Source organism: Pseudomonas khavaziana, from assembly GCF_036704165.1.
Lineage (GTDB): Bacteria > Pseudomonadota > Gammaproteobacteria > Pseudomonadales > Pseudomonadaceae > Aquipseudomonas > Aquipseudomonas khavaziana.
Genome location: NZ_CP129946.1, coordinates 3172355 through 3230025, shown reverse-complemented (window position 1 = coordinate 3230025; position 57671 = coordinate 3172355). Strand labels below are relative to the sequence as shown.

Below are 57671 nucleotides of genomic sequence, written 5' to 3'. Positions count from 1 at the left end.
TCGGCATGGCGTTCCAGACTCGGCAAGACCAGAAGCTTTCCCAAGAAGGCGGCGCCGAGACGCTTTGGGGCCTTCTCATCGCACCGCTACAACGCAATCGGTAAATCATTGTTGGGTGCGAATTAGAAAGAACCCAGGGGGGCACTTGGCCTTGACGCTGCCCCCTACGACAAAGAAGTAAGACTCACATAGAAGGTTCAGACCATGGAAGTAGTCCTGCTCGCCCACATCACATTTAACCGAATAGGCTCGGCCAGTGGCGGAGGCTTTCAAAGCCAACGCCAGGTCAAGTTTTCCGCAGAGCTACCAGGCACCGACCAATCGGCCTTAAGGGAATTCGTGATCGAGATCGCCGAGGCAAAGGTGAAGCGGCGGGAGCCTTGAGAGAATTGAGGTACGAGCGAAGCTACGGAGGGGAATTGGTACTCAACATCCAAGGCCCGAGCACCTCATACGGCACCGCTTATGCCCAATGTCGCATCATCCATACGCTGAAAGCCAAAGGGCAGTACTTCAAGCTTCAGGCGGTAGAAGACAGAGACGTCACACCATATGTCTCATCTCGGTGGGCTAAGTAGTTCGCATATCGACTCATCGAACCACCAGGGATTTGCCGGATTCTGGTTGGTCATCCAGTATACGGAGGCGCACTGAATACCAGTCACGTCCACCCCACCCCGCTTCAGAAATCGCCATTCGCGATCACTCGCACACCCGGTGCAAATGGGGGCAAAACTGGGGGCACAATTCTATTTTTTCAGGCTGTAACTACTGCCCTAGAGCCAAGTCAAAATGTTTTTTGGCGACCCTGAGAGTCTTTAGGTTTCGTCGGGCAGGCTGTTTAGCTGATCATTTTTGCCTTTTCATAGACCATGGAGATCCATTCACTTCCAGTGGATTGCTACATTGGGGGCACATCTGAGGGCATGCTTTGGATGGTTTGAAAAGGATGCCCCCAGCCTGAGGCCCAACAGTTCCGTCCTCGAAAAGTCTCCCCTGCGCCGTTCCCAGCCGCCGTGAGCGCTAGTCGATGACCTCAGTTAATAGCTGAACCTCCATACGAGAAGAAGTGAGGAGTCGTGTGATCGACAATGATGGTAGCGCACCATCAATCGGCCGAGACGACAGCGGCACGTGGTCGTGTCCAAAGATGCCAAAGGCCAGCAGGACACTGCATCAGGGCGCCCTACGCCACCCCGTAGCCCCCATACCCTGCAGGAGGGATCCGGCAAATTCGATCAAGCGTTGGAAATAATCCGCCACTATCGGCAACCACGGATGCTCGAACGGCGTGTCGCACCAGCGTTTCACCGAACGTCCCACAGGAATAGCCGCCTGGGTATGTGGTCCGTATCTATTAATGGGGGCGGAAGGCTCCGTTATACTCAAGTCGTTGTCAGGCAGGCCTCATTACTGATGCTTGAAATTACTGAGGATGGCTCACGTCAACGCCGCGACGTTCAGATGAAATGCGCTAAGCATCAAATCTTGAGCTGAAATGACATCTACATCCAAGATCATTCAACTTTCCGATCATCTGCTCAGCCAAGCCATTGGCTCAAGCGTTAGAAATATTGGATACTGCCATTGCGCCAGCACCCATCTTTCAAGGTTGAAATGACACATGGCAAGGAAGAAAGCAAAAAACTCCGGTGGCACCGGCATACTTATTATTTTTGCTCTGGCATTCAGTGCTCTCGCTGCTATCCCCAAAAATGCCTGGATAGCGATCGGTGTCATAGCGGGTATCGGCACCATTATGTGGCTGCTGGCCGAACGCGGAAAACGCCGGCTCAATCAGCTTCAAGCATCGGCTGCCAAGAATGTACCCCCGCAAAAGCCACAAGGCTTGGGCGTAACGTTTTCCATGCGTGAAGTCTCGACGAGCAATAGGGACAATGAGGAAAGCCCCGAGTTTTATACGGTGCAACTCGGCTCTCCCCCTGCCAATACCTTTAAAATTCCAAATATTAGCTCACAGAAGGCCGACGCCCGCTGGGTGCCTGCTGGCGAAATCATCGAAGTTGCCGGCTTCTCGCTGCCTGGCGGCATGTTTTATATCGGGAGCACACTCGGTAGCAGACATGACGCTCAAGAGCCCTCACTGATCAACCCAAAGCTTCGGATTGCCAAGAACTACATCGACCTCAATGAGCGACTGATGTCTTATTGGCCGAGCTTTCACTCCATTACTCCGCAAGCGCGACGCGGATACCTGCAATGGCTCGCAGGTGGGCGTAGTGATCCGTTGGCGGATACCGGCTATGTATTTTTGTTTTTCTATGGTTTGGAACGTCGAGCCCTCATTGATCCCACTTGCGATTCAAAGGTCATTAATGAGGTTCCCCTAATAGTCGACGAGGTCCGGCGTCTACTGAGTATTTATAGAGGAAATGGATCATTCCGAGGCTATGCAGAAGGCTTCCTTGACTACCTAGGAAACCGCGCTGTTGACGCGAATCTCTATCTTGGCCTGCCACCTAATGTGGCCGAGCACAGCTACGAAATGCCTCTGCCGCTGCGCATTGGCTTAGGTCAGCACGCGGCCAATAAACATCCGCTGAATGCCGATTGGGCACTGGCATGGGCGTTGTCCGACCCCAACATCAGTAAACGCACGCCAGTTATACGCTGCAAAGATGTGTTTTCACGTTTGTTCAAGCTCAAGTACGAAAACACTTATCCTGCGGGCCTGACATTGGCGCAGAACAAAACCAAGCTCAAGGCCAGCTATCGCCCTGCCTCTGCCGTAATAAAGCCCTCCACGCTTACCCTGGGGGATCTACCTGACGTCATGGCAACCTCGGGCACACGTAAAATTTTGCAACTGCTGGTCGAGCAATGCACCAGCGAAGTGGAGCCCTACAGCCGTTATTTGGGAAGAAATCCTGAAAGCGCAGAGGCACTTGAGGGGCTCCTGCAACTTCCTGTCGCGCTCTGGCCGAAGGCAGCTCACGATGAATTGGATGAGTTGCAGTCTAAGATTGGTAACGACCTAGTCGTCATGAGTTTTGGAGAGCTCGCAGGGCGCTTTAAGAGCGCGGGCGCATTGTCTCGAGACAAAGTACTCGCTCTGGCCCGCGCATTGGAGTCGCTGCATATTGGAATGGAACCCGACGTACTGGGTGGCAGTAAGACACCAAAAGCCGAGGACCGGATCGCGTTGTTTGTAACCCAGCCTGAAGATGGATCACTCCGTGCGTCTGCTGCATACAACGCTGCATCGGTAACCCTTGATTTGGCCAGTGCGGTGGCTTCGGCCGACGGTGATACCTCCAACGAAGAAATCACACTGCTTGCTCAGCATATCGATTCATGGAGTCACTTGAGCGGTGCTCATCACAAACGCCTCAAAGCACATCTGCAAATCCAACTCCAACAACCGCCCACGCTTGCCAGCCTTAAGAAAAAGCTCGATCCCTTGCCCGTCGATGCAAAACGCACCATTGCTGGCTTCCTCGCTCATCTGGCGCAGGCCGATGGCATCGTCAGCCCTGCGGAAGTGAAGTTGCTGGAGCGTGTGTATAAGGTACTTCAATTGGATAGCCAGTTGCTTTACAGCGACCTCCATGGAGCGGCAGCCGGTGTGGGTATTGCCGTGACGCCTGCCACCACTTACCCATCCGCCGAACCCGGCGCGCAGCCTGCCTCATCTTCGAGACAAGGTTTCGTCCTTGATCATGATCGGATTGCACAGCTTCAGCGGGAGACGGCGGAGGTCTCCGCCCTCCTCGCCAAGGTGTTCACTGAGGATCAGGTTGAGGAGACGGAGCGGCCGAGTGAAAGCGCTGAACCGAATTACGTGTCGAGCGCGGACGTGCCTGGGCTTGACCTGGAACACTCGGCCTTCCTCCGCCTGTTGATCTCTCGCCCGGAATGGAGCCGCGCAGAACTGGAAACCGCTGCCAGCGACATGGAGCTGATGCTCGATGGCGCTCTGGAACAAATCAACGATATGGCTTTTGAACGATTCGACATGCCCGTCACAGAAGGCGACGACCCGGTCGAGATAAACACAGACATCCTGGAAGAATTAGCCCTATGAGCACTATCAGAGCCAAGGATCGCGATGCGGTCATTCAATCGTTACGCGCGGGCGTAGTGCCACGTGTTGGTCAGCACCTGATTCAGGTTGGCCGTGTAGGTGAGCTTGATGCTCTGATCAAGGATGTCGAACGTTTGGTGGAGAGCGGATCAGCGTTTCGGGTGGTGATAGGCGAGTACGGCGCAGGTAAAACGTTCTTTCTGAACCTGGTTCGTGCTATCGCCATGGAACGAAAACTCGTGACCATGCATGCCGACTTGAACCCTGACCGCCGGTTGCACGCCACTGGGGGGCAAGCTCGCTCGCTTTACTCCGAACTAGCCAAGAACATGTCAACGCGCACAAAGCCTGACGGTGGTGCCATGCAAGGCATCGTGGAGAAATTTATCTCCCAGGCCAAAACAGAAGCCAAGGCAGCGGGTACCGACAGCGAGACAGTTATTCGTAAGCACTTGGCCGAGTTGACCGAGATGGTCAATGGGTACGACTTTGCCGAGGTGATCGCTGCCTATTGCCGCGGTTTTGAGGAAGGCAATGAGCAACTGAAGGCCGACGCCATTCGTTGGCTGCGCGGAGAATTCACCACCAAAACAGATGCCCGCGCTGCCTTGGGCGTGCGGACCATCATCGATGACGCCTCCGTCTACGACCAGCTCAAGTTGCTTTCCAGATTCGTCAGGCTCGCAGGGTTCGGTGGCCTGATGATCTGCCTCGACGAACTGGTTAACCTCTACAAACTGGCGAATACGCAGGCTCGTAATGCCAACTACGAACAGATCCTCCGCATCCTCAACGACTCATTGCAAGGGTCATCCGAAGGGTTGGGTTTCGTGCTGGGCGGCACGCCCGAGTTTTTGATGGACACTCGCCGAGGGTTATTCAGCTACCCTGCCCTGCAGTCGCGATTGGCTGAGAACTCGTTTGCCAAAACCGGACTGGTGGATCTCTCAGGGCCCGTCATTCGCCTTACCAGTCTTACCCCTGAAGACTTCTACGTACTGCTTCAAAAACTCCGCCACGTATATGCCGGCGGCGATGCTGAAAAGTATTTGCTGCCTGACGAGGCGCTTCCTCTGTTTATGGCTCACTGCAACCAACGCCTAGGGGAAGCCTACTTCCGCACACCGCGTACCACGATCACAGCGTTCATCAATCTACTGGCCATCCTGGAGCAAAACCCAGGGGCCGAATGGCGAACGCTGTTAGGGGCTGTCGAGGTCGCCAAGGATTCCGGCGGTGAAGATGATATGAAGGTCGATGCGGACGATGAACTTGCCACCTTCACACTCTGATTCATCAGGCTTCGAACAGCTAGAGCCCCGAATCCAGCGCTGGATTTGGGCTGAAGGTTGGACCTCCCTTCGCGACGCCCAGGAATGGGCTGTGCCTGTTCTGGTGCACGCCGATCAGGACGTCATCATCGCCGCAGCAACAGCCGCTGGCAAAACCGAAGCCGCCTTCTTGCCCATCCTGACGAATCTGCTCAATAACGATGATCCGCCTGGTGCGGTGCTGTATATCAGTCCGCTCAAGGCCTTGATTAACGATCAATGGGACAGATTAAGCCGACTCTGTGAGCAGCTTGAGATCCCTGTTGTCGCTTGGCACGGAGATGTTTCATCCAGTAAAAAACACCGTTTTCTCAAATCATCTGAGGGCGTGCTGCTAATCACTCCCGAATCTCTTGAAGCATTGTTCGTCAACCGTGGCTCAAGTCTCGGCGGGGTATTCCAACATTTACGCTATATCGTCGTGGACGAGCTACACGCTTTCATCGGCAGTGAGCGAGGCAAACAACTTCAGTCATTGATGCACAGGGTTGAACTTGCTGCGGGAAGGCTCCTTCCCAGGGTTGGGCTTTCAGCCACCCTCGGCGATATGAAGATGGCGTCAGCGTTTTTGCGCCCAGCCAATGCCGATAAGGTTACCGTTATTGAATCGAAAAACGCTAACCAGACACTTCAGGTGCAAGTTCGCGGCTACATTCAGCCGCCAATGAGCGAGCTTAAAAAGAAACATGGTCAACCCAATGAGCAGGAGGGGGATGAAGACGACACGGAAAATGAGGCAAGTCCCGACTTCGCGATTGCTGAGCATCTCTACCAGGTACTACGCGGCAGCAATAACTTGATATTCCCGAATAGTCGGTCTCAGGTTGAATGGTACGCAGACCAACTGCGCCGACGATGCGAGAAAGACGGCGTACCCAACGAGTTCTGGCCTCATCACGGCAGTCTCTCGAAAGACCTGCGGGAGCAGGCTGAACATGCACTGAAAGCCGGCGACCGGCCAGCATCTGCGATTTGCACTACAACACTTGAACTGGGAATAGACATCGGTAGTATCAAAACGGTGGTGCAAATTGGTGCCCCACCTTCCGTGGCAAGTCTACGTCAACGTTTAGGGCGTTCCGGCAGACGCCCAGGAGAGAAAGCAACGTTACGCGTTTACTGTAAAGAATCACCGCTCACGGATAAATCTGGTTTATCTGATCAATTACGCCAAGGGTTGGTACAAACCATTGCCATGGTTCGACTGCTGACCAGAGGTTGGTTTGAACCTCCCAGAGCGCAGGGTATTCATGCCTCCACCTTGGTTCAGCAATGCCTTTCCATCATTGCTCAATGCGGCGGCGCTTCGGCTGCCGACCTATGGAGAAACTTGATTGCTGAAGGCGCATTTCAAGGTATTGAAAAGCCAGACTTTGTGAAACTACTCAAATCTCTGGGTGAGCACGAATTGATTGTCCAGGACAGCTCAGGATTACTGCTGCCTGGAACAGTTGGCGAGCGCATGATCAATCACTATGAATTCTACAGCGCATTCACCAGCGATGAAGAATTCCGTCTGGTATGCGACGGTAAAGCCTTGGGCTCGGTCCCCGTTAGCCGCCCGCTGACCAAAGACCAACGCATTATTTTCGGTGGCCGTCGATGGCAGGTGCGTGATGTCGACCTGCAGGCCAAGGTCATCATCGTGTCAGCGGCACGCGGCGGGGCTCCTCCACAGTTCGATGGCTTAGGCGCAATGGTACATGACGCCGTACGAGCGGAGATGCGAGTAATCTTGGCGGACTCCAGCCCCTGCCCTTTTATCGATCATGGTGCCAAAGCTTTACTCGACGAGGCCCGGAAAACTTTTGCCTTATTGGGGCTTGGCGAGCGGTACCTTATCGAGTCGGGTGGGAAATGTTATTTGATCAGCTGGTTGGGGGATTACGCTAATGATGCACTACGCCTGCTGCTCAATCATGTAGGTTTGTCTTGTGATAATTCGGGCTTAGCTATAGAGATCGGCGCGAGCATTGATCAGACAAAAAGTGCACTCAAGGAGGTGGGAAGTCTGGATCCAAGCGATCTGAACTCGATACTCTCAGATGTGGAGAACATGTTGCGCGAAAAATGGGATTGGGCGCTGCCAGAGACGCTGCTTATAAAATCTTTCGCATCCATATCGCTCGATATTTCACACGCAGTACTTTTTGCCAAAAAGCAGCAAGAAAAATAAAAAAGGTCAAGCATAGGCTGGAGGTGTGTACGGTGCAGGGGCAGTCCATTACTAGTCTTCATCCGCTGCCACAAGTTAATCAACCGAAAAATCGCAGAAAGTGAGCGGCACAGCGTACAGTAAGCCGCTGAGCTTTCTGTGCCGATACTGAACGCACACACAGCCAAGTAATCCGCTCATACCCTGATGGCAGCATGCTGCCAGGCAAGCGCCGCTTCGCTAGTTTTTGATCATTTACAAAGCTGCGGATGCACTTACCCGCTCCCATAACTGACATATTGCCCAGCATTGGTTTTCCGCAAACGGGCTCAGCGTGTTTTCAGCAACGCCTCAAAACTCGAAACCTGAATATCCGAAGCCCCGCTCAACATGCCCCGCGCCAACGCCCGTCGCTTACTCAGCAACTCATCCAGCGTCGCCTCAAACGTCGGCATCGCGACGTCTCGAACCGCTGGGTAGTACACATATACATCCTTCTCCTGCCCAATCCGATAAGCCCGATCCGTCGCTTGATCTTCCTTGGCCGGGTTCCAGCAACTAGTGAAGTGAATGACATGGTTCGCCGCCTGCACGTTCACCCCAAACCCGACGGCGATGGTCGACAGAATGATCACTGCGAAACCAGGCCGCTCCTGGAATTGGTCGATCAACCTCTGCCGGCTATTGGCACTCTGACTGCTAGTACTAGTATCCCCATTGATGACCGTAGCCCGAAACCCAAAATGCTCTTGGATCGAGTGCTGCAATTCCCGCTGGATATCCCGCAACTCAGTGAAAACGATGACCTTGTCGCCGTTCCCGGCTTTTTTGATCGACTCAAGCGTCTGCATCAACCACTGCATCTTCGGTGAGTTGTCGCGCAGTCGCGTATGGACGGATGACTTTGGACCTTGCTGGTTGGCGCCGAATCAGCCATCACCTGACCGCCGGATGTAGGCCCCAAGTTATTCCCCTGAGCTGAAATGGCATAATATGCCAACAAGCAAAAGTGCCTGTTTGCATAGAACTGGAGCTAGTTATGGCGACGCGAAACGTTGTGCTCACCCCCTCGCCAGGAACAGCTTATCCATGACTTGGTGCAGTCCGGCCGTTATCAGAATGCCAGCGAAGTGATGCGAGAAGGTTTACGTTTATTGGAGCAGCGCGTCGCCGAAGACACCGCCAAAATTGAGGCACTGCGTCAGGCCATCTCGATCGGCATCATGGATCTTGAGCAAGGGCGCTTTACTCAGGTGAACGAAGGGGATCTGGAGCACTACCTCGAGGGCTTGAGCTTGGAGGCAACCCTCCCCGCGAGAGAGAAACACTGAGCATGCCGCAATATCGGATTCCAACCCGGCGCGCGCCGACATTGTCGACATCCTTAGGCTCTCCCAGACGCAGTTCGGCGATCAAGCACGCCAGTGCTACCAGGCGCTGATCCTCGCGGCGCTGCAAGCGCTTGCTGACACGCCTTATCGCATTGGCAGCCAAGACCGCGATGAGCTTGCACCGGGCCTTCGCAGCTATCACCTCATCTATTCACGCCATCAGGCCAAACAAACCCATGGAACGGTCAAAAGCCCACGCCATATCGTGTTCTATCGTGTGGCAAACGACGACGTGTCGAGGTTGTCAGACTCCTTCATGACGCCATGGAAGTACAGTTTCACTTGCCTAACGACTGATAGCGACCTGGCCCAACGGCTTAACTGGCTAAAAATAGCGAAGTCCGCCGGAGATCGTCATTCGCGATCACTCGCACAGTCGGTGCGAATGAGGGCAAACTTGGGGGCAAACAAAAGTGTTATCGACCTAAAAACAGTGTCCTAGAGCCAAGTCAAAATGTTTTTTGGCGTCCCTGAGTTATATCTCGCCAACGGTAATCCGACACAAGGTCAGCCACTGCATAGGTGTCAGAGGAAATGCACTAGGGCCGGCTAACATCGGCATCACTCATACGGTTGTCTATCGACTATTTGGCCCCAGGACCAATCAGTGAGCTTTCGATCTGAACACCTGGCATCATTTGCTGCAGTCCCTCGATCAGCCTGTCACCCGCTTCCGTCAAAGCTTCAAGCGGCATCGCTGGCAGACAGTTCGACCCGCAAACGCAGTAATTGGCGCTTTAGCGCAACGACGGCGGGGCTGCCGTTGGTAGCCGATGCATTTTCTGCAAATTAAGGCTGTACCCTGGTATTTGGGATGGATCTGATGTGAGCCTCGATCAAGAGGCCACTTGGCAAACGGCTTCCAGATTCACGCCATCAGGTGTCAGCACATAAGCGGCGTAGTAATCAGCGTGGTAGTGCGGCCTGATGCCCGGCGGCCCATTGTCACGTCCGCCGGCAGCAATGCCGGCCGCGTGAAAAGCATCAACCGACTCACGAGTTGGGGCGATCAGTGCTATATGCACCCCCTGACTGGCGACGGACGCGCCATACAACCAAAAGAATGGCTTTCCTCCAGAACCAAACCCCAGTCGTCGAGGCTTCGGCCCTGGCGGATCCGCCAGGATACTCATCAACAGGGTGATCCCTAACGGCCTGAGCACCGATTCGTAGAAGGCTTGAGAATACGAAGTTTCCGAAACAGCGATGCCCATATGATCTATTGCCGAACCAGTAAAGTCGCTCATCAGGTAACTCCTTAATTGCCAATTCATTGGCATCGCATACAGCTTTTAACCACAGGGAAGGACTGTTCCGTACCCGCCTAGACCTGGGACGCACCACCGTCGGCGAACAGTTCAGCGCCATTGACGTAACTTGACGCATCACTTGCTAGGAACAGCGCGGCCTGGCCGATCTCGTGCGCCTGACCGATCCGACCAAGTGTGCTCTTCTCACTGAGAACATCGATGATCTGCTGTGCGTTATCGCCCAGTACATCGCGCAGAGACTGGGTGTTCACCGGGCCGGGGCTGAGCAGGTTGATACGAACGCCAGAGCCCTTGATATCCAGGATCCAACTGCGCACCAGCGCTCGTAGCGCTGCCTTGGTAGCCCCATAGACACCCAGGCCGGGGCCAGGATTGATCGATGCGGTCGAGCCAATGATGACGATACTGCTCCCCTTGCCCATTAAAGGTAGCGCACCCTGTACCGTGAACGTCGTGCCTTTGACGTTGGTTGTGAACAGCTTATCGAAGCCTGCGACGGTGATTGCTCCCAAGGGCTCGACTGCACCTGTCCCAGCGTTGGCAATCAGCACGTCAATACGGCCATGGACTGCCTGTATGTGACCGAATAGCGCGTCAAGGTCGGCGGGGTCCGAAATGTCTGCGCATACGGTAGATGCGTTTGCACCGAGGTGGCTCACGGCATCGTCGAGTTGGGCCTGGCGACGCCCGGTTATGATCAAAGTGGCACCTTGGTTGGCGAACGCTTCTGCAATCGCGAAGCCAAGGCCCGAAGAGCCACCGGTTACCAAAACGACTTTATTGTTGAACAGCATGAGAAACACCTCCAGGAATTTATGTAGCGAACACTATATAGATTTGCGCCCACCCACAAGTTTTTTAGCGACCACTATATAAAAAGACCTGCACGCGGCGATTGATATACGTTGTAGCGGTCGCTACAGTCGCCGTATCGACTCAGCGAGATGACCATGAACGAAAACAACCGGCAGCGCCGTCCCGCCTTCGACCGCGAGCAAGGGGTAGCCATCGCTCAGGCACTGTTTCATCAACACGGTTTTGACGCCGTGAGCCTGTCCGATCTGACCAATGCCATGAACATCAAACCCCCGAGCTTTTATGCCGCCTACGGTAGCAAGGCAGAGCTCTTCGAGCGGGCGATGCGTCGTTACGCCGGTGAAAGCGCGCTTCCTTTAGACAGACTTCTGGCGCCGGATCGACCTCCTGCTCAAGCGCTGACTGCCCTGTTGGTTAGCGCTGCGACGCAATACGGACGAGATAAAACCTTGCGTGGATGCTTGATCACCGAGGGCATGCGGGCGGATGACCCGATTGCCCGAAAGATGGCAGAGACATTGGGTGATGCCGCGATTCAGACGATCCGTCGTTATCTCGACCAGGTTTGCCCGCAAGCCGCTCAGACGCTGGCCGACTACGTGCTGATTACCCTGCGGGGCCTATCCGCTGCAGCATGCAGTGGCCTGTCTCGAAAACGCTTGATGGAAGTAGCCCAAGTTGCCAGCAAAGCAATTTCTCTGGTATTGGCAGAACACGAGCCACCGCAGACTTCTGAGCCACTCAGTAGTGCGCATCTTCCAAAAAGCTTCGACTCCGGGCGTTCGTCGGTTTGAACAACGCTCATAGACGCCAAACGGCCTTTGATACGAAAGATTGAGGCAACGCAGCGTTAACCGTCAGGTTAATTTCGACCCTCCCCCCCTTCATGGAGCGCAGCCTTGGATCAACTTCTCGCCATACGGGTCTTCATCCGAATTGCGGACGCTCGCTCATTTGCGAAAGCCGCCGATTCGCTGAACATACCCCGCTCCTCCGTCAGTAAACTGCTCCAGGATCTGGAACAGCACCTGGGTACAATTCGGTCTGCCTCCGGCACGGGACGCGGCCAGATTCAGGACGCCCGCCCCAACCCAAGCATGTATAACAGCCTCTTGAACAGCCAACACTCACCTCAGAAGTCGGTGATCACCGTGCCGGCAATACTCTGGGCAAATCCACCACCAAACACGTTGGCCGGCGTTGCAAAACCCGGCTGCTGCTCACCGTTCATTACTCGCCGCGCAGCTTCTACCGCCGCCAGCGGCGTAAAGGAATAGCCGTTGACGGTGTCAATCACCGAGCGCGCGATTGCGCCATCAGTCCCGGTGACCTCAACCACTGCCCGCGCGCGATGAGCAGCCCTTTGCTCGGGTGTGGGACCATCAGGCAACTGCGACAGATCACCTTCTGGAAACGCTTCGCCCGTGATATGCACGAACATCGCAATGTTGCGGATGCCGGTCGAATGCCAGCCCGTCACCAGATCGCCGAATGACAACGGCGCACAGAGGACCGGTCCCTGGCCAAAATCAAAGAGCCGCGGCGCGGCGTCCGGTGTTGCAACCAGTTCGCCATCAACCCTGGCGAGCACGCCTGCGCCGAGGATTTCGCTGACGCTCATCGCAGACCCGCGAGACATCGAACCGGGGACCTGAAGCGCGATACTCAGCGCAACCGGTTTTACTGCACGCTTGGCAACATGCACCGCCAGCGAATCGGTAGGAACGACATCCCAGCCGACACCCGGCAACAGCATGACGTGGTTAGCTGCCGCTTCAGCGCCCAGCCCCTCGGCCATGCGGTAAATATTGATCTCGGCAGTGATGTCCAGATAGTGCACGCCGACCTTGATACAGGCGTGCATCAACGGCTCGGCCGTTTGCGCGAACGGCCCGGCGAAGTTCAGCAATACTGAGATGCCAGACAAAGAGTCTTCGGCATCATGGGTATCAAACACCCGATAAGGCACGTCCAACTGCGCTGCGAGCGTTTCGAGACGCTTGGCATTACGCCCGGCGATTTCGAAATCCAGACCGAGCGCTTTTGCTCGATCAGCAGCCATCCGACCGGTATAGCCTGTAGCTCCGTAAATCAGTAGCGTACTCATTGGACGTGCTGCCATTTCTTGTAGACGAATTCGAGGCTGTACCCATCCGGGTCCAGCACATTGGCCGCGTAGTAATCGGGGTCGTAATGCAAGCGTGCCCCAGGTGGGCCGTTGTCGTCCGCACCCTGATGCAGGGCGGCGGTATAAGCGGCATCAACTTCAGCCTGGCTGCTTGCGACAAAACCAACATGTACCGCGCGCCCTTCCACAACGCCTTCACGCAACCAGAAAAACATCCGGCCGTTGGCACCAAACCCTTTCAGGTCAGGATGGCCCGGTGGGCCATCCTTGCCGTCGTAGTCCAGGCGCGCGGTGATACCCAACGGGGTCAGAGCAGCTTCGTAGAAACGGATAGACCGTGCGATATCGCTCACGCACAAAAAGATATGATCCAGCATGGCAAAACCCTCATGATTCAGATGTTGTAGCCGCCGGCCACTTCGAGGGTCTGGGCATTGATCCAGGCGCCCTCCTCTGACAGTAACATGGCGATAACGTGCGCGACGTCTTGCGGCTCGCCGACCCGGCCGAGTGCCGTTTGCGCCGCCAGCTTCGCCTCGAACTCAGCGTTCAGCCCCCCGCCCAAGTCGGTGCGGATGGCGCCGGGTGATACCGCGTTGGCCCGTATGCCCCGATCACCGAATTCTTTGGCCATGTAACGGGTGAGCACCTCGAGCCCGCCCTTGAAGGCGGCGTAGGGCGCCACGCCAGCAGTGGCGACGCGGGTCGTGGCACTGGTCAGGTTGACGATACTGGCATTTTCCGCGAGCAGCGGCAGTAGGGTTTGAGTGAGAAAAAACGGCCCCTTGAGGTGCACGTTGAACAAGCCGTCGAACTGCGCCTCGGTCACAGTGGCCAATGGATTGAACAGGCCGTACCCGGCATTGTTGACCAGGCCACTGAGCAGGGTGGCGTTCCAGCTGTCCCGTAAGGCCAGCACCACTGACTCGCGAAACGCTTCGAAGCTGCCCACATCAGACACGTCGAGCTTGAGGGCGACAGCCTTGCCACCGACGCGCTCGATGCGTTCCACGACTGAGGCAGCGGCCTGGGAATCAGCGTTGTAGGTCAGAATGACACCCCTACCGCGCCGAGCAATGTGCTCGGCGGCACTGGCACCGATTCCACGGCTACCGCCGGTAATGACGATGACGCTCATTTGATGTTCCTCTGTGGCTTATAGATGGCCCCACAGTACTCATCACGATCGCCAGGGTCGTACCCATTTCTATTTGAAACCTGCCTGTTTCTGCTTTTCGCTTGCATGGCGCAGCGTTCTGCCGTCAGCATGCCCAGCATGGACAATCAACTGAATGAACTCAGGTCGCTCGCGGCCAAGGCTGAAAATCGCCGCACCGAAACGGGCATCCCGCGCGTGGCCATGGTCAAGGGCAAGATCCCCGAACACATGCTGGCGGCGGTCTATGACCCGATGATCAATCTGATCCTGCAAGGCAGTAAAAGCATGAGCGTGGGGGATCGGACGCTTCGGTATGACCCTGCGACCTATTTCGTCATGTCCATTGATTTGCCGGCAGTGGGGTCTGTTCATCCAAGCGTATCGGGAGAACCTTATTTGGCAGTCAGCCTTACTCTTGATCCAACTGTGTTGTCGACGCTGTTTGAAGACCTGCCCAAACCTGTCAGCCGCCCTGAGAACAATCTCGGGTTTTCAGTCGCGCCAGTCACAACCAATTTGATGGATGCGTGGGTACGAATGCTGCGATTGATGGGCGATCCTGACGCCATCGCAGCCCTGGCCCCGGTTTATGAACGGGAAATCATCTTCCGTGTGCTCCAGGGCCCCCATGGCTGGATGTTGCGAGAGATCGCAGCGCCAGATACGGCGATGGCCCGAGTCAACATGGCGATACAGTGGATCCGCCGTGACTTCGCGCAGCCGATTGGGGTGGAACGCTTGGCGCAACGAGCATCAATGAGCGTCTCGGCGTTTCATCGCCACTTCAAGGCCGTCACCAGCCTGAGTCCTTTGCAGTATCAAAAACGGGTTCGCCTGCTCCAGGCTAGAACACTGATGGTGGCCCACGCCAAGAGTGTCATGGCGGCTGCCTTCGAGGTCGGCTATGAAAGTGCGACACAATTCAGCAGGGATTATTTACGGGTGTTTGGACTTCCTCCTGCACAAGATGCCGGGAGGATCCTCGGGGAAACGAGCGCCATCAGACGCTAATCAGCTTGAGGATTGGATAACCGGCTAGAAAAGATCCATGACCGTCAGCCAATTCGGATTTACCGGTTAGCCTCGCTGATAGCCGGCCTCTTGACGATTGAGTTCTGGACCCTCCGTCCGGATCAAATGTGGAATTACACTGAGAGCCAGCCAAAGCCACGCTGGTGTTTATCAGGAATCGCCATTCGCGATTGCTAACCCGTCCGGTGCAAATGGGAGGCAAACCTGGGGGCATAATTCGATTTTTCAGGCTGTAACTACCGCACTAGAGCCAAGTCAAAATGTTCTTTGGCGATCCCGAGAGTCTATAGGAGCTGTCTGGCGTGCTGTTTATCTGATCAATTTTGCCTTTCGACAAACCATGGAGCTCCGTTCACGTCCAGTGGATGGCTACATTGGGGGCATATCTGAGGGCATGCTTTGGTATGGGCGGATGACTTTTAACCTTGCTGGTTGGCGCCGAATCAGCCATCACCTGATCGCCGGATGTAGGCCCCAAGTTATTCCCCTGAGCTGAAATGGCATAATATGCCAACAAGCAAAAGTGCCTGTTTGCATAGAACTGGAGCTAGTTATGGCGACGCGAAACGTTGTGCTCACCCCTCACCAGGATCAGCTTATCCATAACTTGGTGCATTCCGGCCGTTATCAGAATGCCAGCGAAGTGATGCGAGAAGGTTTACGTTTATTGGAGCAGCGCGTCGCCGAAGACACCGCCAAAATTGAGGCACTGCGTCAGGCCACCTCGATCGGCATCATGGATCTTGAGCACGGGCGCTTCACTCAGGTGAACGAACAAGGTCAGCCACTGCATAGGTGTCAGAGGAAATGCACTAAGTCCGGTTAACATCGGCATCACTCATACGGTTGTCTATCGACTATTTGGCCCCAGGACCAATCAGTGAGCTTTCGATCTGAACACCTGGCATCATTTGCTGCAGTCCTTCGATCAGCCTGTCACCCGCTTCCGTCAAAGCTTCAAGCGGCATCGCTGGTAGACTCTCCAGAATGAACCACATGCTCTTCGCGTCAGCACCGAGACGGGTCCTGGCACCTTGCCGCCAGTTCCAGCGACGGCAGGTCACGCCTTGGTCATCGCGCCAGACAACCTCGCCGGCATCCGGATACTCGAAAGCACGAGCACCCTCTTTCATCGTGTCAAAAGGTTCGGTGCCATCGGCGACTACCAGTCGTGGGGAGCCCACATAGGCTTCAATGTTTTCCCCGCCAATCGGGATGGCGTACTCAATGCTGATTGCGTTGTAGAGATCGACGATGGGATCCAGGCTAGGCAAGCTGCCGTCACGTAAAACTCGTTTGCGCAGCGCCTCTGCTGAACAAGGCGTGCGCTGCGGCTTGGAGCCGAACTTTCGGAATGTCTCCGCCCATGCGGCCAGGTGCGCTTCTCCCCAGCTTGGCCCACCTTCTTGCACGGCCTTGCAAGCGCGATCCAGCGCAGACTGAGCAACCTCAGGATGAATCAGCGGCGCAGCTCCCACCACAATGCTCAGGGCCCTGAACTCCGGCGCCAGCTTGGCAACGGCTTGATCGATTAACGGCAGTACGGACAGCATCAAAAACCTCCAGGAACCTAAATGCCCTTTCATGCTAGTCAGCGACGACCAGCAAAGTCAATATAATGACCAATATCATCTACTATAACGGCTGAGCCGATTGACGGAGCTGCTGATAAAGGTCGAGAATCCCAGCACATTTTTCTCATACCCCTCATCAATGACCGCGAATACGAGCTTGTCGACTACCCCAGGTGCTGATGCTCAAGCTGTCAGCCTAGCCGTTGCGCGCACGCTCAAACAGGCGCGCAAAGCCCAGAAGATCACGTTGGATGAGCTTTCCCGTCGCGCTGGCGTGAGCAAAGGAATGGTTGTCGAAATAGAGAAATGTACGGCGAACCCCAGTATCGGCATCCTTTGCAAAATCGCCGCAGCGTTGGGCATGTCCGTTGCAGACATCGTCAATGTGACCGAAGCCCCATCCGCCCATATCATCGACAGTAAAGACATCCCCACCCTCTGGACCGGGGATCAGGGAGGCACAGCACGCCTTCTGGCGGGAACCTCCGGACCAAATATGATCGAGCTGTGGCGTTGGGAAATGCACCCGGGCGAATCTTTCGCTTCACAGGGGCATCCTCAGGGCACGCTTGAACTGTTTCATGTGGAAAAAGGCACGCTGAAATGCGTGGTAGGAGAAACAGAGTTGGTCATCCCTTCGGGAAGCTCGGCAGTGGCGAAAACCGATGTGCCTCACTCCTATTCCAACGCTGGCAGATCCAAGTTGGTGTTCACCATGTCCGTGACGGAGCTGCATCAGTAGATACCGGCAGACTGGCAGCCCGTGAGCATCTGCAAAGTGGCCGAACCAGCCAACGCTGCTACTCCCATAACAGTGATGACACGCCGGTATTCAATCATCTGCCTCTTGGGCGCGTCGGGGATAGCGCAGTGCTTCAACCAAAAGACTGAATGCCGGAGAGGATTGAAGGCGACTGGGGTAATACAGGTGAAATCCGGCGAACGGCGGGCACCAGTCGTGCAACACGCGAATCAAGTCGCCCTTGGCGATATGCTGGTGAACAAGTGTTTCCGGCAGATACCCTACTCCTGCCCCGCGCCGGCAGGCATCGAGCGTTTGATAAACACCATTGACGACGAGTTGCCCGCTGACCTGAACATTCTTGGTGACACCTTCTTTCTCGAACTCCCAGGTATAGATACCGCCATGGGTGGGAAACCGCATGTTGATGCAGTTATGGCCGACAAGTTCGTCGGGTTCTCCAGGTGGCACATGCACCGCGAAGTAATCTGGCGTTGCTACCACGGCCATGCGCATGTCAGGGGCAATCCGTGTAGCAATCATCCCCTCTCCCACCGTGTCGCCATACCGAACGCCTGCGTCATAACGGTCGGCAACAATGTCGACCAGTCGGTAATCACAGTTCACCTCAACATTGATGTCTGGGTACCGAGCCAGAAAGGTTTCCAGCACTGGCCATAACACCGTATGAAAGCTGAAGTCTGCAGCAGTGATCCGTAGGGTGCCAGCCGGCTTTTCTCGAAGCCCCAGCAGCTTCTGGAAATTGGCCTCCATGGCCTCGAAGTGAGGGTTCATGCCGTCGTAGAGCGCCTGTCCGGCATCGGTCAATGTGACACTGCGTGTGGTGCGGGTTAGAAGCCTCATGCCTAACCGTTCTTCGAAAGCCTTGATGGTATGGCTCATCGCAGATTGGGACACGCGTAGTTGTGAAGCCGCTTTGGTGAAACTTCTTTCTCGCGCCACCGCAATGAAGACCAATAGGTCGTTGGCGTTCTCACGCAGCATTTTGCTACTCCTTGACTATGGCGCTGATACCCCTTCGATCAAATAGACATCTGTCTTGGCTGAACGCTGGCGGATCTTTCTCAGCTCGGTGTACTCCACAGAGTTTTACCAAGCCTGGGCTTTTTCGACGCTGGCAAACTCAATGACAACACGGCGACGCTTTGGCGCTGCACCTTCAAGCGAAATGGTCTTGCCGCCACGCACGATGAAATGCCCACCATAAGGCTTGAAGGTCGCCTCCACCTGCGCACTGTAAGGTTTCATCCCCTCAGGATCGGTAACCTCAAACTCAGCAACATAATAAGCCGGATGTGTTGCCGACTGGGCTTCTGATGCCACCACCCGGCAACTACCCGCGGTAAAAAACGCCAGGCCCGCCATTGCGAGTACCATCACCTTCACATTTCTCATCGCGCTCCTCCACTGAAAAAACCAACGTGCTCAGCGCGCCAATCTCTCACCGACCGGCCCCTTTCGGAAATCGATCATCGAGGCGGCTGGGCGCTGAGTTGAATCGGATCGGTTTCAATCAGCACTCTGGACAGGATCATCGGCTGGGTCGTTGTCACATACTTCTGAAAATGCGCGGACGCTATATGGCTTCGATATGCCGCCTCATCGGCGTATATCTCGAAGAAGTGCAGCCGATTCGGGTATTCCTTTTCCGCGACCGAATAAATCGCCAGCACGCCTGGCTCAAGACGAACGGAGTCAGCCATTTCCTCTTTGACTGCAGCGTGATATGCCGCCAGTTGCGCCGGATCAATCACCAGTTGCGCGATATGCACGACTTTTTCTGCCGGCGGTGCGGCGAGCACCGTCCCCATCCAAAGACAACTCACAACAACGGTGGCGTGCAGGGCTGAAATCCGCATTCATAGTTCTCTGATGGTTATTAGCGAAGTCATGCTACAGCGCACGCGACAAAAGCATTCATGAGCAGATCAGATAACTGTTATGAGCCTAAAACACTTCGCGGGCAGCCTGAGCCCAACCTAGGATTGAGAAGTGTGAAGACGCCTACCCTACGCGCTAGGGGATGATAGTCGTGCACCGCTTGGGGTCTTTTGTGAATCACGATCTGGCGGGCTATGAAGTGCCGGTGCATGCCGACAGACCCCACCAGGAGGTCATCTTCCTGGATGAAATAGATTTGCCCGCGCCCATCTGAGGTGCCCCAACAAATAAAAGTTCGGAGTCATCTATGCACCTAAGCCGCACGAACCTGGCAGATATCATTTACTTTCTGGCCATCGCTCGGCATCAAAGTTTCAGAAAGGCCGGCCTGGAGGTAGGGATCAGTGCATCAGCACTTAGCCACGCCATGAGAGGCCTTGAGACGCGACTTGGCGTGCGATTGCTCAATCGTACCACCCGAAGTGTGACGCTCACGGCCGCTGGCGAGGAGTTGCAAGAACTGATCAGTTCCCCTGTCAACGCTATCGGTCAGGCGTTGGAGACCCTGAATCGACTGCGCGATGAGCCCGCCGGGCGTATCCGTCTAAACGTCTTGAGCGACGGTGCCAAACTGCTACTGGGGCCCGTCCTCCCGGTGTTCGTTGAGCGCTACCCGGATATTGAGGTCGACCTCACCGTGACCAATAAAATGGTCGATATTATTGGCGATGGCCACGATGCAGGCATTCGTTTTGGCGGGACGGTTCCCGAAGACATGATCGCTCAGCGGCTATCGCCCGACGTGGCATGGGCCGTCGTGGGCGCGCCGGGTTACCTTGAACAATTCGGCACCCCGACGCACCCAAAAGATCTGCACGGGCACCGTTGCCTGCGGATACGACTGGGGAATTCGCGTCTCTATCACTGGCAATTTGCGAAAGATGGCCAGCAGATTGAGATTGACGCGCCGGGTGCTATTACGCTGGATGAGACGCGCGTGGGTGTGGCTCTGGCTACGCGCGGCGCAGGGCTGATGTATGTTCCAGCATCCATTGTCGAACGTCACGTCAAACAAGGTTCGTTGAAGCGCGTGCTGGAGGACTGGACTCACTACGACCCAGGCTTTCACATCTACTACTCAAGCTCCAGACAAGTACCTGTCGGCCTTCGCCTGCTGATTGAGCTGATTCGCGAACTGGAACCCATGGGCCCATTCCCCTAGCGGCGTCAGCTCTCTTGTCGTTTAGTAAATACGTCGCCAAACACCGGTACCGCCGAAAAAGCGTTGGGCCAGCCGGCATAGAACGCCAGATGCGTCAGCAGTTCGCTAGCCTCGGTCTGTGTCAGGCCATTGTCCATCGCGCGATTGAGGTGGTAACCGATCTGGGCAACCTGACCGTTTGCCACCAAGCTAGTGACGGTGATCAGGCTACGGTCCCTGGGCGCGAGTCCCGGCCGTAACCAAAGGTCGTTGAATAGCGCGCTGGTGGTGTATTGCACTAACCCCGGCGAAGTGGCCCCCACGGATTTGTCGACATTCGCTGCCCGTGAGTTTTCGGCAACCTGATCAATGGGTAGCAGCACGGGCGACACCGGCGCCAGTTGATCAGCGCCTATGCCGTGCCGGTTGAACACTTCCATGGCCGCTGGAGCTGCGCCTGCGGCATTGCCCCAGCCCGAGTAGAACGCAAGGTGGTTGATTGCTTCGGACAGCTCCAAAGGCGTCAGGCCATTGTTCAACGCCAAGTCGAAATGCGCGGCCATCTCTGCTGTTTGACCTCGCGCAACCAGTACAGCCACCGTCGCCAAACTTCGGTCGCGGGGAGACAACTCGGGGCGTTTCCAGACTTCGCCGAGGAGTAACGAGTCGGTATTGTGCGCCATTATCGGTGAAGTGGCGCGTATGTCAGCTGATGTTGGCACGTTAGAAATCTCCTTGGTCAGCGCCGCTTCGTGGCTGGCGCAGGCAGTTAAACATATCGCGATGGCCGCTATTGAAACGGTCCGTGCACTCATAATGAAGCCTCATGTTGGACTTCGGTGACAGGTTCCAACCACTCGACATTTTTGCCGTCAAATGACGCTTGAATAGCCATGTGGGTCATGCTCGTCGTGCGGGTTGCCCCATGCCAATGCTTGACCCCTGGGGGCGTCCATATCACATCGCCAGGCTTGATCATCTGTTTCTCAACCCCTCTTGCTGAACCCAACCGGCCCCCATCGTGACGACCAATCCCATTAACCAAATTAATGCCTGGGGGTTAATCCAACTACCCGTTCCTCGGTTGATGTAACGATGAGTGTGGCTCAGCAATGCGTGAGTAAAACTAAATTGAATGCTGATTGAATGGTGACAAAAACTGACCGCCTCGCGCTGTAGATTCCGCCCCGTGACTACCCCAATCGTATGCCGGAGTTTGGAGAAGCATCATGAAACGCATCCAGTACAGCAGCTATGGCGGGCCAGAGGTCATGCAGGTCCAGAACTTTGAGCTGCCTCCCCCTGGCGAAGGTGAAGTGGGGGTCAGCGTCAAGTATTCAGCGATCAATCCCATTGACTGGAAGCTGCGGATTGGGCAAATGAAGATCGTTACGGGCAGGAAGTTTCCTCGCGCGATGGGAATGGACTTCTCTGGCACGGTTATATCCCTCGGCGCAGGCGTGACGCGGTTTAAAGTCGGGGACCCCGTGTTTGGACTCGCCCGCTTTAAAGAAAGCGGAGCGTTCGGCCAAGCCGTTATCACAAAAGAGGCGTTTTTAGCCCATAAGCCGGATGACGTGTCATTCGAGCACGCCGCCTGCCTGGGCACCCCAGGTATAACTGCCTGGAACGGGCTAATAGACAAGGCCAAGCTGCGAGCCGGCCAGCATGTCTTCGTCAATGGATGTGCCGGAGCAGTAGGCGAAGCGGCTGTACAAATAGCTCTGATGCAGGGGGCCGTCGTCTCGGGCAGCTGCAGCGACAGGGACATGCAGCGAGCAAAGTCGCTGGGTGTGCAGAATGTTTATGATTATCGGAACATGCAGCTATCGAGTGTTGCTAATCGATTCGACGTGGTTTACGACACTGCGGCAACGCTGCCGGTATCTAAAGGCGTTGCGACGCTAAAATCAGGAGGCGTATTTCTTGATCTGAACCCCGGCCCTGGCAAGTTTGTGCGCGCTTTTTTTGATCGCAGACTCAAAATGATCATAGGCTCACCGCGCGCCGAGATATTGGATAAGCTTGCCAAGGCTGCCAGCGAGAGGCACTACAACGTCCGAGTCGCGGAAACCGTTTCGATGTCCGAGGCGATTCGACTTATCACTGAGCTTGAGAAAGGCCGTAAGCTCGGCGGTAAAGGTGTCATCGCGATGGAGTAGACATGGCCAGGAGTCACCGTTTATTTGAGCTAATGCAAGTGCTGCGCCGGCATCGTAGAACGGTGTCGGGTCAGACACTTGCGCTGGAGTTGGGCGTTTCATTACGCACCATACGTCGCGATGTGGTGACCTTGCAGGGGATGGGCGCCGACATCGAGGGTGAGCCCGGCTTAGGTTATATTTTGAAACCTGGCTTTCTGTTACCCCCGCTTGCATTTACAGAAGAAGAAATTCAGGCACTTGTAGTCGGTGCCCAGTGGGTCAGTCGTCAGACTGACGATAAATTTGCCTTCGCGGTGAAGAACGCGCTGGCCAAAATTGACGCCGTGTTGCCTCTGGATATGCGTCACACCTTTGACGACGAAACGTTCTACGTGGGCGCCCACTCGAACCTTTCCAGTTCAATCGACCTGAGTGAAATCCGATTCGCATTACGTGACCAGCGCAAACTGCTTATCACCTTGTCAATTCCCCACGCACCTGCAGATAAACAAATTGTCTGGCCGATCATGCTGGGCTTTATTGACGCAAAGCGCTTCCTGTCGGCGTGGTGTGAAGCAGACAACCGGTTTCGCGTGATTGCTATGGACGACATCGCAAAACTGGAAGTGCTTGCCGAGCGCTACAGTCGTCCCCGGCGCCAACTTATTAAGGAATGGCGGGCTCATGAGGTCTTGCCTTGTAACGGCTCTGGCGAGGTGTGCTGATCGGAGGAACAACCAACGTCGGATGATGCGCCTCAGACGAAAATCACCAGGCGCGCGTTGCGCGAACCTTCGACTTAGACACAGCGGTTTTGATTCTTTCTGCGAAGGCATCGTAGATCGCATCCTGAACGTAGATACGGTTGGCACAGACGCAGGACTGGCCGTTGTTGCGATCCTTCCACTGCGGCGTCTAGGTCGGCATCATGGAAGATTATGAGCGGGGCGTTCCCGCCTAGCTCGAGGGATACCTTCCTTATGTCCTTGGCACATTGCGCCATAAGCTGACGACTAACCTCCGTTGAACCGGTGGAGAACAGTTTGCGTGCGATCCCCACCTTGTTGGTTATGAACGAAACGCCGGTTTTGTCGATGAGCTGCGCAGACGCACTGAATACCAGCCACTGCCATACTGCAGTGCGGCAGAGAATCACCATTCGTGATCGCTCGCACACCCCATGTGGATGGGGGGCAACTGGGGGCACAATTCGTTTATTTCAGGCTAAAACTACCGTCCTAGAGCCCTGTCAAAATGTTCTTTGGCGACCCTGAGAGTTTTTAGGTTTCGTCGGGCAGGCTGTTTAGCTGATCATTTCTGCTTTTCCACAAACCATGGAGCGCCATTCACTTCCAGTGGATTGCTACATTGGGGGCACGAACCGGCAATAATCCGATCCGTTCATTATTCATGACGGGTGTTCTGTTTGATCGCAGGGCTAAGGCGTGCTGCCTGGTCTCGATCCGCTGCTGTCCTTCGATACTGCCCACTGTCCGAGGATCTTTAACGACCAACCGAAGCGGTCGGCTTTGTCGCGTGTTAGCGCCAACTAGCGAACAAAGGTGCGGTTAATCTATTTGCCGCACCATCGCGTACCTCTGAAACCGTTAATACCCAAACAATGACTTGTTCTCCAGGTATTCTTCAAACCCCAACTCGCCCCACTCCCGCCCATTACCCGACTGCTTGTAGCCTCCAAACGGCGCTGCCTGGTCGGCCCGGGCGCCGTTGAGATGGACCATGCCGGTGCGCAATTGCCGCGCAACCCTTCGGCTGCGTTCAAGACTGGCTGAGGTGACGTAGCCTGACAAGCCATAAGGGCTGTCGTTCGCGATGGCTATCGCCTCGGCTTCGCTGTCGTACGGTATGATCGCCAGGACCGGGCCGAAGATTTCTTCCCGCGCCACGAGCATGTCCGGGGTGACGTCGGCAAATACCGTAGGTTGCACGTAGTACCCGCGCTCAATCCCCCGTGGTCGTCCCAGTCCTCCGGCGATCAATCGCGAACCCTCGGCGATGGCCTGAACGATCATGGCCTGAACCCGTTCAAATTGCAGGGCGTTCGCCACAGGGCCGATGGCGCAGGTCGGCTGACTGTCGTCGAAACACACCTGCGCCAGCACTTCCCGGACGATATCAATCACAGCCTGTTGCTGCGCGCGCGGTACGAGCAGGCGTGTCGGCGCATTGCACGACTGGCCGCTGTTACGGATGCACGCCTGTAACCCGTGACGCACCGCGCTAGGCAGATAGGCGTCGTCGAGCAGAATATTCGCGGATTTGCCGCCCAGCTCCTGGGACACACGCTTGACTGTATCGGCCGCCGCCTTGGCCACTGCGATGCCGGCGCGGGTCGAGCCGGTAAACGACACCATATCCACCTCGGCATGGCTGGCCAGCGCAGCGCCAACCACCGGCCCATTACCGTTGACCAGGTTGAACACCCCCTTCGGCACCCCGGCCTCATGCAGGATTTGCGCGACGATATGCGCCGACAACGGCGCACACTCACTTGGCTTGAGTACGACGGTGCAGCCCACCGCCAGGGCGGGTGCGAGCTTGCAGGTGAGTTGATTGAGTGGCCAGTTCCAAGGGGTAATCAGGGCGCACACGCCGATAGGCTCACGCGCCACTAGCGTCTGGCCCATGCGGCGTTCGAAGCGGTAATCGCGTAGCACTTCCAGCGCCTGCACCAGATGGCCCAGGCCTGCCGGCACATGTGCGCTGCGGGCCAGGGACAGCGGCGCGCCCATTTCCAGGTGAACCGCTTCTACCAGCGCTTCGCTGTGGAGTTTGTAGGCCTGGATAATGCGTTGCAGCAGGTCGACACGCGCCTCAAGCGAACTCGCTGCAAACCCGGCAAACGCTTGCCTGGCCGCGCCGACTGCGCGGTCCACATCGTGGCTGTCGCCAAGGGTGATGCGCGCAACTACCTGCTCGGTGGACGGATTTACCACGGGCTCAATGGCCGTGCCGTGAGGCTTGACCCAGGCACCGTCAATGTAGAACTCAAACAGATCCGACATACCTTGGACTCCCTTCAGGCGACGTGTTTCAGGGCACGCGCCAGGGTTTCGAACACCTGGGCGATCTCCTGCGGGCTGATGACCAGCGGCGGCGAAATCACAATGGTGTCACCCGAACCGCGCACCAGCACGCCGTTGTCGAAGCACCACTGCGCAACCTCGCTGCCACGCGCACCGGGGAAACCTGGGCGCGGCTCGAGCTCCACCGCGCAGAGCAAACCAATCGCGCGTACGTCCAGCACCGCGCCGATGCCTTGCAGCGCGAGTGCGGTCGACTGCCACAGCCCACTCACCGCGTTGACGTGCTGGTTGATGCCCAATTCACGATGCACCTCCAGGGTCGCCAACCCGGCCGCACACGCCAGTGGGTGCGCGGAATAGGTGTAGCCGTGCATCAGTTCGATGACATTCTGCGGCCCGGCCATGAACGCTTCATACACCGCGCCACTGACCAGCACGCCACCCATGGGCACGGCGCCGTTGGTCAGGCCCTTGGCGGTGGTGATCAGGTCTGGCAGCACGCCGAAGGCTTGCGCGGCAAAGGGCGCGCCGACGCGGCCAAAACCGGTGATTACCTCGTCGAAAATCAACAGCACGCCGTGCCGTGTGCAAATCTCGCGCAAGCATTGCAAATAGCCTTGGGGCGGCGCATAAACCCCGCCGGAGCCGGTCACCGGCTCGACAATCACCGCGGCCACGGTGCTCGGGTCCTGGATATCCAGCAGTTGTGTCAGCGCATCAGCGTAACTGGCGCCCTGCTGCGGCTGCCCAACGCTGAAACGCATGCCCGCGTCATAGGGCAATGGCAGGTGCGAGACCTCCCCCAGCAGCGGGCCAAAGTCACGTTTCTGGCGACCGATACCGGATACCGACAGCCCACCGAAGCCCATGCCATGGTAGCCTTTGGCACGCCCGATAAATTTGGTCCGGCGGCAATCACCACGCGCCTGGTGATACGCCCGCGCGATCTTCAACGCAGTATCCACCGCTTCAGATCCGGAGTTGGTGAAGAACACCTGCTCCATACCGGCGGGGCTGATGTCGATCAGGCGCTCGGCCATTTCCAGGGCCTGGGGATGGCTCATCTTGAACGACGAGACAAAGTCCAGGCGCCCCGCCGCTTCGCGAATGGCTTCGACTATTTTCGGCTGGCCATGCCCGGCGTTCACGCACCACAGCCCCGCCATTGCGTCGAGTACGCGGCGCCCATCGGTGGTGGTGTAGTGCATACCGTCGGCGCTGGCGAACATCATCGGTTGTTGCTGGAACTGGCGCATCGGGGTAAATGGCGCCCAGAACGCGCCGCGCGCGGAAACTGAAGGGTTGGAAAAATCGTTCATGGCGACTCCTGCAAAGCGATGGTTGGATGGCCGGCCAGCGTGGGGCGCTGCAACGGGCCTGCGTTTACGTTGACGCTGCGGTCCACGTACAAGGTGCCGTGTTCGATACGGCAGGTGACCCGATCACAAAACGCCGTCTCGACAAACTGCCAAGTCATGCTCAACACCCGGTCTTCGGTCCAGCGCGCCTGCGCCACCACGGGGGTGAGTTCCGGCTGGTATTGGTGATGCAGATAGTGGCCGGTCATGCTGGTCTGGGTTTCGATGCCGGCGCTCAACCCGGCACGGATGCAATGGGTGCCACGGGGGTCGGTGAGGTAAAAGTCACAATACTCAGGCCCGAACTCCAGACGCACTTCGCTGACCTGGTCTTCGTTGGCCTGCATGGCAAACGTAGTGCTGAATTCAGCCTGGCGCGGCGAGCTCGCGGCGCCAGACATGACTGGCCGTTGTTGATGGGCCAGCAGCGCCGCCAGCGCGGCATCCTCCGAGCCTTCGCTGGGTACGTCCAGCGCCGGCAAAAGATGCTCCCAGAGCAGGCTGTGCAAGCGCCGCTCGCCCAGGGCGAGTCCCGCGGTAAACGCAATCACCGCGTTATGGCGCGGTAGCACAATGCACTGCTGGCCAAACACGCCGGAGGCGTAATACCCACCGTGCAGGGTCATCCACCACTGGTAGCCGTAGCCTTCGCGGCGCGTGACAGCCGCGCCGCTCGACTCGTCGCGACTCAGGTAGCGCTTGCCATCGAAGGCGCCCATCCATACATCATCGACGTGCCCACGGGTCGCTTCGGCCACCCATTCCCGGGACAGCAATTGCTGCCCCTGCCAATTGCCGTGTTGCAAGTGCAACACGCCGAATTTGAGCAAGTCTTCGGTGCGGCAACTGAGGCCATTGCCACCGGTGTTGAAACCGCCAGGAGCCAGGTCCCACTCGATGGGGCCCATGCCCATGGGTTGGAAGATACGTGCGTTGCACAGCTCGAACGCCGTCTGGCCGCTGACTACGCTGACAATCGCCGAGAGCATGAAGCTCGACGCACTGCTATAGATAAACCGGTGCCCTGGCGGGTCTTCGACCGGCTCATTGAGGAACAACCGCACCCAACTGTCACTGCGTCCGCGCCAGGCACCACCAGAAATGCCCTGGCGATGGCCGGTGCGCATGGTCAGCAAATCCCGCACGGTCATGGCCGCCAGGTTGGCGCTGATGGATGCCGGGCAATCTGCGGCAAAAAAATCCACCACCTTGGCGTCCAGCGACAGCACGCCGTCATCCACCAATAGCCCGACGGCCATGGACACCCAGCTTTTTGTCGCCGAATGCTGGACATGCAGGCGTTCGGCGCAATAAGGCGCCCAAAACGCTTCGGCTACCACCGCGCCATCGCGGTACAGCATGAAGCTGTGCAACTCCAGGTCCGCAGCGTTCACCGCTTCGATGAAATCACTTACGCCACGCGCCGATACGCGTTGTTGACTGGGCAGTGCCCGTCGCAACGGCAAACTCGTCATCTGATGTATCCCCTCTTTCCACTGCTTGGGCGTGCAACAGGCTGTTCCTGTTGCACGCCATTACCGCTACCAGAGCGCCACGGTGTAGCCCAGGATCACTCTGTTTTCGTTGGTGTCACGGGCGAAGTTGCTCGTCGCGCTGGCGTTCTGCCAACGCAGCGAGACATCCTTGAACGTGCCGCTCTGCACCACATAGCCGAGGCTCAAGTCCCTCTCCCACTCGCGTCCTTCGCCGTTGAAGCCGATGACCTTGGCGTTGTCGCCCTTGGCATAACGCGTCGAGAACAGCAGGCCCGGAATGCCCAGCGAGGCGAAGTCATAGTCATAGCGGGCATGCCACACGCGCTCGCCGGTTTGGGAGAAGTTGGCCAGTTGATACTCGGTGAACAGGTAGGTGTTGGTGCCGTCCACATAGGTGAACGGCGTCGAGCCGTACTGTTCCTGGTAACCGCCGCTGAGGTTGTGGCCGTAGAGGCCATAGCCGATGCGCGTACTCAACGCCCGGTTATCCACCTTGCCGGCCAGGCCTGCAGCGTCTTCACTGGCGCTGAAATAGCGGATATCGGTCTTGAACGTACCTGGGCCCAACTTAAAGCTGTTTTTCAAGCCCAGGTAATGCTGTTGGTACAGGCTTTCCAGTTGCGCGAACTGGTAGGTCACAAAGGTCGTCGGCGTGAGTGCGTACTCGCCGCCGGCGTAGCGGAACTCATCGCTCTTGGCGCTGCTTTTGTAGGCGCCGTACTGGCTGGTAAGCCCCATATCCTCGTAGTGGGTTGAGTCGCGCTGCTTGACCTGGTCCAGTTGGCCGGCGGTCAGTGTCAGCCTGTCGATGTCCTTGGAGGTCACTGCGGTACCGCTGAAACTCTGTGGGAACAGGCGGCTCAGGTTCGGCTGCAGCGTCGGCAGGTCAGGCACCATGTAACCCACGTGCAACTCGCTTTTGGCCAGGCGCGCCTTGCCGGTGAGGCCCAGTTTTGAGTAGTTGTCATGGGCGCGGCGGGCGTAGCTGGGGGAGCCTGGCTCGGCCATGCTGGAGCGTGCCAGCAGCCCGGTGCCGGAGTTGTCCGGGCTCGAATCGAGCTTGATGCCCAACATACCCACCGCGTCCAGGCCAAAACCCACCGTGCCGTCGGTAAAGCCCGACTCGAGTTTGAGGATAAAACCCTGCGCCCATTCGGCACGTTTGTTCTGCCCGCTGGACTCGCGGTAGTCGCGGTTGAAGTAGTAGTTCTTCAACTCCAGCGCCGCTTTGCTGTCGGCGACGAAGTCGGCCTGGGCAAACAAGGGCATGAAACCGGCGCTCATGACGCTGGCACTGGCGACAACTCGGTTGATGCGGTTATTCATGTGTAGGTTCCTGGCAGACAGGTTGAGTGGGGTTGTTTTTGTTTTCTTCGGCCATGGCTTCGCCCGCTTCGCAAATCGTCGATTAGCGAAGGGCTGGGTTTAATGCCGTGGCCTGGGGTGCAGCAGTACCTAAATCACGCTGGCACGGAGGCGGTAACTGCCGTCCGCACGTTTCTCCAAGGGGCTGGCCGCGGCGAGTAGCCGACGGGTGTAAGGGTGTTGTGGGGCGTCGAAAATCGTGTCACGCGGGCCCATTTCGACCACCTCGCCCTGGTTCATCACCGCCACACGGTGGGCGATGCGTTCCACCGCCGAGAGATCGTGGGAAATGAACAGGCAGGCAAAGCCGTATTGGCGTTGCAAGCGCTCGAACAGTTCGAGGATCTGCTTCTGGATGGTCATGTCCAGTGCCGAAATCGGCTCGTCGGCAATCACCAGCTTGGGCCGGCGCACCAACGCCCGGCCAATCGCCACGCGCTGGCGCTGACCACCGGAGAGTTGATGGGCAAAACGCTCGCGAAACTGTTCGGGCAAGCCCACGTCGACCAGGGTGTCGGTGACCCGCTGGCGCTTTTGCGCAGCCGTCAGGGCGGGTTCGTGGCGCAGCGGTTCGGCGAGAATCTGGCCGACAGTCATGCGCGGGTCGAGGGACGAATACGGGTCCTGGAAGATCATCTGGCATTGCAAGCGATGTGCCCGGTTGGCGGCTTTGAGGATATCCACGCCCTGGAACAGGATTGCCCCGGCACAGGGGTTGACCAAGCCGACGACCGCACGCCCTAGGGTAGTCTTGCCCGAACCGCTGCCACCAACCAGGGCCAGGGTCTCGCCCGGCGCGATACTCAGGCTCACCGAGTGCACCACGCGCTTGGGCAAGCTGCGCCCCCAGAAGCTGCGCGGCCCCGGGTGTTCAATACACACATCCCGGACCTGCAACAACGCGCTGTCGGCCGCCGGCACTGGCACCAGTTCCCCGCGCCGTGGCAGCGCTTCGAGCAATTGCCGGGTGTATTCGGCCTTGGGGGCAAAGAGGATGTCTTCGATACGGCCCTGCTCTATCGCCTTGCCCGAGCGCATCACCACGACTTTGTGGGCATAACGCGCCACCAAAGACAGATCGTGGCTGATAAACAGAATCGCGGTGCCCTGCTCGCGGGTCAGTTCCAGCATCAACTCGATCACGTCCAGTTGCGCCAGGCAATCCAGGGCCGTGGTGGGTTCGTCGGCAATCAGCAGCGCCGGGCGCAGCAGCATCACCGAGGCCAGCATGATGCGTTGGCGCATGCCACCGGAGAATTGGTGCGGGTAGGATGCCAGGCACTTTTCGGCGTCCTTGATGCCGATGCGTTGCAGCATGGCGATGCAGCGCTCACGGATCGTCGCCGCATCCAGCGTGGTATGCAGTTTGAGTGCCTCGCTCATCTGCCGGCCGATGGTCAGCGCGGGGTTGAGCGAGACCATTGGCTCCTGGAACACCATGCCGATCCGTGCGCCACGCACTTCACGCATGGCCTTGGCATTGCTGCTGTCCAGGGCCTGGCCCTGGAAGATGATGCGCCCACCGCACACCTGCATCGGTGCTGGCAGCAAGCCAATGGCAGCGCGCGCGGCCATGGTCTTGCCGCTGCCCGACTCGCCCACCAGTGCGACGATCTCGCCGGGGGCCATGGTGAAGCTGAAGTCATCGACGGCCAGCGGACCGTCCACGCCGACGCGAATCTGTAGATTTTCAACGGCCAGCAAAGGCACGGGTACGCTCATGCTCATTTCCTCATGCGCGGGTCGAGACGATCACGCAAGGCATCGCCGAACAGATTGATAGCCAGCAACGTCAGGCTGATAAAGATGCCCGGGAAGATCCCCAACCACGGCGCGTTCGAGATATAGGTGCGGCTCGCCGAGAGCATGCTGCCCCAGGTCGCGGCCGGTGGTGGCACGCCAAGGCCGAGGAAGCTCAGCGCGCTCTCCGAGAGCAACGCCCAGCCGAACATGCTGGTGGCCAGCACACACAACGGCGCGAGGCAGTTGGGCGTGATGTGGCGGAACATGGTGTACAGCTCGGAGTTGCCGATCACCCGCGACGCCTCGATAAACTCCAGCTCACGCAATGACAGCACACTGCCGCGCACCACCCGCACCACCGAAGGCGTGTAGGCAATGCCCAGGGCGAGCACGATGCCGTACTGGCTGGCCCCGATAATCGCCATGATGCCCAGGGCCATGAGGATGCCGGGGAACGCGAGCAGCGCATCGTTGAGCATCATCAGGATGCGGTCGGTCCAGCCGCGCAGGTAACCGGCGAGCATGCCGATCAGCGTGCCGCAGACCACCGCCACACTCACCGACAGCAGGCTGATCCACAGGCTGGTGCGCGCACCGATGATCAAGCGGCTGAACACATCCCGGCCAAATTCATCGGTGCCCAGCCAGTGCACCGCATTCGGTGCGTGCAGGCGCGAGAGCAGGTCGAGCTTGAGCGGGTCGTATGGCGTCCACACCACGCCGAGCAAGGCCAACAACACCAGGGCTGCGAGCAAGCCGCCGCCAATCAGCGCATTCAGCGGCGGGTAGCGTCGGCGTCGACGCGGCGGGATCGCCGCTACGCCGGGCAAGGCAGGCGTCTTCAAGTTCATAGCTTCACCCTTGGATCGAACAGCGGATACAGCAGATCCACCAACAGGTTGACCAACACATAGATGCAGGTGATCAGCAACAGACAGCCCTGCAACACCGGGTAGTCGCGGGAGAAGATCGCGTCAACCATCAGCCGGCCGATACCGGGCAAGGTGAACACGGTTTCCAGCACCGCAATGCCGCCGAGCAGGTTGCCGAGGATCAGGCCGATCAGGGTCCAGGTCGGTGCGAAGGCATTGCGCAGGGCGTGTTTCCACAGCACCGCGCCCTCCGACAAGCCCTTGGCCCGGGCATGGGCGATATATTCCAGGCGCAACACTTCAATGGTGCTGGCCCGTGCCATTCGGGCGATGGCGCCGAACTCAACCAGAGTCAGGGTCACGATTGGCAGCACCACATAAGTCAGCGCTTTCATCGGGTCGCTGCCAAAGCCGACGTAGCCGATCACCGGCAGCCAGCCCAGCTGGATACCGAACACGTAGAGCAGCAACAAGCCCAACCAGAAGCTCGGCACCGACAGCAACAGCGTCGCCGTCACCACCAGGCCCAGGTCCATCGCGCTGTTTTGCTTCCAGGCCGCGAGCAGACCCACCGGCACCGCCAGCAGGGTTGCCAACAGCACCGCCACCAGCACCACCGTGGCGCTGACGCTGAAGCGCTCCACCAGCAAATCCAAAACCGGCTGGCGGCTGCTGATGGACACCCCGAGGTCGCCACTGAGCACTGACTTTATCCAGATCAGGTACTGGGTCAGCACCGAGTGGTCCAGCCCCAGGCTGCTGCGCATATCGGCCAGGCTTTGCGGGTCGGCCATGTCGCCGAGCATCAGCAAGGCCGGGTCGCCGGGGATCAGGCGGATCAAGGCAAACACAATCACCGAGATCAGCAACAGGGTCGGCACCGCCATGCCGAGCCTGTGTGAGATGAATCGAAACATAGCGCTACGCCTTACTTGGAAGTGTCGGCCAGCTTCACGCCCCACAGGCGCGGCTTGGCAACAGGCCAGGAACGATAACCCTCGACACGCTTACCCATGACGCCGATGGCAGTGCCGTTGTAGATGACCACCATCGGTACATCCTTGAGCATCAGCGTGTGCAGTTGGTCGAACAGGGGCCGGCGCTTGGCGGGATCCACTTCGCGCTGGGCCTCACGCAGGATCGCCAGGGCCTCGGGGTTATCCCAGACTTTGCGCGGTTCCTTGTCCTTGTCGCCGATCACCGATTCGTAGCTTTGCGCCGCATCGAAACGTCCCGAATAGGAGAACGACATCATCTGGTAGCTACCGGTCTGGTAACGCTCCAACTGTGTACCCCACTCCAGGGTTTCCATCTCGATATTCAGCCCTGTCGCCTGGGCCATGGCCTGGCTGAGCAAACCCAGGTCGAACATCTGCGGGTAGCGTTTGTTGACCAGCATGCGGATTTTTTCACCGCGGTAGCCGGCCTCCTTCAACAGGCGCCGGGCCTCGTCAAGGTTGTAGCTATAACCCTGGTGCGCGGTGCTGTCGTAGTACGGACTCGCAGTGGGAATGATTGAGTTGTTGACCACCGACAAGCCGTCGGACAACGCCGCGACCATCTGCGAGTAATCCAGGGATAACGCCACCGCACGGCGGATGCGCACATCCTTGAGCAACGGGTCGCGGGTCTGGAAAAGCAGGCCGCTGATGGTCATGATCGGGCTGACCTGGACCTGCAGATTCTTTACCTGCTTGAGTTGCGCAGCGTCCATCGCCGTGACATCCGGCAGCAGGTCCACGCCACCCGACAGCAACGCGGCCTTGGCCGAGGCGGAATCGGGGATCACTTCAAACCGCACCTTGTCGACAAACGCCTGCTTGTTGCCGGTGTAGCCGTCCGCCGTGGCCTCGGCCCGTGGGCTGTAGTCCTTGAAACGCTCCAGCTCGACGTACTGGCCCTTCTGCCATTTGCCCAGGGTGAACGGCCCGGTGCCAATCGGTGCGCGCCAACTGCCATCGGCAGCCAGGGAGTCCGGGTGCAGGATGCCGCTGCCGGCACAATCCGGGCGAGCCATGGCGGCGAGGAACAAGCCGTTGGCCTGGTCCAGGGTGAACACCACGGTGTTTGCGTCGGGGGCGGCGACATCGACGATCTTGGCCGCACCGCGCCCATCGAACTCCGCCAGGCAACGCCACTGGGTCTTGGGGTCGAGGTAACGCTGCCAAGTCCATTGCACGTCCTTGGCGGTCAGCAACTGGCCATTCTGGAAGTGCACGCCGTCGCGCAGGGTAAAGGTGTAGCGCAGGCCATCCGGCGACACGGCGACCGCACTGGCGAGCATCGGCGCGACGCTGGTGTTTTCGCGGTACGCCACAAGGCCTTCGACGATATGCATCATTACCGCATCGGTATTGTCATCACGGTTGACGCCCGGGTCGGTGCTGCGGATATCACCGTTGAGGCCAACGCTGATGACCTTGTCTTGGGCGACGGCCATGGAAAACGTGCACGCCGATAGCGCGACGGCCAGTGCCGTCTTTACGTAATTGTTCACGGGAGAAAGACTCCTTGAAGAAATGTTCCGGTCGTTGGCGTGGGCCAAGGCAGGACCGGCATCAGAATGAGTGAATCCTTGGTTATTGTTATACGGCCTGTTCTGAGTGCAGCGTGCAGCGGTGAATCAGCCCAGGCTGCGCTTGTGGCGCAACACCTTGGCGAAAAAATCCTGGGCCGCCGGCATGACCTTGATGCCCTGGTGCGCGACGTTGGGCAGCAGATCAAAGTGCACCTGCACACCGGCGGCCTCGAAGCTGGCCTTCAAGGTAGCCAGACGTTCCGGTCGCGTACGTCCAGCAGCGTTGGCACCGGCCATGAAGTGCTTGCCGCCTTCACGGTGGGTAATTTCCCAGGTTTCGAGGTCTGAATCCCCCACCACCATATGCACGGGCAATCGCCGCAAAGCTGGCAGGTTCAACGGTTTGCCAAAGCGTGTGGCAAAGTCCCGCACGCCGACCCACCAGTCCTGATCGGCATCGAGCAGGGTCACCGAACCCGGTGCGCCGATGGACGCCGCCCAGAGTTTTTCGGGGTGCAGGTAGCAGAAGCGATGGGTGAATTGCCCACCACCGGAATAGCCGAACAGTGCAAAGGTATCGAAGCTGCGGCCGTAGCGCTTGCCAACGCTGGCGATCATGTCGAGCAACACTTGGTCGTAACGGATATCGCCTTCGACCATCTGCTTGTAGCCATCACCATTGCCGTCGCCCAACACGCCGACCGGGAACAGCGGCGACAGGATCACACAATCGTTCCAGCGGCCAAATTCCGCGAAACCATTGCGATAAATCTCCATCGCACGGGTCGAGCCGTGCAGCGAAACCACCAGGTCTACCGGACGGGTGCGGTCCTCGATGCTTTCAGGCACGTAAAGGGTGTAGGCAAACCGGCTGTCCTCATAGTGGGAGTACACGGTGGTGGCGCCGAGGTGATACACGTTTTTTGCCGCACGTAATGCTGCGTTTTCAGGGCTGATATCTGGATTGCTCATTTGGAAAGTTCGCCGAGTCAGTTCGGACTTGAGTATTGGTCGAGCACTATAAAAAGAAAAACTAATTTAACTTTAACCAGAGTAAACAAAAGCTTTACTATGCCGGCGTACCCATGAGCGCGGCCTACCCATGAGCAACATTCGTTTCTTCAAGACGTTTATCGCCGTCGCCGAGTACGGCAGTTTTGCCGCCGCCGCCGACCGTGTGGCCCTCACCAACGCCGCCGTCGGCCAGCAAATGCGCGCCCTCGAAGAAGAGATGCGCCGACCGCTGTTCGACCGTAGCCAGCGGCAGATCAAGCTGAGCCGCGATGGCGTGTTGTTGCTGCCCAAGGCCAAGCGCCTGTTGGCGGACTACGAGCAAATGATTGCAGAGGCGCCCGATGGCATGGCCATGGAAGGTGAAGTGTCCATCGGCGGCATTACCTCCGGCATGGGCCTGCTCGCCAATTGCCTGGTGCAACTGAAAAAGCTGCACCCGCGCATATCGGTCAACCTGATGACCGCCCGCTCCGACGAAGTGGTCAACCTGGTACACGCTGCCAAGCTCGACGCGGCATTGCTGATCGAGACCGCGCGGCAGAACTTCGACGGCTTGAGCTGGACCCTACTCTACAACGAGCCCATCGTCATGCTCGCCAATACTGCACAAACTGCAGGCATCAATGACGCTGTGGAACTGCTCAGGACCCAGCCGTTCATTCGCTATGACCGTTCCACCGCCGTGGGCCGCAAGGTGCAGTCGATCATCAAGAGTGAATCGGTCGAACCGCTGGAAATCCTCGAGCTGAACTCGATCATCGGCATTGCAGACCTGGTACGCCAGCAAGTCGGAGTTGCTATTGTGCCGCTGCTGAAAAATTTCGACTGGCACAAAGACCCAAGCCTGCGTGTACTGCCATTGCCGGGAGACTTGGCGGTGCGCCGAGTGGGGATCTTGGAGCAAGGCACCAAAAGTGCAATTACCGGGGAAATTCGCAAGCTGCTGATGTCGGCTGTGGCAACGTAATCATCCCCTTTTGCGTGGTTCATTAGTACCCACCATCGGAAAAGTCCGTGAGTTGCGCCCCGGTCTCTCAGCAGGAACTTCCCGCTTACGAGCAAGCACCTTTCACCTCCAAAATAATTTTAGCGACCGGCTGTTCATGGCCAAAACGGTCTTCGCGACATCCGGCAATTCGCCAATGCTGACTCCCGTTTAGGCTGCAATCGGCCCAAAATGCGTAAAACACGGTGCCTTCATGGTTCGGCGCGCCAATAATTAAGCGTAGTCCCGGGCCGCTGCACAGCGGTGAACGCGCTGCGCCGACAAGGTATGAGGACATCCTTCAAATTCGGCTTCATTGGGCTCGTGGTGGTTATCAAAAAGGGCTACGAGTTGTACCGCGAATATTCGAAGCTAAAACGCGCCCTTTCGGCACGCCAAAAGGCTCAGTCATGGGCTGCTTGTGTGTAGCCGCTATCGCCTAAAGTCAAAATGGCATTGCGCCACCATCCGAGTTAGCATATCGCGACTCGCTTAACCTAGAAAAGGACCTTCCATGAGTGTTAGCGCCTATCTTCGCGAAAACCTCGGCTCTATCTCTTCCAAGAATGTTTCCGTTGCTCCGGGGATCGATGAAAAAAAGCTGAACAACGCACTTAAGGCCTTCGCATACAACGGGCTGCCAGGAAACGTCGTGGCATTGTTCGACAACACCCTGTTCGGTAACGGCAAGGATGGTCTGTTGTTCACTGGCGAGCAGGTGATCTACCGCTCCGGATTCGCCGACCCGATCCACTTCCCCTACGAAGAGATCCGCAGCGCCAAGTACACCCAGGTGCACACCGGAAGCATGGACAAGCTCGAGCACGCCCTGATCTTCGAGCGCAAGGACAATAGCCAACTGGTCATCAAGGACCTGAGTGATTGCGACTACGCAGCACTCGCATCCGTGCTGCAGGGCGTTATCGAAAACTTTACCGAGTTCCAGGACGAAAAACAGCTCATCCCTCTCGAGGAGATGGAAGAAGCGGTCAAAGTGGCGTATCTCAAAGTCATCGTGAACATGGCCTACGACAACGACTCGGTCATCGATGAGAAAGAGTTCGCGGAGATCCTGCTGTTGATGACGCGGCTGGACCTGGAACCTGAGTCGCGCTTCACTGTGCGCGCCTACATGACCGGTTTCAACCAGGCGGCGGCGCTCGAAGCACTGCTTGCGGAGCTGGACAGCCATAGCCCACGGGGGCAGATCAGGCCGCTGCACATTTCGCTAACCAAAGACTTGATCAACCTGTACTTCTCCACCGGCGGCGGCTCGCTGGAGACCTTCGGCTTCCTGCAAAGAAACCGTGCGCTCTTGCAGGTCACCGATGACGAGATCGACCTTGCCGTCGCGGCCATCCGTAACGACTACAGCATGCTGAAGGACGATGTCACCGATGATCAAATTGTCAGCGCGCTGAAGCTGCTTTCGGCGAAGGCCGCGGCTGTCGGCACTCCATTGGCCGCAGTGTATCTCTCGGGTTCGGTGGTAGGAATGTCTGCGGCCGGGCTGACGTCCGGCCTCGCCACGCTGGGCATGGGCGGCATACTCGGCCTGTCGGGCATGACCACGGGGATCGGTGTCGCCGTGCTGCTCGGTGTGGGCGCCTACGCAGGCGTGCGCAAACTGACGGGCGCGGACGAGCTCACGCGCTCGAAGCGACGCGAGCTGATGCTGGTCGAGGTCATCAAGCAGACCCAGGCGACCATCTCGCTGCTGATGCAGGACCTCAACCACATTACCGATCGGCTGAGCCAGGCCCTTGCCGAGCATGGCGAGCAAGGCCAGATGATTCAGCGCCTTACCGCCATGATGGGGCAGATGACCGGCGCCGGTACCGTGCTGACCAACAAGTGCGAAGCGACCCAGAGCAGCGCGACCAAACTGCGCTGCGCTCGTTTCCTTGACGACGCCAAGCTCAAGACGCTCACCAAGGAGCCTACTAAGGCAGAGCTGTTTGACTTCATCAGATCGTTCTACGAAGAACGTTCATTCTCCCAGCAGAAGGACGGTCAGCAGTTCGAGACGCTCAAGCTCGCAATCAAACCAGGCGTGTCGCCGAAGGCGCTGGAGAACCTTGCCCGAGCCTTTGAAGCGGTCGGTTATTTCAACGTCAGCGATGTACTTGTCGGCGGCGCCGCCGACATGGCAGACAAGGCCAAGGGCAAGCTGCTCGGCCTGTTCTCATGAGCAATAAGGATGCGTCGACCGAACAGGCCCAGGCGATGCTGGTGCAAAAGCACCAGTTGAACACCGCGCAAAACCATTTAGGACTGGTCGATGGTGCACTGCAAAACTTGCAGGCCACGCAGGCACAGAGCCGCCAGCATCTCGAACTGTTGATGCTCGAAGCTGAAACACTGGTCGAAAGGAACCATGTGATTTTCGAGGTGGATGACGACGATGCACTGCTTGTCGAGAGCAGTTATGCCGTACAAGGAAACATCGTGAGCGTCGGCACACCGCTGCCAAACCTCGACTTCATCGACATGAAAGGCGAGAGCGACTGGAATGTCTACCTCGACCAGGTCACTGCCTATGCCCAGCGACAGCGGATTGAATTTGGCCACGATCCATTCCGCGACCTGATGAGCGCAAGCCAACGTATTGCGCTGGAAAAACGCATCCGCGATGAGTTTTCGTACAAGTGCGCCCACTGCGACAAATACGACTATATGATCGCCGGCACCTGCGGCCTGATCGGCGGCCTGGTGGACGTTCTGTTCGTCGGTCTCCCAGGTCGGGGAGCGCTCACCCACTTTACTGACGACATGACCGATAAAGCGGTGCAGAGGTTCGCTGCCTGGAACGGCTGGCAAGGCCCTAACACAGGCAGTGACCCGGTAACCAGCGCCATTGGTTTCCTGGAAAGGAAGTACAAGGTCAACTACGACCATCGTCACGGAGGCGATGTCGGCGGCCTATTCAAGATGAGCACGCGCAACCACCACATCAAAAGCCTGGCGCATTCGCCGGACCTTGTCGGATTGTTCTTTTCGATACTGGATCAGTTCACCAGTAGCGCACATTTCGTCGATGGCGGCCGAATCATCAGTGTCGATACCGATACGTTCGAGCTCAAGGGTTCGAACCTGGTGGCTAAGCTGTTCTGCGGCTGCATGAATTGGCTGGGGCACCTGCTCTCGGATGTGGCCGGCTCCTCTGGCGCAAAAACGCGAGGGTCGGGTATTCCGATTCCGTTTTCCTCGCTACTGCAGTTCATCAACCTCGGCGAGTTTGGACAGCATCGGCAAACCTTCGCCACGATCGCCGTCCAGGTATTCGAAAAGGGCTACGACCTGCGTCACGGCCTGGCAATGGCCATTCCGGTGATGCTTAGCGAAATGTTGACCCGAATGATGTGGGTCGTGAAGCAGCGCTTCTATCACGAGAAGGAATGGGTTGAGTGCATTCCGTCGGCCACTAATTCCGAACTTCAGCGGATGCTGCTGATGGCACACGGCACCCTTTGCGTGGTGGATGGCGCGGATGCGGCGATTCGCTCGGGCGGCGACATGATCCAGTTCATGTTGCGCTCAAACCTCATTGCCTGGGCGCGCTTCGGCACACTGGCACTCAAGGAACTTAACTCTTGGTACCAGGACGGGAGGCTCGACATCAAGGCCGTCGATACCTACCTGGACGCTGAATACGAGCGGCTGGTGGCGAGTGCGTGACAGATTCAAAGAATTAAAGCTTGGCAGATAAGAAGAGAGACCGCCGAACTACCGCCCGTACGGCGGCCTTATCGCAGGCCACCCAATGCGCCGCTAGCAGACGGAAGCACCATACAGCCACAACTCAGAACTCTGATAGTTATCAAATTCGTGCCCGCGGCCCTGCCCTCTGGCGCGTAGTGAAATCCGTGCGCAACGAATGCGAACGCAGTTGATCCAGTGAGAGCAGTCATGGAAAAAAAAGTACTTGGTGTTTTGCAGAACTTCCATTCCGAAGGTCTTTACGTTGCCCCAGACATTCCACGCAAGAAGGCCGATAACGCCGCCGCGTCCTATGGCATGCCCTCTTCCGCGAAACTGTTCGCCATCGTTGATTCGACGGTTTTCGGTTCGGCGAAGAACGGCCTGGCGTTTACCTCACATGGCCTGTTCTGGAAAAACGACTGGACTACCACCTCGGCTAAAACTCATATGCAGTGGGAAGAGTTCAAAGCCACGGCCCAGGGTCGGGCCACGAAAGGTTCTGAACTGATCTTGGGTAATGGCTGCGCGTTCGGCATGGCCGGTTCGAGCATGAAGCCCAAGGCTCTGCTGCAATTGCTGGAGAAGTTAGCGGAGCAGTTGCAGGAACCTGCCGAGCCGGTGGGGCAAGCAGTCGAGACGCCCGTTGGGCAACCTGCTGCCGGCCAGGCGCCGGTTGTACGCGAAGAACCTGTCAGCGCCCCGACTGTAGCTGTTATTCATCCTCGGCCGCCGCAACCTGAGCCCGAGCCTGTTCGCAAGCCCGCGTTCGAAGGCAGCTATCAGCAAGATCAGCTGCAGATCGTCAGTGCAGTGGCCAAGCGGCACAGGTTGTCTCACCAGATCCAGGTGGCACCCTCGATCAAGGTGTACAAGGTCGAGAAGGTCATCGAGGTATCGGCTGGGCAGATCAAGCCATACGACATCCTGCTGATCGTCGATAACACCTTCCTGCAGACTGCCAAGGACTTCATGGTGGTGACCGCTCAGGCAGTGTGGGCCAAGGGGACACTTCGCAAACTTGAGCAATTCCCGATCAGCGAGATTCGCAACATTCGCTGCGAGGCAAAGAATCTCTACATCAACGACTACGACTTCCAGTACTTCGATCAGCTTTCAGAGAACGAAGTGCTAGTGATGACCAACATGCTCAAAGAGCTGGTTGTGGCGTTGGGCAACCAGCAGCAGCGCTCGGTTGGCGGGGGCGGCCAACCACAGCTACCTCGCCTGCTAGACAACGTTCTGTCTGCGATATACGACGATGTCATCAACGACGCCGTCAGCCGTATGCGCTTGGACAATCCGCAAGGTCGAGAGCTCATTAAGACACTGACTGACTGCTGCTTCGCCACATTCTTACTGGTGAGCGCTCGCCTACAAGAGCATCAGAGTTCAGACCGTGCAGAAATGCTGGGGCAATACCTGCTGGCACAAACCCTGGCGACTGTGTTTGCGCTCCGAAGCAGTGACGAGTTGTGGAGCAGCCTGGAACTACAGGTAGCGTACACGATGATTCAGGGACGGTTGATTTACCGCGTGTTCGGGCAGACCGAGCGGGCCGGTGTCGATATGTATCCTGGGCAAGAGTGCTATGTGCAAGCGCTTAGAAGTGTGATGGAGGCAGGTAGTCTTGATGACGGCCTGGATGCGCTACGCGACGTGCTGGGGGAGATTACGCGAGCGAATCAAAAAGCAATTGAGGCTGCGTTTGAATGTGCCGATCAAGTTCAAGAGATGTTTATTGAAGGGTTGTAAGTAGCGGTCTCCCAGGGTTGAAGCGAGCAGACGGAGGGGTTCAAGCCCGCCGTCTGCTAGGTGCGAATACAGAGAGGCTGCCAACTGAGCCATGTTTATCGCAGTGCCAAGCTACACAGGCAGGTAAAAAATTCCTTATATGATATGAACGCTTATTGGCACCGGTGCGGTGGGTGGATTTGCGGGCTACAGCGCAAACTCCGCCCGGATCAGCGTGCCCCCTTCGGCGCGGTTGCTGGCGGTAATGGCTCCGCCATGGGCCTGGCAGATTGCGCGGGCGATGGACAAGCCCAGCCCGCTGCCGCCCGAATAACGCGCCCTGGAGCGCTCCGCCCGCCAGAAGCGGTCAAATACGCTGTCCAGGTGCTGAGCCTCGATACCTGGGCCGCGATCACCGATCTCTAACACCATCCGGTCTTCGACTCGATGCGCCATGACGCTCAATTCGCCCCCGCCAGCCGCGTAACGCAGCAGGTTATCCACCAGGATATTGATCACCTGGCCCAGACGATCGCGATCGGCATGCAGACGAAATCCATCGGCAATACTGACCTGCGTGCGCACGCCTGCCTCATCCAGTTGCGGCTGGAACCAGGCCAGTCGCTCGGCGACCAGGGCCGCCAGGGAAAAATCGCTGCGCTCCAGCACCAACCGGCCGGCCCGGGCCATCGACAACAGGTGCAGGTCATCCACCAGTTTTCGCAGTTGATCGAGCTGACGCTTGACCATGCCCAACTGCGCGGCATCGCTGGGGAACACCTCATCGAGCATGCCCTGCACCCGGCCCATGGCGGCGTTCAATGGCGTGCGCAGTTCGTGGGCGATGACCGCGCTGGACTCGCGTACATCGCGCTCATAGCGCTCCAGTTGCGTGGTCATGCTGTTGAAGTCACCGATCAGTCGCTGCAGCTCATCGGGTGCGTCGCGATGAACCGGCAGGCGCGTCAGGAAATCACCGCCGGCAACCCGTCGCGCGCCCTGGGCAACCGCCGAAAACTGGCTGGACAAAGGCCGCGAAAACCACAAGCCACAGGCGATGATGATCGGAATAGCCGCCAGCACCAGGCATGCCAGAATCAGCCAGTCGCGGTTGGCCATGTCCGGCAGGAAGAATTCCAGCGGATAGTATTCGGCAACCAGTTGGCGCAAGCGTGTCTCATTGAGCTGCGGCTCGACGCGCAACTGCAGCAACTCCTCGCGCGCCGCTGGCGGCAGGTGCTGCAAAAAGTAGTGGTCCGACAGTCTGAAGTTGATCCACATGCAGATGGCGATCACCACCACCGCGCCGATCGCCAACAGGCTCATGCGCATGCCGACCCAGCGCCACAGGGGTTTGTCGTTGACCCGTGAATTCTCAAGCATGGTGCTCACCTGAATCGATAGCCGATGGAGCGCACCGTCACCAGTACCCCGACGATGCCATGGGTTTCGAGCTTGCGCCGCAGGTTGTGCACATGGGCGTCTACGACGCGGGCCAGGGCTTCACTTTCCGGCAGGCAGATTTCCAGCAGCTCATTACGGGTGAAGGCCTTGGAGGGGGTCTGCAGCAAGGTGACCAACAGTTTGAACTCCGTCGGCGTCAGGTCCAGCAACTGCGACGGCGCATCGCGGTGTTCAATGGCCGCGGTAAAGGCGACGAGGTCCACTCGCAGGTTTTCATGACGCAGTGACTGTTCCACCGGTTGGCTGCCCGTGGTACGCCGCAACACCGCATGCACCCGCGCCACCACCTCGCGTGGGCTGTAGGGCTTGACCACATAGTCGTCGGCGCCATAGCGCAAGGCGCCGAGTTTTTCCGGCTCGTCGCCCATGGCCGTGACCATGATCACCGGCGTATCACTGCTGCGCCGCACGGCGGACAACACCTCGGTGCCACTCAAGCGCGGCAGCATTACGTCGAGCAATATCAGGTCGGGCCGCCAACTTTTGTGCAGGTCCAGGCCGCGTTGGCCGTCTTCGGCCAGGGCCACCTCAAAACCGTCCCGACGCAGATAGGCTTCGAGAATGTTGGCGCTGTCGGCGTCGTCTTCGACGATGAGGATACGTTTTCCTGACACAAAGAAGCCTCTTGATGAAACCTTGATAATTCACGAACGGTTTATTGAAAGTCCGCGGGCAGTATTGCCCTACGCCCGGCTTTCGCGAGCCGATCCTATGCCGACCACTGCATCGCTGTCCAAGCCTATCCAGCTGGCTGAACGCCTTGGCGCGGTTTTGCTGTTGGTCGCCACGCTGTCCGGCGCACCGCTATTTTCCTCCGCTGAAAGGGTTTCACCATGAACTTGACCACTCCTCCTACCCGTACCGCGCTATGGAGCGCCGCCGCATTGGTGGCCTGCACGCTCGCGGCCCCGGCACAGGCGGCCGACGCTAGCCCGGCAGCCGACAAGACCATCGCTACCCTGGGCCTTGGCATGGGGATCACGCCGCGCTACATGGGCGCCGACCGCTACCGCGCGCTTGTGCTGCCGATGTTCAGCATCCAGCACGGCGTGCTGTTCGCCGATACCACTCGTGGTCTGGGCCTGCAATTTCAATCCGACAGCGGCTTTGGCGCCAGCGCGGCGATCAACTACGACCTGGGTCGCAAGGAGAAGGACAGCACCAGCCGCCCGGGTGACCGTGAGCTAAACGGCATGGGCGATGTCAACGGCGCCACCGTCGCCGACTTCACCCTCAGCCAGCAACTGCTTGACTGGCTGTCGGTCAGCGGCGAAGCCGAACTGCGCATGGCCGGTGAGCACCGTGGCAACCGCTACCGCTTCGGCCTGGAAGGCATCCTGTTTCACACAGACAGCGACACCCTGGCCCTGGACATCGATGCGCACGCCGGCGATGGCCGCTACAACCAGACCTTCTTCGGCGTCACCCAGGCACAGAGCCAGCGTTCGCTCTATGGAAAATACAGCGCCGATGCCGGGATCTACGCCTACTCTGCCGCCTTGAACTGGCAGCACAGCCTGGACGCACACTGGTCAACGCTGGTCAGCCTGACGCTGACCCAGTACGCCGACCAGGCCCGTAACAGCCCGTTGGTCCGGCGTGAGAGCGCAGGCCTGGGCATGTTCGCCATCAACTACACCTTCTGATAACGAGGCGCCAGGCATGCAGGGTTTTGCTCAATTGTTCCGAGCTTGGGGCCGTCTCCTGCTGCTCGGCGCGCTGTCGCTGAGTACCGGTGCCCAAGCCTCGGCGTTCGTCCATCCGGGCCTGCTGCAGACCGAGGAGGACTTCATACGCATCCGCGAAAAACTGGCCAACCATAACCAGCCGTGGCTGGCCGGCTGGCAGAAGCTGATCGCCAACCGGCACGCATCCCTGGCCTGGAACCCAAGCCCGGTCGCGGTGGTGTATCGGGGGGCAGATGGTCGACATCCGGAAAACTACGCCAGGTTATTCAACGACGCTGCCGCCGCGTACGCCTTGGCCCTGCGCTGGCAGCTTTCGGGCGATACCGCGTATGCCGACAAAGCCGTAGCGATGTTGAACCAATGGTCCACCACCCTGACGGCGATTGAAGGCACATCGGACCGTTTCCTGGCATCCGGTTTGTATGGTTATCAACTCGCCAATGCCGCAGAGTTACTGCGCGGTTATTCAAAGTGGACGGCTGCGGACTTTCATCAATTCCAGCGCATGATGCTCACGGTCTTCTACCCGATGAATCATGATTTCCTGGTACGTCACAACAACGCGCGGGTCGACCACTATTGGGCGAACTGGGACCTGGCCAACATGAACTCGATGCTGGCAATTGGCGTACTGACTGACCGCCGCGATATCTATGATGAAGCGGTCAACTATTTCAAACACGGCGCTGGCGACGGTGCCATTGAGCACGTGGTCTGGAAGCTCTACGGCAATGGCCTGGGCCAGGTCCAGGAAAGCGGGCGTGACCAGGCGCATACACTGCTCGACATCGCCTTGCTCGGGAGTTTCTGCCAAATGGCCTGGAGCCAGGGCGACGACCTGTTCGGTTACCAGAACAACCGCGTGCTACAAGGCGCCGAGTATGTGGCCAAGTACAACCTGGGGCACGACGTGCCATTCACCCCCTTTAGCAACAGCGGTTTCAAGCAAACCGTTATCTCGCCAGAACATCGCGGCGACATCCGTCCGATCTGGGAACTGCTCTACAACCACTACGTCGTACTTAAAGGCCTCAAGGCGCCGAACGTGAAAGCCTTCGCGCAGAAGGTCCAGGTTGAAGGTGGTGGCGGGGATTACGGACCGAACAGCGGTGGCTACGATCAGTTGGGGTATGGAACCTTGCTGTATTCGTTGGGGGAATATGGGCTGTCCAACACTGAGCTGATGCCGTGAAGGCCCATCTTCGAGCCCCTACGTCACTTCCTGACGCGGAGCGCGACCCAGCGACCAACCGAAGTTCATGCCCGCAGCCGCCAGCAGGATGGCGCTCGCACCGATCACTTGCAGGACGCTGAGCGGATGCGCAAAGGCAACCCAGTCGACCAGGATGGCCACGATCGGATAGATGAATGACAAAGCCCCCACCAGCGCCGTGGGGATTTTCTGAATGGCGCTGTACAGCAAGGTGGACATGAGCCCGGTATGAACCACGCCGATAATGATCAGGTACGTCCAGGCGCCCTCCACCGTATCGACCCTGCCCACATCCACGAACGGGGCCAGGACCAGCGCACCGACCACCATCTGGATCAGCACGATCAGGTGCGCGGGCAGGTCCTTGAGGCGTTTGGTGATCGCTGCCGCCACCGCGTAGAAGAAGGCTGAAGCCAGGGCCAGGCAAACGCCCAGCACGTAGTCGGCACCCGTGGCCTGCCCACTGCCCTTGGCGGATACGATCAGCATCAGGCCGCCGAAGGCCAGCAGCAGCCAGCCGACCTTGGCGGCGCTGAGGCGTTCGGCAAAAAACACTACACCCAGGCCCACCAGCATGAACGGCTGGACGTGGTAGACCACCGTGGCAATGGCGATGGAGGAGTGTTTGTAGGCACTGAACAGCAGCACCCAGTTGAGGATCAGCGCCAGCCCGCCCAGGCACACCAGCATGAACTGCCGCGGGCTGATCACAGAGCGGCGCAGCACCCCGAGCACGAGGCACGCAACCAACATCGCCATGGCACCGAACACGCAACGCCAGAACACCACGGCCTCCGGACTCTGCCCCGACATGACGACGAACCAGCCCACTGTGCCGGAGATCACCATGGCCGAGATCATTTCGAGGGTCCCACGGGTTTGCGACTTCATCACTCACTGCTTCCTTGCTCTCGACATTGCCGTAACCTAAGCCCGCCATAGACAGCCCGGCTGGAAAGTCGAACTTTATAATGAACTATCGGGCGTTATACTGAACAAGGCATTTAAGATCGTCAACTCATTTAAGGATGTTTTATAAAACAAATGACCGACATAACGAACGCCGTCACGGTAAATACCCCCAGCCGCATCGACCTGCTGGCACTCTCAATCAAACGCGAACGCTTGGCCGCCGGGCTCTCCTTGACCGAATTGGCGAAACGCGCCGGGGTAGCCAAGTCGACCTTGTCTCAATTGGAAGCGGGCATCGGTAACCCCAGCATCGAGACCTTATGGGCGTTGGCGATGGCAATGGGTTTGCAAGTCACCCGGTTCTTCGAGCAACCCCAGCAGACGCTACGGGTGATCCGCGCCAACGAGGGCATGACCGCCTATGCCGAGACGGCCAATTACGCAGCGACACTGCTTGCCGATTGCCCTGCGGGGGTACAGCGCGACATCTACCGGCTGAAGGTGCAGCCCGGCGAAGTGCGGCTGTCTCAGCCTCACCCTTCGGGCACCATAGAGCACGTGGTGCTGTGCAGTGGCAGCGCCCATATAGGCCCGGCAAGCGGGCCTGTGCTGCTGAACGCTGGCGACTACATCAGTTACCTGGCAAATGTGCCGCATGTGTTCGAAGCACTTGAGGCGGATACGACGGCGGTGATGGTGATAGAGCATTCCTGAGAAGGAGGCCCTGGAAACGGCAGGGCTGCGTGGTGCCGCCATCGCCAACCTGCCGGTCGCCTTCGCGGCCGATGAGATCACGGATGGACACCTGATTGCGTTGCTGCCTGAGTGGCAGCCCGCCGAATGTATGATTACCGTCGTCTTTGCGTCCAGGCGTGGGCTGATGCCGTCGGTGCGGTCCTTGATTGACCTCCTGGGCGAGGCGTTCAAGGTTCCTTGCACCCTCGGCAATAGTCTTTTGTCATCAAGCTCATTGATAGCTCCCTAACGAAACCCCTATGCTAGAGGGCTAAGTACGCGCTTATATCATTCCGAATGATAGTTACCTTTGCTTCATTCGATTCGTGACATACCGCCTCGCCGCGCATGATCCGCCCATCTCAAATACATTGGCGGATGCACCTCATGGAACAGTCACTCAAACATTTGCGCTTCCCCTTGGCGATCCTGGCCGTGGTGGTGATGAGCGCGTGCGGCAAGACCCCGGACCAAGCGGCCGCCATGCCCCCGGCCAAGGTCAGCGTAGCCAAGGTACTGGAGCAACCGGTCAACGAGTGGGACGAATTCACCGGGCGTCTCGAGGCGCCGGAAACCGTGCAGATTCGTCCTCGGGTCTCGGGCCAGATTGACCAAGTCGCTTTTACAGAAGGCGCTTTGGTCAAGAAAGGCGACCTGTTGTTCCAGATCGACCCTCGCCCCTTCCAGGCGGAAGTGCGTCGTCTCGAAGCCCAGCTCGCACAAACCAAAGCGGCCGCCACCCGCAGTGAAAACGAAGCGCAGCGCGGCGAACGCCTGCGCCAGAGCAATGCGATCTCCGCCGAACTGGCCGACTCGCGCACCACCGCCGCCCAGGAAGCCCGCGCGGCCATGGCCGGGATCCAGGCACAGCTGGACCTGGCCAGGTTGAACCTGAGCTTTACCCGCGTCACTTCGCCCATCAGCGGTCGCGTCAGCCGCGCGGAAATCACCGCCGGCAACCTGGTCACCGCCGATACCACCGCACTGACCAGCGTGGTCTCCACCGACAAGGTCTATGCCTACTTCGATGCCGACGAGCGTGTGTTCCTCAAGTACACCGAACTGGCCCGTGAAGGCCGGCGTGGCGCCACCACCCCGGTGTACCTGGGCCTGTCGAATGAAACCGGCAACCCGCACCTGGGCCAGATGAACTTCGTCGACAACCAGGTCAACCCGTCTACCGGCACCATCCGTGGCCGTGCGGTGTTCGACAACAGCAAGGGCGAATACACCCCCGGCCTCTATGCACGCTTGAAGCTGGTCGGCAGCGGCACCTACTCCGCCGTGCTGATCAACGATGAAGCCGTCGGCACCGACCTGGGCAAGAAGTTCGTGCTGGTGATGGAAGGCGACAAGCCGGCTTACCGCGCGGTGGAACTGGGGCCGAAGATCGAAGGCTTGCGCATTGTGCGCAACGGCCTGAACAAGGACGACACCGTGATCGTCAAGGGCCTGCAGCGCGTGCGCCCGGGTTCGCCGGTCGCGCCGGAAACCATCCCGATGGCCAGCAAGGAAACCCTCGCCGCCTTGGCCCAACAACGACAAGCGCTTGAAGCCAGCAACCTGGAGCAAGTGGCGCCGGACAAACCCGCGCCCAAGCTCGCCAGTGTCGCGACTTCACGCGATTAAGGGATACGACTCAAGATGAATTTTTCCAAGTTCTTCATTTCGCGGCCGATCTTCGCAGCGGTGCTGTCGCTGTTGATTCTGATCGCCGGTGCAATCTCGCTGTTCCAACTGCCGATCAGCGAATACCCGGAAGTGGTGCCGCCGACCGTGGTGGTACGCGCCAACTTCCCGGGCGCCAACCCCAAGGTCATCGGTGAAACCGTGGCCGCGCCGCTGGAGCAAGCCATCACTGGCGTCGAGAACATGCTGTACATGTCCTCGCAATCCACCGCCGACGGCAAGCTGACCCTGACCATCACCTTCGCCCTGGGCACCGACCTGGACAACGCGCAGGTGCAGGTGCAAAACCGTGTGACGCGCACCCAGCCCAAGCTGCCAGAGGAAGTGACGCGCATCGGTATCACCGTGGACAAGGCCTCCCCCGACCTGACCATGGTGGTGCACTTGACCTCCCCGGATCAGCGCTACGACATGCTCTACCTGTCCAACTACGCGATCCTCAATATCAAGGATGAGCTGGCCCGCCTGGGCGGCGTCGGCGATGTACAGTTGTTCGGCATGGGCGATTACTCCCTGCGCGTGTGGCTGGACCCGAACAAGACCGCTTCGCGCAACCTGACCGCGACCGATGTGGTCACGGCGATCCGCGAGCAGAACCGCCAGGTGGCAGCCGGCGCGCTGGGCGCGCAGCCTGCGCCGAGTGACACCAGCTTCCAGCTGTCGGTCAACACCCAGGGCCGCCTGGTCACGGAGGAAGAGTTCGAGAACATCGTGATTCGCGCCGGCGCCAACGGTGAAATCACGCGCCTCAAGGACATCGCCAGGGTCGAACTGGGCTCCAGCCAATACGCGCTGCGCTCGCTGATCGATAACCAGCCCGCCGTCGCGATTCCGATTTTCCAGCGTCCCGGCTCCAATGCCATCGACATCTCCAACGATGTGCGCAGCAAGATGGCCGAGCTGAAAAAGAGCTTTCCCGCGGGGATGGATTACCGCATCGCCTATGACCCGACCATCTTTGTACGCGGCTCTATCGAAGCGGTGGTGCACACCCTGTTCGAAGCACTGATCCTCGTGGTGCTGGTGGTGATCCTGTTCCTGCAAACCTGGCGCGCCTCGATTATCCCCTTGGTGGCGGTGCCGGTATCGTTGATCGGTACCTTTGCGGTGATGCACCTGTTCGGGTTCTCGCTCAATGCGCTGTCATTGTTCGGCCTGGTACTGGCCATCGGTATCGTGGTGGACGACGCCATCGTGGTGGTGGAGAACGTCGAGCGTAATATCGAGCTGGGCCTGGAGCCGTTCCCGGCGACCGAAAAAGCCATGAGCGAGGTTACCGGCCCGATCATCGCCACCGCGCTGGTGTTGTGTGCGGTGTTTATCCCGGCCGCCTTTATCAGTGGCTTGACCGGTCAGTTCTACAAGCAGTTCGCCTTGACCATTGCGATCTCGACCGTGATCTCGGCATTCAACTCGCTGACCCTGTCCCCTGCCCTGGCTGCGGTGTTGCTGCGCGGTCATGACGCGCCAAAGGATCGTTTCTCCAGGTTCCTCGACAAGCTCTTCGGTGCCTGGCTGTTCAGGCCCTTCAACCGCTTTTTCGAAAAGGCCAGCCATGGCTACGTGGGCACCGTGCGCCGAGTGATTCGCGGCAGCGGCATTGCCTTGTTCGTCTACGCGGGTTTGATGGTGCTGACATTCTTTGGCTTTGCCCACACCCCGACCGGTTTCGTACCGGCACAGGACAAGCAATACCTGGTGGCCTTCGCCCAACTGCCCGACGCTGCGAGCCTGGACCGCACCGAAAACGTGATGAAGCGCATGTCGGAGATCGCCCTTAAACAACCCGGCGTGGAAGCTGCGATTGCCTTCCCGGGCCTGTCGATCAACGGGTTCACCAACAGCCCGAACAGCGGCATCGTGTTCGTGACCTTGAAGCCTTTCGACGAGCGTAAAGACGCGAGCATGTCCGCCGGTGCGATTGCCGGTGCGCTGAACGGCCAATATGCCAATATCGAAGAAGCCTACATGGCGATCTTCCCGCCGCCGCCGGTACAAGGCCTGGGCACCATCGGCGGGTTCCGCCTGCAGATCGAAGACCGCGGCAACCTCGGCTATGACGAGTTGTATAAAGAAGTGCAGAACGTCATCGCCAAGAGCCACAGCGTGCCTGAGTTGTTCGGCCTGTTCACCAGCTACACGGTCAACGTGCCGCAAGTCGATGCCGCCATCGATCGCGAAAAGGCCAAGACCCACGGCGTAGCGATAAGCGACATCTTCGACACCCTGCAGGTCTACCTGGGCTCGTTGTATGCCAACGACTTCAACCGCTTCGGGCGTACCTATCAGGTCAACGTGCAGGCCGAGCAACAGTTCCGCCAGGACTCCGACCAGATCGGCCAGCTGAAAGTGCGCAACAACAAAGGCGAGATGATCCCCCTGGCAACCTTTATCAAGGTCAGCGACACCTCGGGCCCGGACCGGGTGATGCACTACAACGGCTTTATCACCGCTGAAATCAACGGCAACGCCGCACCGGGCTACAGCTCCGGCCAGGCCCAGGCCGCGATTGAAAAGCTGCTCAAGGATGAATTGCCCAACGGCATGACCTACGAGTGGACCGACCTGACTTACCAGCAGATCCTCTCGGGCAATACTGCGCTGTTCGTGTTCCCGCTCTGCGTACTGCTGGCGTTCCTGGTACTGGCCGCCCAATACGAAAGCTGGAGCCTGCCGCTGGCGGTGATCCTGATCGTACCGATGACGCTGCTGTCGGCCATTACCGGGGTGATCATCTCGGGCGGCGACAACAACATCTTCACCCAGATCGGCCTGATCGTACTGGTGGGCCTGGCGTGCAAGAACGCGATCCTGATCGTCGAGTTCGCCAAGGATAAACAGCAGGAAGGCCTCGACCCGCTCGCCGCGGTACTGGAAGCCTGCCGCTTGCGTCTGCGGCCGATCCTGATGACCTCGTTCGCGTTCATCATGGGCGTGGTGCCGTTGGTATTGTCCACCGGTGCCGGTGCCGAGATGCGCCATGCCATGGGTGTGGCGGTGTTCTCCGGGATGATCGGTGTGACCTTCTTCGGTCTGTTGCTGACACCAGTGTTCTACGTACTGATCCGGCGCTATGTGGAGCGCCAGGAAGCGCGCAAAGCGGCCAAGGCCTTGAAGCTGGAGACACAGCAATGAGTGTGAAAGTATTCCTGCCGAGCTTGCTGGTACTGGCGCTCGCCGCCTGTGCAGTAGGCCCGGACTACAAGACCCAGCAGTTGGAGGCGGCCAATATCATGGCCGCCGCCGACAGCAAAAGCTACGACCATGCCAAGTACGAAGGCATCTGGTGGCAGCAGTTCGACGACCCGACCCTCGACCAACTGGTGACCCAGTCACTGAGCGGTAACCGCGACCTGCGCGTGGCCTTCGCCCGCCTGCGAGCGGCACGGGCGATCCGCGATGATGCGGCCAACGACATCATGCCGGTGGTTACCTCCCGCGCCAGCAGCGATGTGGGCAAGGGCCAGATTCCCGGGCAGACCACCAAGCGCGTCAACAGCGAGCGCTACGACCTGGGCCTGGACATGGCCTGGGAGGTGGATTTGTTTGGACGCATCCGCCGTAACCTGGAAGCCAGCGACGCCGACCAGCAGGTGGCCGAGGCCGACCTGTATCAACTGCAAGTCACCATGATTGCCGAGTTGGTAGATGCCTACGGCCAGTTGCGCGGTGCGCAACTGCGTGAACGCATCGCCCTGGACAACTTGAAGAATCAGCAGGAATCGCGTGCCATCACCGTCAGCCTGCGGGATGCCGGCGTCGGTGATCAGCTCGACGTGGAACGTGCCGATGCGCGCCTGGCGGCGGTGGAAGCCAGCGTGCCGCAACTGCAGGCCGAACAAGTGCGCGAGCGCAATCGCATCGCCACCCTCCTCGGCCAGCGCCCCGACAAGCTGAGCGTGGACCTGAGCCCCAAAGACCTGCCGGCGATTGCCAAGGCGTTGCCGATTGGCGACCCAGGGCAACTGCTGCAACGTCGCCCGGACATTCTCAGCGCCGAACGCAAGCTGGCCGCCGCCACTGCACGGATCGGCGTGGCCAAGGCCGATCTGTTCCCACGGGTCAGCCTCAGCGGCTTCCTCGGCTTCACCGCCGGGCGGGGCTCGCAGATCGGTTCGGCCGCGGCGAATGCCTGGTCCCTAGGTCCAAGCATTACCTGGGCCGCGTTTGACCTTGGCAGCGTGCGCGCGCGTTTGCGTGGAGCGAATGCCGAAGCCGATGGTGCGTTGGCGAGCTATGAGCAGCAGGTGTTGCTAGCGCTGGAAGAGTCTGAAAACGCCTTCAGCGATTACGGCAAGCGCCAGCAACGTTTGGTCTCGCTGATCCGCCAAAGCGAATCCAGCCGCGCCGCCGCCGACCTCGCGGCGATCCGCTACCGCGAAGGCACCGTGGACTTCCTGGTATTGCTCGACGCCCAGCGCGAACGCCTGGCTGCCGAAGATTCCCAGGCCCAGGCCGAAGTGGATCTGTATCGCGGGATAGTTGCGATCTACAAGGCGTTGGGTGGTGGCTGGCAGCCGGACACGGTGGTCGCCAGCAGCAAGTGAGGTAAAGAGCTCCTTTGGTTGGTCGCATCCAGCCAATTTTTAGCCCTGCGGTCCATTCGGTCGCGGGGCTTTTTTTTGCCAGGACTTCCTAAAATATTGAAAGATATTTCTGTAAGACAATTAAGAAGTCCTTCGTAGGTAGTTTCCTAGTACCGCGCTATACCTAGCTTTCAGGTTTAAATACCTCAGAAACAACTGTGCATTTTCACGTAGGCAAGCGTTACGTCTACGTTAAAGTAATTGGCCCACACGTCGACAACCAAGTGCCACTTACTAATGGAGGAAGGCGACATGGCTATCATGTTGACTGCTGAGCAGATGAGGTATACCAAGGCAACCAATGCTTACGTTATTAAAAACCCTGAGCAAATAACGAATGAATTCACGATCACTGAGGAGGCCGTAGCAGCTAACACACTCAATCTTGGTGAAACAAAAAAAATCGCCGACCTGAAAGAATATTTAAAGGACTTTGACATGACAGCCATAAACTCGGACGACCTCAGAAAAGTAGCGCGACGACTATTCGACAATGAAATGATAGATATACATGCATTTGCAATATTCGCCGAAGGCAACTTGGCGAGTGGTGCAGATGGTCGTCCTACAGACACTGACGTTAAATTCAACGCCATCGCTTTGTTTAATGAACGGCTTGAGGACTACAATGATTTCCTTGAAAACAATCCTGCAGACGTGAAAGAAGATACTTTGAGGTGGCGGCGGGGGATGATAGACGCCAATCACGCGATAGGTGCATTGACCTACTTCGTCAATTCTTCCAGAAGTGATTTGAAGATTCATGAGCGAGCTTGAATCCAAGTCGTTTTTGGGCAGTGCGCTAAGGAGGATCTTAACGCACTGCCATTGCAGGCCTTCAGCGGCCGTATTTGGCGGTGCCTGAGTAGGATTTCACATCAGGGTCGGAATTGAACATAGCGACTCGATAGGTACCAAACGATCCAGAGTATGAAGCGCTGCTCCCAAAGCTTGTCGCAACAGATTGCCAAGAAACTCCCACTTGCTTTTGAATAAGCAACTGTGGCGCCCGCCCGCCTCCCGTGGAAGCTGATGCATCAATAGCCGCACCCGCACATCCATTCGCGGAAGTTATTGTGAACGGGCCATACACTGCCGTTTCCACACCAGGCTGCAAAAGCCCGCTATAGCTATCACTTATATACAGACACAAGGCCGACACCTGAGTAGAAAGAAGCATTAACGCGACACACGGTAACGCAATAAGACCTTTCATGATCTCACCTCAAATCAGTAAATAATGAATAAATACTCACTCGAAATATCTGATCTTTTATTTCCCCATAAGCGCACCTCACAGTTAAGCAACGGCTGCCAGCACACGACACTCGATATCAACCCAGCAGATATCAAGCACCCATTAATGCAGGTAGGAACACGTTGCTTACGGTGCACGAAATCAAGCGCCAAATATGCCAGCCGCTTCCTAAAACATAGAAGGGCCGCTCTGTCATACCCAGATGAAGGAATAAGTGAGAAATGTCCTAATCCCGCATAACAGCGGTTAGAACCGACTTGGCTCGTTCAAAATCAAACTCCGATAATGCCCGGGATTGGAACCTGACCACTTACGAAACGCCTTGTAGAACGAACTCGTATCGGCAAACCCCAGCCGCGTGGCGATTTCGGCAAAGCTGATCTGCGATTCCGCCAGCCACACAATCGCCAGCTCCTTGCGCACGCTGTCCTTGAGGCCCTGATAGGTCTGCCCTTCTTCCGCCAGACGTCGGCGCAATGTGGACGCAGAAATGCACAACGTAGCCGCAAGCCCGTCGGTTTCGGGCCAGGCGTCGGGAGGCATTTGCCGAAGATCATGCGTGATGCGGGTAGCAAGGCTCTCAAGGTCGCGATACGTGGCTTGCAGCCAGATACGGTAATTGCCAGCAGCAAGTGAGGTAAAGAGCTCCTTTGGTTGGTCGCATCCAGCCAATTTTTAGCCCCGTGAATCATTCGGTCACAGGGCTTTTTTTGGCCAGGACTTCCTAAAATATTGAAAGCTGTTTCTGTAAGACAATTAAGAAGTCCTTCGTAGGTACTTTCCTAGTACCGCGCTATACCTGGCTTTCAGGTTAAATGCCTCAGAAACAACTTTGCATTCTCATGTAGGCAAGCGTTACGTCTACGTTAAAGTAATTGGCGCAAGCGTCGACAACCCAGTGTCACTTAACAATGGAGGAAGGCGACATGGCTATCATGTTGACTGCTGAGCAGATGAGGTATACCAAGGCAACCAATGCATTTGTGATCAAAAATCCAGAGCAGACAACCAATGCATTTACGATTACAAAGAAGAACGTAGCGGCTGACACCCTACAGCTCAATGACAACAGTCAAATCACCCAACTCAAGGCTTATCTGAAAGATTATGACATGACGTCTATTAATTCAGACGACTTAAGAAAGGTGGGACGCACGCTGTTCGAACATGACATGATTGATATCTATGCATACAGGATGTTCATAGGTGGCAATCTGCACACCGACGCAAACGGCGTTCCAACGGAGACGCACGTAAAATTCAACGCGATTGCCTTATTTAACGAGCGACTGGTGGAGTACAGCGAATTTTTGGAAGAAAACCCTGCGGGGGCAAACGAGCATACGTTGAGATGGAGGCAGGGAATGGTAGCCGCTAATCACGCCATGGGGGCACTGGCCTATT

Annotated in this window: 47 protein-coding genes and 7 pseudogenes (2 of these 54 running past the window's edge); 28 read left to right on the top strand and 26 right to left on the bottom strand. The window is 57.9% G+C overall.

Going from position 1 to position 57671, the window contains the following annotated elements:
- The 5 genes from QYQ93_RS14190 to QYQ93_RS14170 form a co-directional block, all read left to right on the top strand.
- Positions 1-104 carry the final stretch of a toll/interleukin-1 receptor domain-containing protein gene (locus QYQ93_RS14190; RefSeq protein WP_156858411.1) on the top strand. 865 nt of this gene lie to the left of the window's left edge, so the window shows 104 of its 969 coding nt (coding positions 866-969); the start codon falls outside the window, past its left edge; it ends in the stop codon at positions 102-104.
- 100 nt (positions 105-204) lie between these two features.
- Positions 205-384 carry a hypothetical protein gene (locus tag QYQ93_RS14185; protein WP_338474827.1) on the top strand — a complete coding sequence of 60 codons (180 nt, stop codon included), beginning with the start codon at positions 205-207 and terminating at the stop codon, positions 382-384.
- 1240 nt (positions 385-1624) lie between these two features.
- Entirely contained in the window at positions 1625-4045 is a 2421-nt protein-coding gene (locus tag QYQ93_RS14180) for a TerB N-terminal domain-containing protein (RefSeq protein WP_338474826.1), read from the top strand.
- Positions 4042-5337: an ATP-binding protein gene (locus QYQ93_RS14175; protein ID WP_338474825.1), complete on the top strand. Its 1296-nt coding sequence runs from the start codon at positions 4042-4044 to the stop codon at positions 5335-5337. Before QYQ93_RS14180 ends, QYQ93_RS14175 begins: the two co-directional genes overlap by 4 nt.
- 43 nt (positions 5338-5380) lie before the next feature.
- Positions 5381-7552, top strand: a complete 2172-nt coding sequence (locus tag QYQ93_RS14170) for a DEAD/DEAH box helicase (RefSeq protein WP_338477259.1) — start codon at positions 5381-5383, stop codon at positions 7550-7552.
- A 308-nt stretch (positions 7553-7860) separates the two neighbouring features.
- On the opposite strand, the pseudogene QYQ93_RS14165 reads toward QYQ93_RS14170, so the two are convergent.
- Positions 7861-8418: pseudogene (locus tag QYQ93_RS14165) on the bottom strand (helicase-related protein); the annotation flags it as partial.
- A gap of 152 nt (positions 8419-8570) precedes the next feature.
- On the opposite strand from QYQ93_RS14165, the pseudogene QYQ93_RS14160 reads away from it, so the two are divergent.
- A pseudogene (locus QYQ93_RS14160) lies at positions 8571-8862 on the top strand (type II toxin-antitoxin system ParD family antitoxin).
- Between the two features lie 2 nt (positions 8863-8864).
- A pseudogene (locus QYQ93_RS14155) lies at positions 8865-9219 on the top strand (type II toxin-antitoxin system RelE/ParE family toxin).
- A gap of 539 nt (positions 9220-9758) precedes the next feature.
- On the opposite strand, the gene QYQ93_RS14150 reads toward QYQ93_RS14155, so the two are convergent.
- Positions 9759-10169, bottom strand: coding sequence for a VOC family protein (locus QYQ93_RS14150; protein WP_043049411.1), 411 nt, complete (start codon positions 10167-10169; stop codon positions 9759-9761).
- Positions 10170-10246: 77 nt separating this feature from the next.
- Positions 10247-10987, bottom strand: coding sequence for an SDR family NAD(P)-dependent oxidoreductase (locus tag QYQ93_RS14145; RefSeq protein WP_043049412.1), 741 nt, complete (start codon positions 10985-10987; stop codon positions 10247-10249).
- 156 nt (positions 10988-11143) lie between these two features.
- Between QYQ93_RS14145 and QYQ93_RS14140 the strand changes: the two genes are divergently transcribed.
- Positions 11144-11803 carry a TetR/AcrR family transcriptional regulator gene (locus QYQ93_RS14140; protein WP_080889078.1) on the top strand — a complete coding sequence of 220 codons (660 nt, stop codon included), beginning with the start codon at positions 11144-11146 and terminating at the stop codon, positions 11801-11803.
- Positions 11804-11908: 105 nt separating this feature from the next.
- A pseudogene (locus tag QYQ93_RS14135) lies at positions 11909-12034 on the top strand (helix-turn-helix domain-containing protein); the annotation flags it as partial.
- A 107-nt stretch (positions 12035-12141) separates the two neighbouring features.
- Here QYQ93_RS14135 and QYQ93_RS14130 read toward each other — a convergent pair.
- Genes QYQ93_RS14130 through QYQ93_RS14120 form a run of 3 tightly spaced genes read right to left on the bottom strand, consistent with a single transcriptional unit; the run spans position 12142 to position 14275 of the window.
- A complete protein-coding gene (locus QYQ93_RS14130; RefSeq protein ID WP_338474824.1) occupies positions 12142-13116 on the bottom strand; it encodes a saccharopine dehydrogenase family protein in 975 nt (324 codons plus the stop codon).
- Complete coding sequence (locus QYQ93_RS14125) at positions 13113-13514, bottom strand: VOC family protein (protein WP_338474823.1); 402 nt, start codon at positions 13512-13514, stop codon at positions 13113-13115. Before QYQ93_RS14125 ends, QYQ93_RS14130 begins: the two co-directional genes overlap by 4 nt.
- 17 nt (positions 13515-13531) lie before the next feature.
- On the bottom strand, positions 13532-14275 hold the full coding sequence (locus QYQ93_RS14120) for an SDR family NAD(P)-dependent oxidoreductase (RefSeq protein WP_043049416.1): 744 nt from the start codon (positions 14273-14275) through the stop codon (positions 13532-13534).
- Positions 14276-14413: 138 nt separating this feature from the next.
- Here QYQ93_RS14120 and QYQ93_RS14115 point away from each other — a divergent pair, with 138 nt between their 5' ends.
- Complete coding sequence (locus tag QYQ93_RS14115) at positions 14414-15307, top strand: AraC family transcriptional regulator (RefSeq protein ID WP_043049447.1); 894 nt, start codon at positions 14414-14416, stop codon at positions 15305-15307.
- Positions 15308-15881: 574 nt separating this feature from the next.
- Positions 15882-16154: a type II toxin-antitoxin system ParD family antitoxin gene (locus QYQ93_RS14110; protein WP_338474822.1), complete on the top strand. Its 273-nt coding sequence runs from the start codon at positions 15882-15884 to the stop codon at positions 16152-16154.
- A 31-nt stretch (positions 16155-16185) separates the two neighbouring features.
- Here the strand turns inward: QYQ93_RS14110 and QYQ93_RS14105 are convergent, their stop codons facing one another.
- Positions 16186-16881 (bottom strand): B3/4 domain-containing protein, encoded by a 696-nt coding sequence (locus QYQ93_RS14105; RefSeq protein ID WP_338474821.1) that lies wholly within the window; start codon positions 16879-16881, stop codon positions 16186-16188.
- A 100-nt stretch (positions 16882-16981) separates the two neighbouring features.
- On the opposite strand from QYQ93_RS14105, the gene QYQ93_RS14100 reads away from it, so the two are divergent.
- Complete coding sequence (locus tag QYQ93_RS14100) at positions 16982-17644, top strand: helix-turn-helix domain-containing protein (protein ID WP_338474820.1); 663 nt, start codon at positions 16982-16984, stop codon at positions 17642-17644.
- 90 nt (positions 17645-17734) lie between these two features.
- Here QYQ93_RS14100 and QYQ93_RS14095 read toward each other — a convergent pair whose 3' ends face one another.
- The 3 genes from QYQ93_RS14095 to QYQ93_RS14085 form a co-directional block, all read right to left on the bottom strand.
- Entirely contained in the window at positions 17735-18649 is a 915-nt protein-coding gene (locus tag QYQ93_RS14095; protein ID WP_338474819.1) for a LysR family transcriptional regulator, read from the bottom strand.
- A 105-nt stretch (positions 18650-18754) separates the two neighbouring features.
- Complete coding sequence (locus QYQ93_RS14090) at positions 18755-19060, bottom strand: DUF1330 domain-containing protein (protein ID WP_338474818.1); 306 nt, start codon at positions 19058-19060, stop codon at positions 18755-18757.
- 74 nt (positions 19061-19134) lie between these two features.
- Complete coding sequence (locus tag QYQ93_RS14085; protein WP_338474817.1) at positions 19135-19524, bottom strand: putative quinol monooxygenase; 390 nt, start codon at positions 19522-19524, stop codon at positions 19135-19137.
- A 329-nt stretch (positions 19525-19853) separates the two neighbouring features.
- On the opposite strand from QYQ93_RS14085, the gene QYQ93_RS14080 reads away from it, so the two are divergent.
- Positions 19854-20768 (top strand): LysR family transcriptional regulator, encoded by a 915-nt coding sequence (locus tag QYQ93_RS14080; RefSeq protein WP_338474816.1) that lies wholly within the window; start codon positions 19854-19856, stop codon positions 20766-20768.
- A 5-nt stretch (positions 20769-20773) separates the two neighbouring features.
- Here the strand turns inward: QYQ93_RS14080 and QYQ93_RS14075 are convergent, their stop codons facing one another.
- A complete protein-coding gene (locus QYQ93_RS14075) occupies positions 20774-21562 on the bottom strand; it encodes a carboxymuconolactone decarboxylase family protein (protein WP_338474815.1) in 789 nt (262 codons plus the stop codon).
- A pseudogene (locus QYQ93_RS14070) lies at positions 21559-21779 on the bottom strand (cupin domain-containing protein); the annotation flags it as partial. The gene QYQ93_RS14075 and the pseudogene QYQ93_RS14070, both read right to left, overlap by 4 nt.
- Positions 21780-21976: 197 nt before the next feature.
- Here QYQ93_RS14070 and QYQ93_RS14065 point away from each other — a divergent pair.
- Complete coding sequence (locus QYQ93_RS14065) at positions 21977-22909, top strand: NAD(P)-dependent alcohol dehydrogenase (protein WP_338474814.1); 933 nt, start codon at positions 21977-21979, stop codon at positions 22907-22909.
- 2 nt (positions 22910-22911) lie between these two features.
- Positions 22912-23616: a YafY family protein gene (locus QYQ93_RS14060; RefSeq protein ID WP_338474813.1), complete on the top strand. Its 705-nt coding sequence runs from the start codon at positions 22912-22914 to the stop codon at positions 23614-23616.
- A 64-nt stretch (positions 23617-23680) separates the two neighbouring features.
- On the opposite strand, the pseudogene QYQ93_RS14055 reads toward QYQ93_RS14060, so the two are convergent.
- The 10 genes and pseudogenes from QYQ93_RS14055 to QYQ93_RS14010 all read right to left on the bottom strand — a co-directional run.
- A pseudogene (locus tag QYQ93_RS14055) lies at positions 23681-23945 on the bottom strand (aldehyde dehydrogenase family protein); the annotation flags it as partial.
- A gap of 553 nt (positions 23946-24498) precedes the next feature.
- Positions 24499-25917: an aldehyde dehydrogenase family protein gene (locus QYQ93_RS14050; protein ID WP_338474812.1), complete on the bottom strand. Its 1419-nt coding sequence runs from the start codon at positions 25915-25917 to the stop codon at positions 24499-24501.
- Positions 25918-25931: 14 nt separating this feature from the next.
- Positions 25932-27257 (bottom strand): aminotransferase class III-fold pyridoxal phosphate-dependent enzyme, encoded by a 1326-nt coding sequence (locus QYQ93_RS14045; protein ID WP_338474811.1) that lies wholly within the window; start codon positions 27255-27257, stop codon positions 25932-25934.
- Positions 27254-28771, bottom strand: coding sequence for a serine hydrolase (locus QYQ93_RS14040; protein WP_338474810.1), 1518 nt, complete (start codon positions 28769-28771; stop codon positions 27254-27256). The genes QYQ93_RS14045 and QYQ93_RS14040 overlap by 4 nt, the downstream gene beginning before the upstream one ends.
- Positions 28772-28837: 66 nt before the next feature.
- Positions 28838-30118, bottom strand: coding sequence for an OprD family porin (locus QYQ93_RS14035; RefSeq protein ID WP_338474809.1), 1281 nt, complete (start codon positions 30116-30118; stop codon positions 28838-28840).
- 129 nt (positions 30119-30247) lie between these two features.
- Complete coding sequence (locus tag QYQ93_RS14030; RefSeq protein WP_338474808.1) at positions 30248-31879, bottom strand: ABC transporter ATP-binding protein; 1632 nt, start codon at positions 31877-31879, stop codon at positions 30248-30250.
- Positions 31880-31881: 2 nt separating this feature from the next.
- Complete coding sequence (locus tag QYQ93_RS14025) at positions 31882-32751, bottom strand: ABC transporter permease (protein ID WP_338474807.1); 870 nt, start codon at positions 32749-32751, stop codon at positions 31882-31884.
- Entirely contained in the window at positions 32748-33689 is a 942-nt protein-coding gene (locus QYQ93_RS14020) for an ABC transporter permease (protein ID WP_338474806.1), read from the bottom strand. The genes QYQ93_RS14025 and QYQ93_RS14020 overlap by 4 nt, the downstream gene beginning before the upstream one ends.
- Positions 33690-33700: 11 nt before the next feature.
- Positions 33701-35269 carry an ABC transporter substrate-binding protein gene (locus tag QYQ93_RS14015; protein ID WP_043049432.1) on the bottom strand — a complete coding sequence of 523 codons (1569 nt, stop codon included), beginning with the start codon at positions 35267-35269 and terminating at the stop codon, positions 33701-33703.
- A gap of 126 nt (positions 35270-35395) precedes the next feature.
- Entirely contained in the window at positions 35396-36262 is an 867-nt protein-coding gene (locus QYQ93_RS14010) for a hydrolase (protein WP_043049433.1), read from the bottom strand.
- Positions 36263-36392: 130 nt separating this feature from the next.
- On the opposite strand from QYQ93_RS14010, the gene QYQ93_RS14005 reads away from it, so the two are divergent.
- The 4 genes from QYQ93_RS14005 to QYQ93_RS13990 all read left to right on the top strand — a co-directional run bounded on the left by QYQ93_RS14005 (position 36393) and on the right by QYQ93_RS13990 (position 42743).
- On the top strand, positions 36393-37271 hold the full coding sequence (locus QYQ93_RS14005; RefSeq protein WP_043049434.1) for a LysR family transcriptional regulator: 879 nt from the start codon (positions 36393-36395) through the stop codon (positions 37269-37271).
- Positions 37272-37803: 532 nt separating this feature from the next.
- Positions 37804-39480 carry a hypothetical protein gene (locus QYQ93_RS14000; RefSeq protein WP_043049435.1) on the top strand — a complete coding sequence of 559 codons (1677 nt, stop codon included), beginning with the start codon at positions 37804-37806 and terminating at the stop codon, positions 39478-39480.
- On the top strand, positions 39477-40967 hold the full coding sequence (locus QYQ93_RS13995; RefSeq protein WP_052501143.1) for a hypothetical protein: 1491 nt from the start codon (positions 39477-39479) through the stop codon (positions 40965-40967). The genes QYQ93_RS14000 and QYQ93_RS13995 overlap by 4 nt, the downstream gene beginning before the upstream one ends.
- 231 nt (positions 40968-41198) lie before the next feature.
- Positions 41199-42743, top strand: coding sequence for a hypothetical protein (locus QYQ93_RS13990; protein ID WP_043049436.1), 1545 nt, complete (start codon positions 41199-41201; stop codon positions 42741-42743).
- 186 nt (positions 42744-42929) lie between these two features.
- On the opposite strand, the gene QYQ93_RS13985 is transcribed toward QYQ93_RS13990, so the two are convergent.
- Positions 42930-44105: a sensor histidine kinase gene (locus QYQ93_RS13985; protein ID WP_043049437.1), complete on the bottom strand. Its 1176-nt coding sequence runs from the start codon at positions 44103-44105 to the stop codon at positions 42930-42932.
- Positions 44106-44110: 5 nt separating this feature from the next.
- A complete protein-coding gene (locus tag QYQ93_RS13980) occupies positions 44111-44800 on the bottom strand; it encodes a response regulator (RefSeq protein ID WP_338474805.1) in 690 nt (229 codons plus the stop codon).
- A gap of 219 nt (positions 44801-45019) precedes the next feature.
- Here QYQ93_RS13980 and QYQ93_RS13975 point away from each other — a divergent pair, with 219 nt between their 5' ends.
- Both QYQ93_RS13975 and QYQ93_RS13970 read left to right on the top strand, forming a co-directional pair.
- A complete protein-coding gene (locus QYQ93_RS13975) occupies positions 45020-45832 on the top strand; it encodes a MipA/OmpV family protein (protein ID WP_338474804.1) in 813 nt (270 codons plus the stop codon).
- A gap of 16 nt (positions 45833-45848) precedes the next feature.
- On the top strand, positions 45849-47066 hold the full coding sequence (locus QYQ93_RS13970; protein WP_338474803.1) for an alginate lyase family protein: 1218 nt from the start codon (positions 45849-45851) through the stop codon (positions 47064-47066).
- 18 nt (positions 47067-47084) lie between these two features.
- Here QYQ93_RS13970 and QYQ93_RS13965 read toward each other — a convergent pair whose 3' ends face one another.
- Entirely contained in the window at positions 47085-47978 is an 894-nt protein-coding gene (locus QYQ93_RS13965; protein WP_338474802.1) for a DMT family transporter, read from the bottom strand.
- 153 nt (positions 47979-48131) lie between these two features.
- Here QYQ93_RS13965 and QYQ93_RS13960 point away from each other — a divergent pair, with 153 nt between their 5' ends.
- The 6 genes from QYQ93_RS13960 (at position 48132) to QYQ93_RS13935 (ending at position 55786) form a co-directional block, all read left to right on the top strand.
- Complete coding sequence (locus QYQ93_RS13960; protein ID WP_338474801.1) at positions 48132-48713, top strand: XRE family transcriptional regulator; 582 nt, start codon at positions 48132-48134, stop codon at positions 48711-48713.
- A complete protein-coding gene (locus QYQ93_RS13955; protein WP_338477258.1) occupies positions 48706-48984 on the top strand; it encodes a LysR substrate-binding domain-containing protein in 279 nt (92 codons plus the stop codon). Before QYQ93_RS13960 ends, QYQ93_RS13955 begins: the two co-directional genes overlap by 8 nt.
- Before the next feature lie 137 nt (positions 48985-49121).
- Positions 49122-50363 carry a multidrug efflux RND transporter periplasmic adaptor subunit MexE gene (gene mexE / locus QYQ93_RS13950; RefSeq protein ID WP_338474800.1) on the top strand — a complete coding sequence of 414 codons (1242 nt, stop codon included), beginning with the start codon at positions 49122-49124 and terminating at the stop codon, positions 50361-50363.
- A 15-nt stretch (positions 50364-50378) separates the two neighbouring features.
- On the top strand, positions 50379-53558 hold the full coding sequence (locus tag QYQ93_RS13945; protein WP_338474799.1) for an efflux RND transporter permease subunit: 3180 nt from the start codon (positions 50379-50381) through the stop codon (positions 53556-53558).
- Entirely contained in the window at positions 53555-54970 is a 1416-nt protein-coding gene (locus tag QYQ93_RS13940) for a TolC family protein (protein ID WP_338474798.1), read from the top strand. The genes QYQ93_RS13945 and QYQ93_RS13940 overlap by 4 nt, the downstream gene beginning before the upstream one ends.
- Positions 54971-55261: 291 nt before the next feature.
- On the top strand, positions 55262-55786 hold the full coding sequence (locus QYQ93_RS13935; protein ID WP_043049445.1) for a hypothetical protein: 525 nt from the start codon (positions 55262-55264) through the stop codon (positions 55784-55786).
- 727 nt (positions 55787-56513) lie between these two features.
- Here QYQ93_RS13935 and QYQ93_RS13930 read toward each other — a convergent pair.
- Positions 56514-56921 (bottom strand): annotated as a pseudogene (locus QYQ93_RS13930) (helix-turn-helix domain-containing protein); the annotation flags it as partial.
- A 272-nt stretch (positions 56922-57193) separates the two neighbouring features.
- Here QYQ93_RS13930 and QYQ93_RS13925 point away from each other — a divergent pair.
- A protein-coding gene (locus QYQ93_RS13925; RefSeq protein WP_124421722.1) for a hypothetical protein crosses the window boundary here: on the top strand, positions 57194-57671 show its 5' portion. Its footprint extends 47 nt past the window's final position; only the first 478 of its 525 coding nucleotides appear in the window; its start codon is at positions 57194-57196; its stop codon lies beyond the right edge, outside the window.

Coding starts and splice junctions, on each gene's coding strand:
- QYQ93_RS14050 (WP_338474812.1), bottom strand. CDS start 25,917: ATGTCGGATCTGTTTGAGTTCTACATTGACGGTGCCTGGGTCAAGCCT.
- QYQ93_RS14085 (WP_338474817.1), bottom strand. CDS start 19,524: ATGCGGATTTCAGCCCTGCACGCCACCGTTGTTGTGAGTTGTCTTTGG.
- QYQ93_RS13995 (WP_052501143.1), top strand. CDS start 39,477: ATGAGCAATAAGGATGCGTCGACCGAACAGGCCCAGGCGATGCTGGTG.
- QYQ93_RS14115 (WP_043049447.1), top strand. CDS start 14,414: ATGGACAATCAACTGAATGAACTCAGGTCGCTCGCGGCCAAGGCTGAA.
- QYQ93_RS14000 (WP_043049435.1), top strand. CDS start 37,804: ATGAGTGTTAGCGCCTATCTTCGCGAAAACCTCGGCTCTATCTCTTCC.
- QYQ93_RS13970 (WP_338474803.1), top strand. CDS start 45,849: ATGCAGGGTTTTGCTCAATTGTTCCGAGCTTGGGGCCGTCTCCTGCTG.
- QYQ93_RS13935 (WP_043049445.1), top strand. CDS start 55,262: ATGGCTATCATGTTGACTGCTGAGCAGATGAGGTATACCAAGGCAACC.
- QYQ93_RS14125 (WP_338474823.1), bottom strand. CDS start 13,514: ATGCTGGATCATATCTTTTTGTGCGTGAGCGATATCGCACGGTCTATC.
- QYQ93_RS14145 (WP_043049412.1), bottom strand. CDS start 10,987: ATGCTGTTCAACAATAAAGTCGTTTTGGTAACCGGTGGCTCTTCGGGC.
- QYQ93_RS14065 (WP_338474814.1), top strand. CDS start 21,977: ATGAAACGCATCCAGTACAGCAGCTATGGCGGGCCAGAGGTCATGCAG.
- QYQ93_RS14105 (WP_338474821.1), bottom strand. CDS start 16,881: ATGCTGTCCGTACTGCCGTTAATCGATCAAGCCGTTGCCAAGCTGGCG.
- QYQ93_RS13985 (WP_043049437.1), bottom strand. CDS start 44,105: ATGCTTGAGAATTCACGGGTCAACGACAAACCCCTGTGGCGCTGGGTC.
- QYQ93_RS14140 (WP_080889078.1), top strand. CDS start 11,144: ATGAACGAAAACAACCGGCAGCGCCGTCCCGCCTTCGACCGCGAGCAA.
- QYQ93_RS13940 (WP_338474798.1), top strand. CDS start 53,555: ATGAGTGTGAAAGTATTCCTGCCGAGCTTGCTGGTACTGGCGCTCGCC.
- QYQ93_RS13945 (WP_338474799.1), top strand. CDS start 50,379: ATGAATTTTTCCAAGTTCTTCATTTCGCGGCCGATCTTCGCAGCGGTG.
- QYQ93_RS14120 (WP_043049416.1), bottom strand. CDS start 14,275: ATGAGCGTCATCGTCATTACCGGCGGTAGCCGTGGAATCGGTGCCAGT.
- QYQ93_RS14010 (WP_043049433.1), bottom strand. CDS start 36,262: ATGAGCAATCCAGATATCAGCCCTGAAAACGCAGCATTACGTGCGGCA.
- QYQ93_RS14005 (WP_043049434.1), top strand. CDS start 36,393: ATGAGCAACATTCGTTTCTTCAAGACGTTTATCGCCGTCGCCGAGTAC.
- QYQ93_RS14045 (WP_338474811.1), bottom strand. CDS start 27,257: ATGAACGATTTTTCCAACCCTTCAGTTTCCGCGCGCGGCGCGTTCTGG.
- QYQ93_RS14175 (WP_338474825.1), top strand. CDS start 4,042: ATGAGCACTATCAGAGCCAAGGATCGCGATGCGGTCATTCAATCGTTA.
- QYQ93_RS14035 (WP_338474809.1), bottom strand. CDS start 30,118: ATGAATAACCGCATCAACCGAGTTGTCGCCAGTGCCAGCGTCATGAGC.
- QYQ93_RS13965 (WP_338474802.1), bottom strand. CDS start 47,978: ATGAAGTCGCAAACCCGTGGGACCCTCGAAATGATCTCGGCCATGGTG.
- QYQ93_RS13990 (WP_043049436.1), top strand. CDS start 41,199: ATGGAAAAAAAAGTACTTGGTGTTTTGCAGAACTTCCATTCCGAAGGT.
- QYQ93_RS14130 (WP_338474824.1), bottom strand. CDS start 13,116: ATGAGTACGCTACTGATTTACGGAGCTACAGGCTATACCGGTCGGATG.
- QYQ93_RS14080 (WP_338474816.1), top strand. CDS start 19,854: ATGCACCTAAGCCGCACGAACCTGGCAGATATCATTTACTTTCTGGCC.
- QYQ93_RS14090 (WP_338474818.1), bottom strand. CDS start 19,060: ATGAGAAATGTGAAGGTGATGGTACTCGCAATGGCGGGCCTGGCGTTT.
- QYQ93_RS14095 (WP_338474819.1), bottom strand. CDS start 18,649: ATGCTGCGTGAGAACGCCAACGACCTATTGGTCTTCATTGCGGTGGCG.
- mexE (WP_338474800.1), top strand. CDS start 49,122: ATGGAACAGTCACTCAAACATTTGCGCTTCCCCTTGGCGATCCTGGCC.
- QYQ93_RS14040 (WP_338474810.1), bottom strand. CDS start 28,771: ATGACGAGTTTGCCGTTGCGACGGGCACTGCCCAGTCAACAACGCGTA.
- QYQ93_RS13975 (WP_338474804.1), top strand. CDS start 45,020: ATGAACTTGACCACTCCTCCTACCCGTACCGCGCTATGGAGCGCCGCC.
- QYQ93_RS14025 (WP_338474807.1), bottom strand. CDS start 32,751: ATGAACTTGAAGACGCCTGCCTTGCCCGGCGTAGCGGCGATCCCGCCG.
- QYQ93_RS14030 (WP_338474808.1), bottom strand. CDS start 31,879: ATGAGCGTACCCGTGCCTTTGCTGGCCGTTGAAAATCTACAGATTCGC.
- QYQ93_RS13960 (WP_338474801.1), top strand. CDS start 48,132: ATGACCGACATAACGAACGCCGTCACGGTAAATACCCCCAGCCGCATC.
- QYQ93_RS14185 (WP_338474827.1), top strand. CDS start 205: ATGGAAGTAGTCCTGCTCGCCCACATCACATTTAACCGAATAGGCTCG.
- QYQ93_RS14150 (WP_043049411.1), bottom strand. CDS start 10,169: ATGAGCGACTTTACTGGTTCGGCAATAGATCATATGGGCATCGCTGTT.
- QYQ93_RS14075 (WP_338474815.1), bottom strand. CDS start 21,562: ATGAGTGCACGGACCGTTTCAATAGCGGCCATCGCGATATGTTTAACT.
- QYQ93_RS14020 (WP_338474806.1), bottom strand. CDS start 33,689: ATGTTTCGATTCATCTCACACAGGCTCGGCATGGCGGTGCCGACCCTG.
- QYQ93_RS14110 (WP_338474822.1), top strand. CDS start 15,882: ATGGCGACGCGAAACGTTGTGCTCACCCCTCACCAGGATCAGCTTATC.
- QYQ93_RS14180 (WP_338474826.1), top strand. CDS start 1,625: ATGGCAAGGAAGAAAGCAAAAAACTCCGGTGGCACCGGCATACTTATT.
- QYQ93_RS14060 (WP_338474813.1), top strand. CDS start 22,912: ATGGCCAGGAGTCACCGTTTATTTGAGCTAATGCAAGTGCTGCGCCGG.